This is a genomic window from Acinetobacter sp. YH12249, from assembly GCF_013417475.1.
Classification (GTDB): domain Bacteria; phylum Pseudomonadota; class Gammaproteobacteria; order Pseudomonadales; family Moraxellaceae; genus Acinetobacter.
Window position 1 is genome coordinate 115344 of the sequence record NZ_VPDX01000002.1, and the last position, 57671, is coordinate 173014.

General features: G+C 43.0%; 50 protein-coding genes and 1 pseudogene (2 of these 51 cut by a window edge). 29 read left to right on the top strand and 22 right to left on the bottom strand.

Annotated features, from left to right (window positions below; genetic code table 11):
• On the top strand, positions 1-107 hold the 3' portion of the coding sequence (locus FTV25_RS01800; protein WP_159122944.1) for a MarC family protein. The gene continues 502 nt to the left of window position 1, outside the view; only the last 107 of its 609 coding nucleotides appear in the window; the start codon falls outside the window, past its left edge; its stop codon occupies positions 105-107.
• A gap of 65 nt (positions 108-172) precedes the next feature.
• On the opposite strand, the gene FTV25_RS01805 is transcribed toward FTV25_RS01800, so the two are convergent.
• Positions 173-2338 carry a TonB-dependent receptor domain-containing protein gene (locus tag FTV25_RS01805; RefSeq protein WP_180002020.1) on the bottom strand — a complete coding sequence of 722 codons (2166 nt, stop codon included), beginning with the start codon at positions 2336-2338 and terminating at the stop codon, positions 173-175.
• Between the two features lie 484 nt (positions 2339-2822).
• Complete coding sequence (locus FTV25_RS01810) at positions 2823-2975, bottom strand: hypothetical protein (RefSeq protein WP_180002021.1); 153 nt, start codon at positions 2973-2975, stop codon at positions 2823-2825.
• Positions 2976-3369: 394 nt separating this feature from the next.
• Here FTV25_RS01810 and FTV25_RS01815 point away from each other — a divergent pair, with 394 nt between their 5' ends.
• Together FTV25_RS01815 and FTV25_RS01820 are read left to right on the top strand one after the other, a co-directional pair.
• A complete protein-coding gene (locus tag FTV25_RS01815) occupies positions 3370-3948 on the top strand; it encodes an ANTAR domain-containing response regulator (RefSeq protein ID WP_004785667.1) in 579 nt (192 codons plus the stop codon).
• Positions 3949-3958: 10 nt separating this feature from the next.
• On the top strand, positions 3959-4963 hold the full coding sequence (locus tag FTV25_RS01820; RefSeq protein ID WP_180002022.1) for an ABC transporter substrate-binding protein: 1005 nt from the start codon (positions 3959-3961) through the stop codon (positions 4961-4963).
• A gap of 71 nt (positions 4964-5034) precedes the next feature.
• Here FTV25_RS01820 and mtlD read toward each other — a convergent pair whose 3' ends face one another.
• Entirely contained in the window at positions 5035-7161 is a 2127-nt protein-coding gene (gene mtlD, locus FTV25_RS01825) for a bifunctional mannitol-1-phosphate dehydrogenase/phosphatase (RefSeq protein ID WP_180002023.1), read from the bottom strand.
• Between the two features lie 405 nt (positions 7162-7566).
• Here mtlD and FTV25_RS01830 point away from each other — a divergent pair, with 405 nt between their 5' ends.
• Positions 7567-8277, top strand: a complete 711-nt coding sequence (locus tag FTV25_RS01830; protein ID WP_180002024.1) for an HAD family phosphatase — start codon at positions 7567-7569, stop codon at positions 8275-8277.
• Between the two features lie 69 nt (positions 8278-8346).
• Here the strand turns inward: FTV25_RS01830 and FTV25_RS01835 are convergent, their stop codons facing one another.
• From FTV25_RS01835 to FTV25_RS01855, 5 genes are all read right to left on the bottom strand, one after another.
• Entirely contained in the window at positions 8347-8697 is a 351-nt protein-coding gene (locus FTV25_RS01835) for a hypothetical protein (RefSeq protein WP_159122938.1), read from the bottom strand.
• A 251-nt stretch (positions 8698-8948) separates the two neighbouring features.
• Positions 8949-10115 (bottom strand): acyl-CoA desaturase, encoded by a 1167-nt coding sequence (locus FTV25_RS01840; protein ID WP_180002025.1) that lies wholly within the window; start codon positions 10113-10115, stop codon positions 8949-8951.
• Positions 10116-10155: 40 nt separating this feature from the next.
• Positions 10156-11178, bottom strand: a complete 1023-nt coding sequence (locus tag FTV25_RS01845; RefSeq protein ID WP_180002026.1) for a flavin reductase family protein — start codon at positions 11176-11178, stop codon at positions 10156-10158.
• Between the two features lie 318 nt (positions 11179-11496).
• Entirely contained in the window at positions 11497-13134 is a 1638-nt protein-coding gene (locus FTV25_RS01850; protein ID WP_180002027.1) for a long-chain-fatty-acid--CoA ligase, read from the bottom strand.
• A 260-nt stretch (positions 13135-13394) separates the two neighbouring features.
• Complete coding sequence (locus FTV25_RS01855; protein WP_166138668.1) at positions 13395-13556, bottom strand: hypothetical protein; 162 nt, start codon at positions 13554-13556, stop codon at positions 13395-13397.
• Between the two features lie 189 nt (positions 13557-13745).
• Between FTV25_RS01855 and FTV25_RS01860 the strand changes: the two genes are divergently transcribed.
• Complete coding sequence (locus tag FTV25_RS01860) at positions 13746-15167, top strand: PLP-dependent aminotransferase family protein (protein ID WP_180002028.1); 1422 nt, start codon at positions 13746-13748, stop codon at positions 15165-15167.
• 40 nt (positions 15168-15207) lie between these two features.
• Here the strand turns inward: FTV25_RS01860 and FTV25_RS01865 are convergent, their stop codons facing one another.
• The 3 genes from FTV25_RS01865 to FTV25_RS01875 all read right to left on the bottom strand — a co-directional run bounded on the left by FTV25_RS01865 (position 15208) and on the right by FTV25_RS01875 (position 19175).
• Positions 15208-16551 (bottom strand): DcaP family trimeric outer membrane transporter, encoded by a 1344-nt coding sequence (locus FTV25_RS01865; protein WP_180002029.1) that lies wholly within the window; start codon positions 16549-16551, stop codon positions 15208-15210.
• A 112-nt stretch (positions 16552-16663) separates the two neighbouring features.
• Positions 16664-18034: an MFS transporter gene (locus FTV25_RS01870; RefSeq protein ID WP_180002030.1), complete on the bottom strand. Its 1371-nt coding sequence runs from the start codon at positions 18032-18034 to the stop codon at positions 16664-16666.
• Positions 18035-18263: 229 nt separating this feature from the next.
• A complete protein-coding gene (locus FTV25_RS01875) occupies positions 18264-19175 on the bottom strand; it encodes a LysR family transcriptional regulator (RefSeq protein WP_166138516.1) in 912 nt (303 codons plus the stop codon).
• 115 nt (positions 19176-19290) lie between these two features.
• Between FTV25_RS01875 and FTV25_RS01880 the strand changes: the two genes are divergently transcribed.
• The 12 genes from FTV25_RS01880 (at position 19291) to pcaD (ending at position 30522) form a co-directional block, all read left to right on the top strand.
• Entirely contained in the window at positions 19291-20400 is a 1110-nt protein-coding gene (locus tag FTV25_RS01880) for a muconate/chloromuconate family cycloisomerase (protein ID WP_180002031.1), read from the top strand.
• 15 nt (positions 20401-20415) lie between these two features.
• On the top strand, positions 20416-20706 hold the full coding sequence (catC, locus tag FTV25_RS01885) for a muconolactone Delta-isomerase (protein ID WP_180002032.1): 291 nt from the start codon (positions 20416-20418) through the stop codon (positions 20704-20706).
• A 154-nt stretch (positions 20707-20860) separates the two neighbouring features.
• Complete coding sequence (catA, locus tag FTV25_RS01890) at positions 20861-21781, top strand: catechol 1,2-dioxygenase (RefSeq protein ID WP_180002033.1); 921 nt, start codon at positions 20861-20863, stop codon at positions 21779-21781.
• Between the two features lie 75 nt (positions 21782-21856).
• Positions 21857-23245, top strand: a complete 1389-nt coding sequence (gene benA, locus FTV25_RS01895; protein WP_005222229.1) for a benzoate 1,2-dioxygenase large subunit — start codon at positions 21857-21859, stop codon at positions 23243-23245.
• Positions 23242-23733: a benzoate 1,2-dioxygenase small subunit gene (benB, locus tag FTV25_RS01900; protein ID WP_180002034.1), complete on the top strand. Its 492-nt coding sequence runs from the start codon at positions 23242-23244 to the stop codon at positions 23731-23733. The genes benA and benB overlap by 4 nt, the downstream gene beginning before the upstream one ends.
• Positions 23734-23826: 93 nt before the next feature.
• Positions 23827-24843, top strand: a complete 1017-nt coding sequence (gene benC, locus FTV25_RS01905; RefSeq protein WP_180002035.1) for a benzoate 1,2-dioxygenase electron transfer component BenC — start codon at positions 23827-23829, stop codon at positions 24841-24843.
• Between the two features lie 21 nt (positions 24844-24864).
• A complete protein-coding gene (benD, locus tag FTV25_RS01910; protein ID WP_180002036.1) occupies positions 24865-25650 on the top strand; it encodes a benzoate diol dehydrogenase BenD in 786 nt (261 codons plus the stop codon).
• 58 nt (positions 25651-25708) lie between these two features.
• The gene (benE, locus tag FTV25_RS01915; protein WP_064096714.1) at positions 25709-26929 is read left to right on the top strand and encodes a benzoate/H(+) symporter BenE; all 1221 of its coding nucleotides are present in this window, start codon (positions 25709-25711) and stop codon (positions 26927-26929) included.
• A gap of 37 nt (positions 26930-26966) precedes the next feature.
• Complete coding sequence (locus FTV25_RS01920; protein WP_086044785.1) at positions 26967-27638, top strand: 3-oxoacid CoA-transferase subunit A; 672 nt, start codon at positions 26967-26969, stop codon at positions 27636-27638.
• Between the two features lie 21 nt (positions 27639-27659).
• A complete protein-coding gene (locus tag FTV25_RS01925; RefSeq protein WP_180002037.1) occupies positions 27660-28313 on the top strand; it encodes a 3-oxoacid CoA-transferase subunit B in 654 nt (217 codons plus the stop codon).
• Between the two features lie 126 nt (positions 28314-28439).
• Positions 28440-29645, top strand: a complete 1206-nt coding sequence (pcaF, locus tag FTV25_RS01930) for a 3-oxoadipyl-CoA thiolase (protein WP_180002038.1) — start codon at positions 28440-28442, stop codon at positions 29643-29645.
• Between the two features lie 97 nt (positions 29646-29742).
• Positions 29743-30522: a 3-oxoadipate enol-lactonase gene (gene pcaD / locus FTV25_RS01935; RefSeq protein WP_180002039.1), complete on the top strand. Its 780-nt coding sequence runs from the start codon at positions 29743-29745 to the stop codon at positions 30520-30522.
• A gap of 58 nt (positions 30523-30580) precedes the next feature.
• Here the strand turns inward: pcaD and FTV25_RS01940 are convergent, their stop codons facing one another.
• Together FTV25_RS01940 and FTV25_RS01945 are read right to left on the bottom strand one after the other, a co-directional pair.
• Entirely contained in the window at positions 30581-31468 is an 888-nt protein-coding gene (locus FTV25_RS01940; protein ID WP_180002040.1) for a DMT family transporter, read from the bottom strand.
• Positions 31469-31701: 233 nt separating this feature from the next.
• On the bottom strand, positions 31702-32160 hold the full coding sequence (locus FTV25_RS01945; protein ID WP_180002077.1) for a GNAT family N-acetyltransferase: 459 nt from the start codon (positions 32158-32160) through the stop codon (positions 31702-31704).
• Positions 32161-32607: 447 nt separating this feature from the next.
• Here FTV25_RS01945 and FTV25_RS01950 point away from each other — a divergent pair, with 447 nt between their 5' ends.
• Positions 32608-33696 carry a putative zinc-binding metallopeptidase gene (locus FTV25_RS01950; protein WP_159122920.1) on the top strand — a complete coding sequence of 363 codons (1089 nt, stop codon included), beginning with the start codon at positions 32608-32610 and terminating at the stop codon, positions 33694-33696.
• A gap of 73 nt (positions 33697-33769) precedes the next feature.
• Here the strand turns inward: FTV25_RS01950 and FTV25_RS01955 are convergent, their stop codons facing one another.
• From FTV25_RS01955 to FTV25_RS01965, 3 genes are all read right to left on the bottom strand, one after another.
• A complete protein-coding gene (locus tag FTV25_RS01955) occupies positions 33770-35266 on the bottom strand; it encodes a succinate CoA transferase (protein WP_180002041.1) in 1497 nt (498 codons plus the stop codon).
• Between the two features lie 125 nt (positions 35267-35391).
• On the bottom strand, positions 35392-36567 hold the full coding sequence (locus tag FTV25_RS01960) for a thiolase family protein (protein WP_180002078.1): 1176 nt from the start codon (positions 36565-36567) through the stop codon (positions 35392-35394).
• Positions 36568-36645: 78 nt separating this feature from the next.
• Positions 36646-38427 (bottom strand): acyl-CoA dehydrogenase C-terminal domain-containing protein, encoded by a 1782-nt coding sequence (locus tag FTV25_RS01965; RefSeq protein WP_180002042.1) that lies wholly within the window; start codon positions 38425-38427, stop codon positions 36646-36648.
• A 563-nt stretch (positions 38428-38990) separates the two neighbouring features.
• Here FTV25_RS01965 and FTV25_RS01970 point away from each other — a divergent pair.
• Positions 38991-39599, top strand: coding sequence for a TetR/AcrR family transcriptional regulator (locus tag FTV25_RS01970; RefSeq protein ID WP_005235816.1), 609 nt, complete (start codon positions 38991-38993; stop codon positions 39597-39599).
• 53 nt (positions 39600-39652) lie between these two features.
• Here FTV25_RS01970 and FTV25_RS01975 read toward each other — a convergent pair whose 3' ends face one another.
• From FTV25_RS01975 to cysK, 4 genes are all read right to left on the bottom strand, one after another.
• Positions 39653-39850, bottom strand: a complete 198-nt coding sequence (locus FTV25_RS01975) for a heavy-metal-associated domain-containing protein (protein WP_125278609.1) — start codon at positions 39848-39850, stop codon at positions 39653-39655.
• 54 nt (positions 39851-39904) lie between these two features.
• Entirely contained in the window at positions 39905-40339 is a 435-nt protein-coding gene (gene cueR / locus FTV25_RS01980) for a Cu(I)-responsive transcriptional regulator (RefSeq protein WP_180002043.1), read from the bottom strand.
• Entirely contained in the window at positions 40339-43029 is a 2691-nt protein-coding gene (locus FTV25_RS01985; protein ID WP_180002044.1) for a heavy metal translocating P-type ATPase, read from the bottom strand. The genes cueR and FTV25_RS01985 overlap by 1 nt, the downstream gene beginning before the upstream one ends.
• A 182-nt stretch (positions 43030-43211) precedes the next feature.
• Positions 43212-44210, bottom strand: a complete 999-nt coding sequence (gene cysK, locus FTV25_RS01990; RefSeq protein WP_159122914.1) for a cysteine synthase A — start codon at positions 44208-44210, stop codon at positions 43212-43214.
• A 291-nt stretch (positions 44211-44501) separates the two neighbouring features.
• On the opposite strand from cysK, the gene FTV25_RS01995 reads away from it, so the two are divergent.
• The 5 genes from FTV25_RS01995 to FTV25_RS02015 all read left to right on the top strand — a co-directional run bounded on the left by FTV25_RS01995 (position 44502) and on the right by FTV25_RS02015 (position 49557).
• Positions 44502-44822 carry a metalloregulator ArsR/SmtB family transcription factor gene (locus FTV25_RS01995; RefSeq protein WP_180002045.1) on the top strand — a complete coding sequence of 107 codons (321 nt, stop codon included), beginning with the start codon at positions 44502-44504 and terminating at the stop codon, positions 44820-44822.
• A gap of 206 nt (positions 44823-45028) precedes the next feature.
• Positions 45029-46777, top strand: coding sequence for a SulP family inorganic anion transporter (locus FTV25_RS02000; RefSeq protein WP_175967711.1), 1749 nt, complete (start codon positions 45029-45031; stop codon positions 46775-46777).
• Between the two features lie 314 nt (positions 46778-47091).
• Entirely contained in the window at positions 47092-48288 is a 1197-nt protein-coding gene (gene sstT / locus FTV25_RS02005; protein WP_004785593.1) for a serine/threonine transporter SstT, read from the top strand.
• 42 nt (positions 48289-48330) lie between these two features.
• Positions 48331-49005, top strand: coding sequence for a YoaK family protein (locus tag FTV25_RS02010; RefSeq protein ID WP_180002046.1), 675 nt, complete (start codon positions 48331-48333; stop codon positions 49003-49005).
• Between the two features lie 15 nt (positions 49006-49020).
• Positions 49021-49557 carry a DUF2058 domain-containing protein gene (locus tag FTV25_RS02015; RefSeq protein ID WP_104426088.1) on the top strand — a complete coding sequence of 179 codons (537 nt, stop codon included), beginning with the start codon at positions 49021-49023 and terminating at the stop codon, positions 49555-49557.
• A gap of 194 nt (positions 49558-49751) precedes the next feature.
• Here the strand turns inward: FTV25_RS02015 and FTV25_RS16185 are convergent.
• Positions 49752-50079: pseudogene (locus tag FTV25_RS16185) on the bottom strand (hypothetical protein).
• A 407-nt stretch (positions 50080-50486) separates the two neighbouring features.
• Between FTV25_RS16185 and FTV25_RS02020 the strand changes: the two are divergent.
• The 5 genes from FTV25_RS02020 (at position 50487) to FTV25_RS02040 (ending at position 57140) form a co-directional block, all read left to right on the top strand.
• On the top strand, positions 50487-51746 hold the full coding sequence (locus tag FTV25_RS02020; protein WP_125278616.1) for a mechanosensitive ion channel family protein: 1260 nt from the start codon (positions 50487-50489) through the stop codon (positions 51744-51746).
• Between the two features lie 247 nt (positions 51747-51993).
• On the top strand, positions 51994-53850 hold the full coding sequence (locus FTV25_RS02025; RefSeq protein ID WP_180002047.1) for an ABC transporter ATP-binding protein: 1857 nt from the start codon (positions 51994-51996) through the stop codon (positions 53848-53850).
• Between the two features lie 376 nt (positions 53851-54226).
• Positions 54227-55255: an AraC family transcriptional regulator gene (locus FTV25_RS02030; RefSeq protein WP_180002048.1), complete on the top strand. Its 1029-nt coding sequence runs from the start codon at positions 54227-54229 to the stop codon at positions 55253-55255.
• 82 nt (positions 55256-55337) lie between these two features.
• On the top strand, positions 55338-55712 hold the full coding sequence (gcvH, locus tag FTV25_RS02035; RefSeq protein WP_104426083.1) for a glycine cleavage system protein GcvH: 375 nt from the start codon (positions 55338-55340) through the stop codon (positions 55710-55712).
• 252 nt (positions 55713-55964) lie between these two features.
• The gene (locus FTV25_RS02040; RefSeq protein WP_180002049.1) at positions 55965-57140 is read left to right on the top strand and encodes an MFS transporter; all 1176 of its coding nucleotides are present in this window, start codon (positions 55965-55967) and stop codon (positions 57138-57140) included.
• A gap of 74 nt (positions 57141-57214) precedes the next feature.
• Here FTV25_RS02040 and FTV25_RS02045 read toward each other — a convergent pair whose 3' ends face one another.
• A protein-coding gene (locus FTV25_RS02045) for a PilT/PilU family type 4a pilus ATPase (RefSeq protein WP_180002050.1) crosses the window boundary here: on the bottom strand, positions 57215-57671 show its 3' end. Its footprint extends 740 nt past the window's final position; 457 of the gene's 1197 nt are visible here — the last part of the coding sequence; the start codon falls outside the window, past its right edge; its stop codon occupies positions 57215-57217.

Here is a 57671-nt window from a genome sequence, read left to right on the forward strand (position 1 = left end):
ATATTGACCTTTATGTCGATATCGTCGGTCGTGTCGCAGCACTGTTAATCGGAACCATTGCCATTGATATGATTGTGACAGGTGTCAGTGGAATTCTGGAAGGCTAGTTTTATACAAGCTGACAGGATCAAAAAGCGGGCAAAAATGCCCGCTTTTTTATGCAGTGATTATTTTAAAATTTAAACGACACACCTGCATAAGTCGAGAAGCCTTCACCTGGTGAAGATCGTGCTTCATCTTTCCCATTATCATTAAGACCTGGAATCACCACTGCTGCATATTTTTCATCCGTGATGTTCTTGAAGTTAACCCAGGCACTCCATGACTGATCTTCTGGCGCATATCCCAGATCTATACCCCAAATCTGATAATCATCACTGAAGCGGCTGTTGGCATAATCATGTGCCATCTTCGATGCATATTCAGTATTTAGCCCCATATAAAGACCATTATTCAAGGCATAACTGAGCTGCGCCTGATAAAGGTGTTTTGGAATTCCCGGCAACTGGTTTTTACCAAATAAAGGATCGTTTTTATATTGGAAATCACTCAAGGTATAAGCCTGTCGTAGGCGAAGCTCGCCCTGCTGCGATACATACAATGGTGTATCCAGACTGAGTTCTACACCTTGATGAAGGGTTGGAGTCGCATTGGATTCAACACTAATCCGTTCTTCTGGGAGAGCCGTGCTATTGTCATACTTCTTAATCATTTCAGAAGACAATAGCTCATTTTTAACTCTGGAATAATAATAACTCAGTGCCCAATCACCCCAAGCTGATTGGCCCCTGCCACCCAGTTCTAAAGTATTTGCAGTTTGCGTGTCCAGATAAATAGGTTCACGCACTCGTCCTGCAGCGACACCACTGCCAAAATAATATGGCGAAGACCAAGCCATCGCCCATGGATGTGCCGGTTCAATACTACGACTTAAATTGGCAAACCATTGCAGCGCCTCATTTGCTTGATAAGTCAGGCCAATACGCGGTGCAAAATTCCATTCATAACGGCTAACTTCAGGACTAGCCTCCGGATAAGTCACTTCACTTTCACGATGGGTATAAGCTGCGGCCAATCCTAGATCAAGCTTAAACTGATCATTCAACTGGGTTTCCTGATCAAATTGCAGCACATTGTCTGAACCACGATAGGTATAACGGCGTGTTACGGTATCTGCCGGATAAAGCGTGCCATCAATTGTAGTATCACGTCGAATTGTTTCGGTTACACCACTATTCGGACGGTGCGTGGTACTTCGAAAAGCAACTTTTCCTTGATGTTCAAGACCGAATAACTGATAAGGTTTCTCATACTGAACCCGCGCACTAATATCCTCATAATCGACATTGGTACGATAACTACTTTCACGTAGATCCAGTGGATAATGGTGATAAGCCAGACTACCGGTCAGTTTGGCATCATCCTGCAAGTTCCAAGTGGTAGTATTTGCCAGCCAGGTACTGCCCGGTTGAATCCGCTTGGCATCTACAGCCAGATTAAAATCATTGGCTGCTTCAGGATTATTCTTGAGCTGTTCCTGGGTAATGCGCCCTGGCGTTAAATGTTTGCTTTCACGGTAACGGGCATAAAAGCGGGTCTCAATATCTGGACTGATCTGATAACCCAGATTAAAAGCCAGACCTTTACCATCACCTTCGGCATGATCCTGAATCCCATCAAACTGTGAACCCGTTACTGTCAGATAATAATCTAACTTATCGAGTTGTCGGCCAGTACTAAACTGGTATTTCTGATAGCCATGGCTACCCGTTTCATATTTTAATTCAGAGCCATTCTGCTCTGCACCAGTCTTACTTTTATAATTAACTGTTCCACCTAAGGACAATCCGCCCTGTTTTAAACCATTGGCACCACGGTACACCTCAACATGATCAATCCACCATGGTTCAAGCAGTTCATAAGCTGTACCACCCGGTCCGGTAAAGGGAATATCATCGATCATGACATAAGTTCCGGATGCATGTGCACCAGAAGTACGGTTAATGCCAGAACCACGGATAGAAATTTTGGCTCCTTCATTGCCCGGCGATTGGGCATAAATGCCGGGCTGGAGACGAAAGACGTCAGCAATGGTTCCCAGACGCTGATGTTCGAGCTGCTGATCTGAAATAAAATTGGTTCCTCCCGAAACTTTAGCGAGTTCGGCCGCAGTCTGTTGCTGGGAATTTGTATTTTGCTCAGTGGTCACCACAATAGTGTCCAGTTGCTGAACACTATCCTGTGCTAGCGTAGTTTCAGCATAAAGATGGCCTGAAAATGCCGACAATATCATCAGGCTAAGCGGATTTTTTTTGAGAGGAATTTTTATCATATTCATGGCGAATTTATACAATCCTGTATAAGTGATCCTGATCTGCTTTAGGACTTGGCCTAAAATTTAAGCTGTAGCATAAATGAAGCATGTAAAATTAAGCAGATATTTTCTGCCAAAATATCTGACTGGTGCGGCAATATTTTTAATTTTTTCTATACAAAAAATCTGTCAGTACTTTACAAGATCACAGACAGATTCATACAAGTTCTGACATCTAATTTATTAAGTATTTGTAATTTATAGATATGTATTTTTTTCTTGTAACCATCTAATTCGAGTTGGCAAAAAGTGATTTAAATTAAAAATTTTGAAGATATAAACAATATTCTGATTCATCAAGATCAGTTTAATAGACAGGTTTCTAGACCAAAATCTTAGTCATAACTAGAAAATAGAATTCTTATTTTTTGAACTATGGCTTATAGATTTCAGCCCAAAAAAGAAACCCTCCTGCTGGAGAGTTTCTTCATGTATTCTGGCTATTATTTTATTTAGAGGCATTTTCGATTACTTGTGCTTGTAATGGTACAGCTTGCTGGGTTTCAGCTGATTTTTTCTTGGTTTTCATTTCTGCCACTTTGGCCAGAGTTTTCTCGGTAAAACGTAAACCACCATCTTCTGCCATCACATTACCCGCCATCAAAAGACTGCTTATTACTAGCAGTGATGGTATAAGTTTTAATTTCATGTCTATTCCACCTTTTTATTTTATAGTGGATTAAAAATAAGCAATTATTATTCCAATATTTTTATCTATATTTGATTTTTTTATTTTTCCCGATCATCTTGATGAAATTAAAATTGATCTAAGCGATAAATTTTATATTCTTTATTGTCTTAAAATTCCTTATTTTAGTGCGATTATTTTGGTTACGCCTCATTTTAGTCAGAGTAATTTAGTCTCATCAGACTCTATGCACTATTTTTATGACACTTTTAACCTGATCTCCTGATTTTTTGCACCAAATTGCATGGTATGTTTTTTGCATAAGTCCTCATAGAATATTCCCCGATGTACTAGTTAAAAATCTTGCATGTCTAAATTACGAATTGCCCTGATTGATGATGATCCAGAACGCGCTGAATTTATTCAGGCTTCTTTACTTGCGCATGATTTTCATGTGGTGGCCTGTGTCATTCTGAATGACCTCAACATTGTTGATATCAAAAGCCTGCATGCCGATGTCATTCTGTTAAATATGGATCATCCTCATCGCGATATTATCGAAAGCTGCGTGAGTCAGTATGAATTACCTACGGTTCTATTTACCCAAAATTCCAACAAGGACACCATCAGAAATGCCATTGATGCCGGAGTCACGGCATATATTGTGGACGGGATTGATCCAACCAAACTGGAAAATATTCTGGAAATATCGATTGAACAATTCCAGAAACATAAAAAACTGTTACATGACCTGAAGGAAACTCAGGAAAAATTAAGTGATCGCAGGGATATTGATAAAGCCAAAGTCCTGCTGATCCAGCTGCATGGACTGAGCGAAGAAGAAGCATTTGCCCTGTTGCGCAAAAATGCCATGAGTCACCGGATTACCATTGGCGATATGGCAAGGCGCTTACTTGATGCACAAAAACTGTTATCCGGCCAATAAGGAGCATTCAATGACAACATTAGAAAAAACAGAACTCAATATTGGCTATATTCCACTGCTTGATTGTGTTGCCATTCTTTGGGCGGAGCGACAAGGTTATTTTACTGAACAGGGTTTAAAGGTAAACCTGATCCGTGAAGCCTCCTGGTCCAGCTTACGCGACCGTCTGGCCTATGGCTTTCTGGATGCTGCCCATTGCCTGTCTGCCATGCTTCCCGCGGCTGCTTTGGGCGCAGACCAGTTACAAGTCGCTTTGCAGACCCCATTAGTCCTCAGTATCAATCAGGCATTTATCAGCTTAAGACAGGATTTGTGTTATGAACTGAGCATTCAGCCTGAAGATAATGAACAGATCACGTCACAAAAGCTGGTCAGTGCCTTAAAGCAGCAACATAAAGTAGGTCTGGCTCATGTTTATAAATACTCCATTCATCATTACTGTTTAAGAGAATGGCTGGCTTTAACTGATGCGCAATATGCTAAAAATATATTGCTCAAGACCTCACCTCCCCCTTTGATGGTCAAAGGGATTGCAGCACAGATTTTTGATGGTTTTTGTGTGGGTGAACCTTGGAATATTCAGGCCAAGCTTGAAGGTTATAGCCTGATTGTCGCAGCAAGCCAAAATGTGATTCCTAAAGTGGCAGATAAAGTACTAGCAATAACTCAGGAATGGGGCGAGTTGCATCCACTGACTGTAGAGGCCTTAGTCGCAGCTGTAAATAAAGCCCAGATGGATTTAAAGCATGCTACGGATCTTTCTGAAGTCTGGGACATGCTGATGGATTATCAGATTATCCAGTTTGAATGTTCAGCTTCTCGACACGTTTATGACTTCCATAAGATTCAGAATATTATTCGTAACCTTGCAGGTGAAAGTGTTGAGCCTCAATTCACCGATTTTATCTGGCTATTAGAGCAGATGGAAAAATGGGAAAATATTGATCTGTCCGCAGATGATCAGCAACAGATTGCCCAATCCTGTATTTATCAGCAAGAATCCACGACTGTATAAATTATAAATTTATAAACTTCCATAAAAAAAGACCCAGAATCGTTCTGGGTCTTTTTATTTACTGCTGATATTTAGCTGAGCGCTTGCTGCAAATCCAGTTGCATGAATTTTTGTAAGGACAATTTTCCAGCGATAATCTGATTGATGAATTGTGACATTTCATCATACAAGGTCTCATATAGCTGCGGCTCTAATGCCATATGTCTTAACTGGATTTGTAAATGCATCAACAGTTCCTGCTGCTCGCATTCACCCTGTTCCAGAGCATAGATATAACCTAACACTGCGCCTTTTAAAACCACATCAAACGGTAAACTATATTTAAGCAAGGTCGATAATGAACCCATAACCCGTTCATTGTGTTTCAGCTTTCTTAAGGGTTCACGCCCTACACGTGCACATGGGTCCTGATAAGCATAGGCACAGGATTCAGTAAAACTTTGTGCCAGACGTTCCAGATCTGAAGCATGCTTAGGAATCTGGTAACAGAGACCATGCTTCACCTGCGCTAAGGCCTGCTGCATGAATTTTCTGACCGCATGATCTGACATGGCCACGCCAATGGTCTGATGACCGCGCAGGCTGGCATACCAGGCCATCATCGCATGCACACCATTCCATAAGCGGTTTTTAATCAGCTGGATATTGGCAATATCATCTACCAGAATCATTTGGCGCATTTTAGCCAATAATGGACTGTTATTTTCCACATAGATTGGCATATCCGTTTCGGCATTAAACAGAATCAGATCCATTGACTGCAGAATATGACTCGGCTGGAAATTACGGCGCAGGTCTTCAATATACAACCCGGCCTGATGTTCCTGCTCTGCATTCAGGGCTGTAGAATCATCCAGATCCACTACGGACAGATCTTCATCCAGCTGATACTGCTTGAACATGTTGTATTTGATGCGCAGCTGACGGTACAGTTTCTGGTCGGACAGTTTGGATACCATACGGTTCACCACTGTGTCACAGAAATAATGCTGATCCATAATGTGCTGCGCTGTCTGTTCATCCGTAATCTGTTTCAGACGGCTCAGAATCTGCTGCATCACCAGCTGTTTGGCCCCGATTTTATTCAGGATAATTAACAGCGTCAGCGGCTGTTCCTGTTGCCCATAAGCCAAGTATCGCGCATATAAACCCTGTGCAATTACCTCTGCTTCAGAAACCAGAGCTTCCTCAGGGACACAGACTGCCACCAGACAGGATTCAATATACATGTTCTGCATTTGCTCCAGATCATGCGCATCAATCACACTCATATTTTCAATACGCTGGTCAAAAGAGTTCTGACCGTAACGAATGCAATAGGTGCCAAACGCATTTACGGCAGATTGATAGAGTGGATTACGCGTTGAGGCAATAATTTTACGTGGACGCGTATAACCATCCCAGTGTGATAACACCTGAGCCAAATAACCACCGCCAATTGCACCGAAGCCGTGAATCCCAACTGTTAACTGATTCAGCGTTTGCGGAAATGCCGTCTCAAGTTCTGGCATTTCCAGAACCGGAACAAACTGGTTCAGATCTGTCAGAAAATCCTCCATCGTTTCATAATAATACTGGGCTTGTGCCAGCATCGATTCATTCGGCGTTTTAATATCTTTAAAAAGTACCGTCATACCACCTGCATCATAGGCAGATCGCAGACCATTTTCAGAATCTTCAAACATCAGGCATTGAGTCGGACTTAAATTGATTTTTTCGGCTGCGCTGATAAAAATTTCTGGATGAGGTTTCCCCTGTTTAATCTCATCGCCACACACTAGCACATCAAAAAATTTATAGACATTGGCATTGATCAGATATTCTTCTGCGATCGCGCGTCGACTCGAAGTCGCCACAGCCATTTTTAGGCCTGCCTTGCGTAGGCGTTCCAGTACCTGTAATAAACCTTTTTTAATTGGAACACCATAATTGCGTACATGTTCTAGTTCCAGTACATCAGCACGCTGGCGGATCTCGGCATAAGGAACATCTTGTCCATAACGCTCTTTGGCCAGCTGCTCGGCACTACGGGCACTTAAGCCCAAGCACTGCATTAAATAGTTTTCAGAAAATTCGACGCCGATCAGCTCACGCGAAGCTTGTTGCAAGGTTTGAAAGCGCAAACGTTCAGTATCAAACATGGTTCCATCCATATCGAAAATTGCGCCGTGTACGATTTGATTTTTAAATTCTAGCATTGCTCCCCTTTTATAATTCAATGAGTTAAGAAGTGGACAATACCTTAAGGAAAATAAGAGATTAAATAAACCGTTGTAAAGATATGAAATAGTTCTGACTATAAATTGATCAATAAAGACTAAATTAAATAGTTTTAGGTTTTCTTATATAACCGTTAGGTAACAAAAAGTAACTAGCGAGTTGTTTCTTATAAAGAATAAATATTCAAATTAGGATGTGTAGATAAATGCAAATGCTGTGCCAATTTAGTATTACGATTTTTATTATTAGTAATACTTAAAATGCTCAAAATAAGTTCATTTTAGTAATTCACTGATAAATACAGTCTGGATGTGCACCCAAACTGGACTTTTTATCTCTTTCTAAAAACGGGATAATGGCGGCGAAAGAAAAATGGGGGTGACATGTTTAAAGATAAAAAGCTGGTGTGTTTTGACCTAGATGGAACCTTAATTGATTCAGTGGGGATCTGGAACCAGGTCGATGCTGCCCTGATTCTGGAATTATCGGGGATCGAAGTCGGTCTGGATCAGATTCAGCAACAGCGTGACCTGCAACTGAAAGCCTTTAGACATATGCCCGATCCTTATCTGGAATATTGTGGCTATTTAAAAGAGCTATATGGTTTTGAACCCAGCAAGGAAGAGGTTAAAAACCGTCGTTATCATATTTCACGGCATTTTCTGGATCATGTGATTGAACTCAAACCGCAAGCTGAGCTACTGATTCAAGCCCTAAAACAGCAAGGGATACAATTGGCACTCACGACTACCACCAGCTTGTTCAATGTGCAGCGTTATCAGGACAATAACCAGAAGATTAATCAGAAAATCAGTTTTGATGATGATTTTGCGATTATTTTGACTCGTGAAAATGTCGAGAATATCAAACCGCATCCAGAAGTGTATTTAAATGCGCTCCAGCATTTTGAAATTGAGGCTAAAGATTGCCTGATTGTTGAAGACTCTTTAATTGGGGTGGAAGCTGCCAACAATGCGGGAATTGATGTCGTTGCAATTTACGACCAGTATTCTGCGCATGAAATAGATCTGATCAAAGCCAAGGCAGATTATTTTGTAGAAGATTTTGCTGGTCTCATAAAATTGGTGAACTAAAAAAATGCCATGAATCCTCCCTGATCATGGCATTTTTCGTGTTATCTCTGAATTGATTAGATTAGAGCATTATTTGGCTTTTTTATAGACGGAGCCTGAACCGACCAGATTGCCAGTTTTTTCGTCAATTGCGAAATCAACGACACCTGTACCTGAATTAATCTGAAGCAGACCATTATCAGCGACTGAAGCTGGCATCGGATTTTTCTTGTCAGTTTTGCCGCTTTCTTTGTCTTTAATAGTATTGGTAATGAAATAGTTTTCACCATTTTTGGAAATCACCAGGATATTTTCCAATTTTGGATTTTCCAGTGTATTTTTCCAGTTCCCCTGATAATCTGGTGCTGGAGTTTCCGGGGTATTACACGCGGTTAACAGCAATAAAAGTGAGATGCCTGAAAAATATTTAAGATATTTCAAAACTGAGACCTTGAATGATAGAACGCGGCCATTATAAAAAGAACCTCCTTGAGGTAAACGCTTAGCTTGTAGGCGAAGCGTTTCAGCGGTAGTAAATCTGTCCCGCCTTCGTCATTTTTTGAAAATCATCTTCATATTTCATTCATAAATTCGTGTGAACTGACCACTTTTTAACAGATAAAAAAATCCTCAATAGACCATCCAAATCTATTGAGGAGTACCAAACTGGATAATAGAGAAACCTTAAAAAATTAATTTACAAGTTTGGATTTAAAGTAACGAAACACCGATTTAACTGCGTGAGTTTTTTCTGCAATTTGCTGATTCCATTCATTTGGCAGTGAGCATTTCGCCAGTCTGACCCATACAGTCGAGAACTGTTTCATAAAGCTGGCTTCGTTATAGTGAATCCCGTACTCAGCACATAAGGCTTTGATTTTTGGTGCTACTTCGGCATAACGGTTTGCTGGCATATCTGGGAACAGATGATGCTCAATCTGATGGCTTAAATTACCACTCAGAATATGCAACCAGTTCGCGCCACTGAAGTTGCTCGAACCACGGATCTGACGCAGATACCATTCCGCACGGGTTTCATTGTCGGTATTGTCCATTTCAAAGGTTTCTGCATCTTCAGTGAAATGTCCATTAAAGATCACCGCAGACGCCCATAGGCTACGAATCACATTGGCAACCGCATTCCCGGTAAATACTGGAATCGCATTTGGACCGGCAATCAGTGGGAAAAATACATAATCTTTTAGGACCTGACGGCGCATTTTTTTGTGTAAAGGAGCTGCTTCTTCCCAGACCTGTTTCCAGGTTTTAGTTTTATAGGCAATGACATCTTCCAGATGCAAACGCTGTACACCCACATACCATTCAAAGAACACCATCAACTGAATGGTTAAAGGAATATTCCAGATAAAACGTAGTTCCCACGGCTGAGATTCACTGACACGGATCAGACCATAACCGACATCGTGATCCATACCGACAATATTGGTATACGTGTGGTGAATATAATTATGCGTGTATTTCCAGTCATCCCCAGTGGAAATAGTATCCCAATCATAAGTCGAACCATTCAGACTCGGATCATTCATCCAGTCGAACTGGCCGTGCATCACGTTATGGCCAAGTTCCATATTTTCCACGATTTTCGAGATACCCAATAAGCCTGTTCCCGCTAACCAGACCGGCGGCAACCAGCCTGCAAACATCAGCATGCCACGGGAAGCAATCTCGCTATAACGTACAAAATTACGGATTTTATAAATATATTCTGCATCTTTTTCGCCCAAATCTTCCATTACTTCACGGCGGATAGCATCAACCTTGGCACCGAACTCTTCAACCTGTTCCGGGCTTAGAAATTGAGATTTACTGTGTTTTTTAAAATCAATTTGCATATTCATGGGAGCACCTTCTTATTCGTTTAGTAATGGTTGAAATAGCTTATAAATTAATCACCACAGGACTGACGGCCTGTGAAATACAAAGTTTGATTGGAGTATTGCTGCCGTGGTCGATCTCACCCGTCAGCATGTTTTTCACCGAACCGCTGACTTTAGTACATGAGCAAGTATTACAAATGCCCATACGGCAACCATGCGCTGGACGAAGACCCGCCTGCTCTGCACTTTCCAGCAGATTAGATTCTGCCTGGAATTCCTGCTGCGATCTTAAAAACTGTACAGGCTGTGCTTTCACTTTTTCATCCATCGCAATCTGGAAATATTCAGAATGGAAGCTGGATTTCACCGCCAGTTTATCGGCAATTTTGAGTGCAGTTTTCATCATTCCCGCTGAACCACAGGCATAGATTTCACGCTGTTCAAAGTCTGGTACCAGCTTGTTTAGCAATTGCTGGCTCAGATGTTGCTTATGCTCGACTGTATTAAAATGATGATATTTCAGATGAGGATGCATCAACGCCAAGGTTTTGATCTCGGCATGAAATGCATCATCACGGGTGAAATAGATTAGATCAATCGGATGCTGAAACTGCACGACTGCTTTTTGCAATAAGGAATAAATTGCAGTAATGCCACTGCCTGATGCCAGAAACAGAATCGGTTTAGGAGAGTTTAATAAGGTAAATTCGCCCTGTGGCTGAGACAGCTCGACCACTGCACCTAGTTGCAATAAAGTTAGGGCACGCGACACTTTACCTTGCTGCTTGACTGCAATAATCACATCACCATTTTTTAAAATGGTCACGATAGAATAATGACGTTGATGACGTACTCCATCCAGACGCAGAGTCACCGCGATATTTTGACCGGCCTGAAATGATCCGCGGTTAAAGTTATAATTTGGACGTAACTGGATTTTGAAAAAGTCTGGGCTAACCGCCTGAATATTCACGACCGATGCTTTGACTTTTTTGAGTGCCCAGGTTGGATGGATTTTTTCACCAACAAAATCAATGAAATCTTCACGAATCCAATGCGGCTTGTAGGTTGTCATACTTGTCATTTTTATCCCCTCTATTCCGCAGACAGCATTAATGTACAACTGTCTATTTATTATGTAGTCCAGAATAAAGAATTTTGAAGCTCACACCATGTCAATGTAGGTCAAATTATGTGCTTAGAAACCATAGTTGGACTTTTTGTAAGACAATCCTAGCCAGAAAGTGCTGTTAAAACTGTATGAACTGAATAAATTGCTTTTTTGGTCTGTATATTTTTAGCAAAAACATATAAAAAAACTGACCTCTATATAAGAGATCAGTTTCTGTTTTAAATATTCGGTGAGTTAAAAAGGCAAAATTTTACCTTTTAAAGAAATAGCTTAACCTACGGCCTGTTCCAGCAAGATAGAGCCATAAAGTTCACGCAGGTCTTTTTTCAGCATCTTGCCGGTTCCACTTAACGGAATAGAATCTACAAAGATCACGCGATCCGGAATTTGCCATTTAGCGACCTTGTCCGCATAGTAATCCAGCATTTCAGCTTCACTCACATGACTCTCTGGCTTTTTAATCGCAATCAGAACGGGACGCTCATCCCATTTAGGATGCTGTGCCGCAATCACGGCAGCCATGGCAATTTCAGGATGTCCCATCGCCATATTTTCAAGATCGACTGAAGAGATCCATTCACCGCCTGACTTGATCAGATCTTTGGAACGGTCACACAGCTTCATAAATCCATCTTCATTTAAGGTAGCAATATCTCCGGTATCAAACCAGCCATCTGCTGTGAGCGCAGATTCTTCTTTACCAAAATAATGATCAATGATCCAGTGCCCTTTAATTTGCAGATTACCTATGGTTTCACCGTCGCGGGCAATTTCCTGAGTTCCTTTTTCTTCATCGGTTAAGCGTAAATCAACGCCAAACGGTGGACGACCTTGAGACAAGCGAATCTGCATTTTTTCTTCATCCGCTAGATCAAGATGTTTGGTTTTTAGCTGATTGGCACTACCAAGTGGACTGGTTTCAGTCATCCCCCAAGCATGAATGGTTTCACAGTTAAACTGCTCTTTAAAGGTTTTCAGCATAGCCGGTGGACAGGCAGAACCACCGACCACATTCCGTTTCAGGCTTTCCAGTTTTGAACCACTTTGCTGGGCAGCCGCAATCAGCCCTTGCCAGATCGTTGGAACACCTAAAGCCACAGATACTTTATACGTATCAATCAGATTGACCAGACTGGCTCCATCCAGGCCCGGCCCCGGCAACACCAAAGTACAACCGACCATGGCAGCGGCATATGGGGTTCCCCAGGCATTGACATGGAACATTGGCACCACCGGCAGCATGATGTCACGCGCTGCTACATTCAGGGAATCCGGCATGATGATGGCATAACTATGCAACACTGTTGAGCGATGGCTATATAAAACCCCTTTCGGATTTCCAGTCGTACCGGAGGTATAACACAGTGAACTCGCTGTATTTTCATCCAGTTCAGGCCAGTCAAATTCTGCAGATTGCTGGGCAAGCAAATCATCATAAAACTGAACTTCCGGAATGGCTTCACAAATCGACGAATCTTCAGCATCCAGACAAATATACTGTTCTACAGTTTTTAATAACGGTTTGACGGCTTTAATTAAAGGTGCAAAGGTTTTATCAAACAGCAGTACCCGATCGGCAGCGTCATTGATAATAAATACCAGCTGTTCCGGAAATAAACGCGGGTTGATGGTGTGGCAAACCAGTCCACTTCCCGAAATGGCATACCATGATTCTAGATGTCGATGATTATTCCAGGCAATTGTCGCAACCCGATCGCCGAGTGTCAGACCGAATTGCTGTAATACATTGGCAAAACGTTTCGAGTTTTCCCGGATTTCTCCCCAATTGGTCTTTTTAATGCTGGTATCGGTATTTTTAGAAATGATCTCGGTATCGGCATGATAACGACCGGCATGTTCAATCATGCTGCTGATCAGTAAGGGCTGGAACATCATATTTCCGAGCATGCTTCACTCCTTTATCCTTGTTGTTTGTCCATCTGCTATATCGTTGTTATTTCTGTATGATGCGCTGGCGAAAAGCCTGTATTCATTTTTATCATCAAACAGTCTGAATCTAGCAAGGAAATCTGACTTTGTGAGTGTCAAATTGTGACAAAGTCATAGAGTGGATGCAGAAAAAGTAGAAAATAAAACTGGTAATGTGTGGCATAAAAAAAGCCCCAATTTAGATTGGGGCGATGATAGTGTTCAGGGAGAAGAGAATTTTAAAAGCCGCTCATCATAATTTTGTCTGCATTTACTACAAAGATAACGCCGAGGCAGAATAAACCAGTATAAAGTGCAAACCAGAGAATCATCTTCTTGAATGCTGCATCAGAAATACTGCTATCCGCATATTTTGGTGCTTTGTTGTCTTCTGAATTCATATGATCACCCATAGGTTGGTCTGGCGTTATGAGTTTTATTATCAGCAGACCTAAATCAACTGTATAGATACAATATTCATTTAAAAAAATATAACAGTTAGCCACTTATTTTTTTGATTTGTTATATTTTAATAACTTATTCATAATATAATTCTGATTATATTAGTACAGTTTAGATTTTATTTTCTTATGTTCAAATCTGAAAAGCTAGCCCAAAATATTCGCCAGATGATTGAAAATGGCGCATGGAAGGAGCATGACAAATTACCTTCATTACGGGAACAAACTGAACTGTCCGGCTATAGCCTGATGACGGTGCTTAATGCCTATCAGGTGCTTGAATCGCAAGGATTGGTCTATGCCAAAGATAAATCTGGCTACTATATTGCGGAGCGACCTCAAACCTATAACAGCAAAGAACCCGCGGTACAGATTGGCTTAAACTCCAAAGTTAAAATTAACTCTGTGGTATTTAATTATTTAAAGTCACTGCAAACTCCAAATATTGCACCTTTTGGTTCAGCTTTTCCAAATGCTGAACTGTTATATAACAGCCGGTTTATGCAGATTTTGGCGCAGCATAGCAAAAGAAAAAGCAGTTATAGCCATCAAAATCATATGCCACCGGGTAATCAGGAATTACGCCAACTGATTGCTAACCGCTATCAGTTACAAGGCATAAACTGCACTTCGGATGACATTGTCATTACTTCTGGTGCATTGGAAGCCCTTAATCTGTCTTTACAGGCTTTGACTCAACCTGGTGATTTTATCCTGCTCCAGCAAACCATTTTTTATGGTGCCTGGCAGGCGGCTGAACGTTTAGGTTTGCAGGTGATCACAATCCCTGAACATCCACAGTTTGGTTTTGACCTGGAATCATTTGAACAAGCACTTAAACAGTACCCGATAAAAGTCTGTTGGCTGATGCTGAATGCACATAATCCGATTGGCTTTACGGTAAATTCAGAGATCAAGCAAAGAATTGCGGAACTGTTGAATGAATATCAGGTATATCTGATTGAAGATGATGTCTATCAGGAACTCAATTACGGCGCTCATAAACCGGTTTCCGTGAAATATTTTGATCAGCATCAACGGGTATTGCACTGCTCTTCATTTTCTAAAACCTTGGGCATGGGTGCGCGAGTCGGCTGGGTCTTTGCTGGCCCATTTTCCGATGCGATCCAGCATTTACAGCTCATGAGTACTTTGACTGTTAGTCCACTATTACAAAATGCACTGGTCGATTTTCTGTCCCATCATCATTATGAAAAGCATTTGCGCCATTTAAGACAGCAGCTGGAAAAGTATAAGCAAAAGTTTTATCAGGAACTCAAAATGCGTTTAGATTCAGTCTGTGAAATTTATTATTATTCTAGTGGCTATTTTCTCTGGATCAAATTGCCGGAACAGCTGGATGGCCAGGTTTTATATGAACAGCTGATTCAGCACAATATTGCTATTGCACCCGCTTTGCTGTTTAAACCGGAACATACCAGCCAGAATTATATTCGCCTGAACTGTTCATTTGACTGGACTTCTGAGATAGAAAATGCTGTCAATGTGCTGGCAGAGGTGATCCTGAATCATGCAAAAAGCGTGGATTAATTCATCCACGCTTTAAGTTTCTTATGTAAATCGCTAGAGCTTAGAAACTGTAAATTGCAACGGCATTCACTCGGTTATCTTCACCTTTTGTACTGCCATTTGGTGCAGCACCCAATGCTTCACGTTCGCCATAGACATATTCAAGGCCAAAACTCAGCGGTTTTGTAGGGTTATAGAACACATTAGCCCAAGCCTGCCAAAGGTCTTTGTTCACTGCTGTTAGATTCAGACCAGGAGCAGCAAGATAGCCATTATCTTGGTCGAAATTCATATAACCATAGCCTACAGTACCACGCAATTTATCATTAAACTGCTGCGTTAGACCGACTGTAATCGAGTCGAATTCACTCTGTAGAAGATCGCCATTAGCAGCTGTAACGACACCTGGATTGGCGTAAGAGACAAAACTGCTATCCCCTTTGACATGATAATAATCTGCCTTAAGGCTGGTGCCTGGAACAAACTCGTATTTCGCGCCTACACCTACACCCCATGCAGTTTTTTCATCTTCATTCACGCGTTTTTCATTCCCCATCGCACGCGCGCTGACAGAAAGATTATCCGCAAATTTGTGGTTTAAGCGTGCTGTTAAGGCAGGTAAACGCTGTTTGATTCCCGTAATGGTCGCATCTTTCGGATCTTCTACTGCAAGCACCAGATTGGTCGCTGGACTCAAAGAACTGGTATGACGAATCTGAGGTGTCCGTTTAATTGAACCACCGGCATAAACCAGTGCGTCTACCGTCTCAGGTATATAGTCCGGAGTTGCAAAGTTTGACCAGGTTTGACCAATTAACCAGTCAGCATAGCTGATATAGGCATGGCGGATACGCAGGTTGTCAAAACCAGCTCCACCCAGGAAATCGACCTCAACCTTACCGCTTAAGGCATTATCCCCAGCACCCACGGGCGCTTTAAAATCCATCCCTAAACGGGTGGCTGAAAGCGTGGATTTAAACTCATCACTGCGTTCACCTGTGCCTTCAAGAGGTACGGCATTAATCTGGTTATACATACGTGTCGCTGCACCGCCCTCAGCCTGATAAGAGGCATCAGCACGGATATTACCGTATAGATTAAACTCGGCCCCACTGGCAATTTTCATCACAGGTTTGCTCGCAGGGGCTACTGCTGTATTTGCAGGTACCGGCGTTGTCGCTACAGGTGCAGTCACAGCAGCTGTCTGAGTCTGCTGCTGTTCAATCAAGGCGCGTAGAGCTTGAACCTCCTGACGCAACTGCTCAATTTCCTGCTGATTGGACTGAGCTGGAGTTTGTGCCTGGGTAGACAAGCTGATACCCCCTAAACTCATTGCCATCATGCTCATCAGAACCGTGCGTTTTAATGTGATTGTTTGATTATTAAATAATTGTTTCGTGTTCATCCTAAACTCACTTTTTTATTATGCGTCTCGATTCTAGCAACAGATCACCACCGCTTACGATGGCGATCTCTATCATTAGAAGTGTTTTCTTTATTAATTGATATTTAATCCATTAACTTGCTTTTTCAGCGAGAGAATCAGTATGAATCTCAGGTGTAGCAAGGGCTTGACCTTCTACAGACATTTTTAAGTTCACCAGGAAAATTGCCAGCGCAGCAATCAAACCGGGAATCGCAATTGCAAAGAAGTTCATTTGATGCGGTAAATTCATGGTGAGTAAAGCACCTGTCAATACCGGTCCAACGATCGCACCGATACGTCCGATTCCGGAAGCCCAACCCATGCCGGTAGAACGCACCGTTGATGGATAATATTGTGCCACGAAGGTATAAAGCAGAATTTGTGAACCAATGGTTGCTGCACCGGCCACTGCAATCAAGCTGTAAAGCACGAATTGCGGACTGTTATAACCGAGCAGGATTAAAGAAGCTGCCCCGCAAAGAAACATGATGGTCAGCACTTTTTTGATATGGAAACGGTCTGCCAGATAACCCCCACCAATAGCCCCGATCATGCCACCAATATTCAGGGCAAACAGGAAGATCATGCTGGCACCCAGTGAATATCCGGCTTGAATCATGAGTTTTGGTAACCAGCTACCCAGTGCGTAGACCATTAATAGACACATGAAAAATGCCAGCCAGAACATAAAGGTACTAAATGTGCGGCCTTGCTGAAATAATGCTTTTAAAGGTGCTTCATCGCCTTTTTGTACTTCATTCAGGACGAACTGGGTGTCAGATCCAATTACCTGGGTTGGCGAGATTTTCTGGATAATGCTTTGCGCTTGAGCAGTCTGCTGCTTATTGGTCAGATACATCAGGGATTCTGGTAAATATTTCCAGAGTATCGGCAGGAACAGTAAAGGAGTACCCGCAAGCAAGAACATGATTTTCCAGCCGAACTGTGGTACCAGCCATGCGCCAAGCAAAGCAGATGTCATGCCTCCGATGGCATAGCCACTAAACATCAAGGCAACTAATGTACTGCGAATCCTTTTTGGTGCGTATTCCGTCATCAGGGCAACAACGTTTGGCATCACGCCCCCAATTCCGAGTCCGGCAAGAAAGCGTAAAATTCCGAATTCGACAGGTGATGTTGCAAAGGCACCGATAAACGTAAAACCACTAAAGATCGCGACACAGATCATGATGGTTTTTTTACGTCCCAGTTTATCGGACAAAGTGCCGAAACTCATCGCTCCAAACATCATACCGAACAAGGCGGTGCTGGCTAACATGCCTGCCTGTACTGCACTGAGTGCCCATTCCTGCATCAGTAGCGGTAAAGCCACGCCGTAAATTACCAGGTCATAACCGTCAAAAATAATGATCAGCAAACACCAGATCAGGACGCCCCAATGAAATGGCGTGAACTTTGCTTCATCAATCAGCGTATTTATATTCACTTTATTTGTAGACATCTCCACCTCCTAATTGTGAAGTTCAATTTATGAGATTCACAATGCAGAAGATGTGCATAAATGTCCAAAACTGAATAGGCATGCTTCTATACCTATAAAGTCTGCCTTAAAGAAAAGGCTTTATTTACTATGCCTTAATGATATTCATCCAAAAAATGAAACCTTCATTCAATATTAAAATATGGATTCGCTTTATTCCCTATAAGATCCAGACAGGTATTGATCTGAATTAAAATACAGCACGATCATATTTAATCGCTTCAAGATCATAGACCTGATAGACCGCATCAAACAGATAACGAATATATTCACTTTCATCCATATTACGAATAGCCATAAAAACCGGACTGACCGCAAATTCATCTAATAAAGGGATAAAGTTTAAATGTGCCAGACGAATATTTTGGGCACTTTCCGGCACAATACAGACGCCCTCTCCGGCAGCCACAAAACCAAGCGCCAGTTGCAATTCACTGACTGCACGGATATTTTTCGGTTCCAGCCCATACTCGGAAAATATACCGCGCACCTGGGTAGAAAAATTAGCCTTACCATTATTCGGGTATAAAAAGAGTGGCTGATCCACCAGTTCAGTCAGGTTCACGCCATCTCGATGGGAAAGAAAATGGCTGGAATGTGCTGCGACCATCAGCCTTTCTTCACGCAGTAACACCCGTTTCACTGCCGGATCTGAAATTCTCAAGCGTCCAAAACCGACATCAATCCGCCCTTCTTTAAGTGCCTGAATCTGCTCTGAAGTATTCATTTCAACCATCTCAATTTTGAGCTGGGGATGTTGCTGCTTAAATAGAAACACAATACGCGATAGCAAACCGAACAATAACGAGCCAACAAAACCAATGCTAATGGTGCGATCCGCGATACCAATCCGCTTGGTCATCGATTTGATTTCTTCCGCATTAGACAAAAGTTTAACCGCATGTTGATAGAAGAATTGACCTGCTTCTGTGGTCTTAAGCGGTCGGCTACCTCTTTCAAAGAGCTGAATATCCAGTTCCTGTTCCAGATTTTGTATCTGTCTGCTTAAAGGTGGTTGAGCAATAAACAGTTTTTCTGCCGCCTTGGTAAAACTTTGTTCTTCGACGACTGCGACGAAGTAACGCAAATGCCTGAGTTCCATATTATTGCATACCTTTAAAGTATAAAAAAATGCTAAATCGATCTTAGACCAATCAAAATTATTCTTTTAAGGTATATCAAGTCAAAACATTAAAGCAAGAATGTGAAGCGTAATTATGTATAAGTCAGTTGAAACCTTGCTGGTTCAAATACCGACGATCCGTCCTCACAAGATGGCTGTCGCAACCATGCAAACCCAGACACTGGTCCTGGTCAAAATCACCACCGAAGACGGCTATGTGGGTTGGGGCGAAGCCACCACTATTGGCGGTTTAGGCTACGGTGAAGAAAGCCCAGAAAGTGTCAAAGTGAATATTGAGACTTACTTTGCACCGCTTCTGAAAACATTATCAGGTTTGAATGTTGCACAGACATTACAAGCCATCAAAAAAAATATTAATGGTAACCGTTTTGCCAAGTGTGCCATTCAAACTGCGCTACTGGATATTCAGGCACAGCGTTTGAATCTGCCACTGAGTGAAATTTTAGGTGGACGTTTACGTGACAGCGTACCAGTACTGTGGGTCTTGGCATCTGGCAATACCGAGAAAGACATTGCCGAAGCCCAGAAAATGATTGCGGCCAAACGCCACAATATTTTCAAACTGAAAATTGGTTCACGTCCAGTGGAACAGGATGTTGAACACGTGCTTGCCATTAAACAGGCATTAGGCAAAGACATTTCGGTCCGTGTTGATGTGAACCGTGCCTGGACAGAGCTAGACGCGATTAAAGGCATTCAGTTACTCCAGGACGGCGGCATTGACCTGATTGAACAGCCATGTGCCATTGATAATCTGGATGCAATGCGACGTCTGACCCAGCGTTTTGATATCGCCATCATGGCGGATGAATCCTTGATGGGACCACAGTCTGCCTATCAGATTGCACGTCAGCATGGCTCATCAGTTTTTGCAGTCAAAGTCGCGCAATCCGGTGGCCTGATTGAAGGCTGTGAAGTTGCAAAAGTGGCGCAGCTGGCTGGTATCGACCTGTATGGCGGCACCATGCTGGAAGGTCCGGTGGGTACCATCGCCTCTGCCCATGCCTTCTCGACTTTTGAAAGTCTCACTTATGGCACCGAACTGTTTGGCCCCCTGCTACTGACTGAAGATATTTTAAAAACCCCACTCCAGTATCAAAACTTTGAACTTGAGATTCCGAAAGGATCAGGTCTGGGTATTGAGTTGGATGAAAACAAAGTTGACAACTTGCGTCGTCAATAATTCCAGGAGAGTCCCATGCTTTTCCAAGTACGAATGGACGTCAATATTCCAAAAGATATGCCCGTTGAACAGGCCAATGAAATTAAGGCAGTTGAAAAAGCTTATTCACAGGATCTGCAACGCCAGGGTAAGTGGCGTCATATCTGGCGTATCACCGGGCAGTATTCAAACATCAGTATTTTTGATGTTGAAAGCAATGAAGAGTTGCACAACCTGCTACAAGGCTTGCCGCTCTACCCGTATATGAACATCAAAGTTATGGCATTGAACCGCCATCCATCATCGATTCGGGATGATGACAAGTAATGAATAAATTCGGGAATGGAAATGAAAGAGTTTTCTTCCCCCCTTACACCTGAGGGTAATCCAAAAGGACTTGTGGCCAGCAAGATTTAGCCAGCCAAACGAATGCTAAAACATGCGCCACTAAAATATGAAAACATACTTTAGGAGCAATAGTATGAACCGCCAAGAAATTGATGCACTGGTTAAAAAAATGAATGTCGATACAGCGACAGGACCAGTTGATGGGCGTGTACAACAAGTTGTTGTACGTTTATTAGGTGATCTTTTCCAGGCTATTGAAGATCTTGATATTTCTCAGACTGAACTCTGGAAAGGTCTGGAATACTTTACTGATGCAGGTCAAGCCAATGAATTAGGCTTACTGGCTGCAGGTCTGGGTCTGGAACATTACTTAGACTTACGCGCGGATGAAGCAGATGCCAAAGCAGGCATTACTGGCGGTACACCACGTACCATCGAAGGCCCGCTGTATGTTGCAGGTGCTCCTGAGTCAGTTGGTTTTGCGCGTATGGATGACGGTTCTGAAGAGGGCAAAATTCCAACCCTGATTATTGAAGGCACAGTGACCGATACTGACGGCAACATCATTGAAGGTGCAAAAGTTGAAGTCTGGCATGCCAACAGCCTGGGCAACTACTCTTTCTTTGACAAGTCGCAATCTGACTTTAACCTGCGCCGTTCTATCTTTACCGATCAAGACGGTAAATATGTTGCCCTGACTACCATGCCGGTCGGTTATGGCTGTCCACCTGAAGGTACTACCCAGTTCGTACTGGACAAATTAGGTCGTCACGGTAACCGCCCATCTCATGTGCATTACTTCGTATCTGCACCGGGTTACCGAAAGTTAACCACACAGTTCAATATCGAAGGCGATCAATACCTGTGGGATGACTTTGCCTTCGCCACACGTGATGGGCTGGTCGCAACTGCGGTTGATGTAACTGATGAAGCTGAAATTGCAAAACGTGGTTTGAAAGGTCCTTTCAAACATATTCAATTTGATATTGAACTTGTGAAAGAAAAAGCAGACGCACCTTCTACTGAAGTTGATCGTCGCCGCGCAAGCGCTTAATGCAAAATGGATTCGGGGTGTAATCATTAGATTCATCCCGATGACTTCCCCTCCTTGGAAAGTCGGAGAACGGACATGCCTCGTATTCCTGTAATTAACACCAGTCATCTTGATCGTATTGATGAGCTTCTAGTTGACGATTTTGAATCTGGTGAATTTAAACTTCACCGGTCTGTATTCACAGACCAAGCTCTGTTTGACCTGGAGATGAAATACATCTTTGAAGGCAACTGGGTTTATCTTGCACATGAAAGCCAGATTCCAAACAATAACGACTTCTATACGACCTATATTGGTCGTCAGCCGATCATCATTGCACGTAACCGTCAAGGTGAACTGAATGCCATGATCAATGCCTGTTCGCATCGCGGTGCACAATTGTGCCGTAACAAGAAAGGCAATAAAGCAACTTATACTTGCCCATTCCATGGCTGGACATTTAATAACTCAGGTAAGTTATTAAAAGTCAAAGATCCGGCTGAAGCGGGTTATTCAGACTGCTTTAACAAAGACGGTTCGCATGACCTGAAAAAGGTTGCCCGTTTTGAAAACTATAAAGGTTTCCTGTTCGGCAGCTTGAATCCGGATGTTCCTTCTCTGGAAGAATACCTGGGCGAAGCGACCAAAATCATTGACATGATCGTGGGTCAGTCTGAGCAAGGCCTGGAAGTTTTACGTGGTTCTTCGACTTATACCTATGAAGGTAACTGGAAGTTGACTGCTGAAAACGGTGCCGATGGTTATCACGTGTCTGCAGTACACTGGAACTATGCTGCAACGACTCAGCAACGTAAAGAAAAAGAAGCTGGCGATAACATCCGTGCTATGAGCGCAGGCTCATGGGGCAAGCAAGGCGGTGGTTCTTACGGCTTTGAACACGGTCATATGCTGCTTTGGACGCAATGGGCTAACCCGGAAGACCGTCCTAACTTTGCCAAGAAAGATGAATACACTGCGCAATATGGCGAAGCTATGGCGAAGTGGATGATCGAACGTTCACGTAACTTGTGTATCTATCCAAACGTTTACTTCATGGATCAGTTCGGTTCACAAATCCGTGTCTTACGCCCGATTTCTGTCGATAAGACTGAAGTGACGATTTACTGTATCGCGCCTGTAGGCGAAGAGCCTGAAGCACGTACTCGTCGTATCCGTCAGTATGAAGATTTCTTTAATGCTTCAGGTATGGCGACACCAGACGATCTTGAAGAATTCCGAGCTTGTCAGGCAGGTTACGCAGGTATCGCGCTGGAATGGAATGACATGTGCCGTGGTTCTAAGCACTGGATCCAAGGCCCGGACGATGCAGCCAACGAAATTGGTTTAAAACCAAAACTGTCTGGTATTAAAACTGAAGATGAAGGTCTATACCTGGCTCAGCACCAGTACTGGCTAGAACTGATCAAAAAAGGCATCGCGACTGAAAAAGAAATTGCAGCATCTACTGAAGGAGAAAACGCATGAGCGACATCACTTTAGAAAATATTGCGCAGTTCCTGTATCAGGAAGCCCGCTTTTTAGATGATGAACAATGGGATGACTGGTTGACGTGTTATGCCCCTACTGCGTCTTTCTGGATGCCAGCCTGGGATGACGACGACAAACTGACTACAGATCCACAGTCTGAAATCTCGTTGATTTACTATCCAGACCGTCAAGGTTTAGAAGACCGTGTGTTCCGTATCAAGACTGAACGTTCATCTGCAACCATGCCGGATACCCGTACCAGCCATAACATCAGCAATATTGAACTTGTTGAACGTGATGGCGACAAGGTCATTGTACGTTTTAACTGGAATACCTTGAGTTTCCGTTACAAAAACAGCTACAGCTACTTCGGTATGTCACGTTATGAAATCGATTTTTCAGGCGATAAACCACAAATTTTAAGCAAATACGTGGTACTGAAAAATGATTACATCAATCAGGTTATCGACATCTATCACCTTTAAGACTGTTTTTATTACAGCCAGGTAAAACCTTTCAGCCAGATGGAAAATTGGCTGAAAGGTCCAGTTACAAAGATTTATATAGGATATTCAGCCATGTCAAACCACAATGTTGCACTCCAATTTGAAGATGGCGTTACACGTTTTATTAGTGTTGCCCAAGGCGAAACCTTGTCCGATGCAGCTTACCGTCAAAAGATCAATATCCCTCTAGATTGCCGTGACGGTGCATGTGGAACGTGCCGCGCTTTTTGTGAATCAGGTGCGTATGACATGCCTGAAGAAATGTACATTGAAGATGCACTGACACCAGAAGAAGCCGCAGAAGGTTTTATCCTGGCTTGCCAATGTAAACCGACTTCGGATGCCGTGTTCCAAATTCAGGCCTCCTCTGATGTCTGTAAAACCGAGATTCATGCATTTCAAGGTACGTTGGCCCGTGTAGAAAACCTGTCTGATTCCACCATTACTTTTGATATTCAACTCGATGATGGTCAACCAGATATCCATTTTCTGGCCGGACAATATGTCAATGTCGGTATTCCTGGAACCACTGAAACCCGTTCTTACTCATTCAGCTCCAAACCGGGTAACCGTTTAACTGGTTTTGTAGTTCGTAATGTCCCTAACGGCAAAATGTCGAGCTTCCTCAGCGCTGACGCAAAAGCCGGTGACAAAATGACCTTTACCGGTCCATTCGGCAGCTTCTATCTGCGTAATGTGACCCGGCCGGTATTGATGCTGGCAGGTGGTACCGGGATTGCCCCGTTCCTGTCTATGCTGCAAGTTCTGGAAGAAAAAGGTTCGGAACATCCAGTACGTCTGGTATTTGGTGTGACCAATGACTTTGACCTGGTCGCAATCGAAAAGCTGAATGAACTTCAGGACAAATTCCCATGGTTCGAATATCGCACAGTGGTCGCAAATCCAGAATCTACACATGAGCGTAAAGGTTATGTGACCGGTCATATCGAAAACGAATGGCTGAATGCTGGAGATGTCGACATCTACCTGTGTGGTCCGGTGCCAATGGTTGAAGCGGTTCGCAGCTGGCTGGATGCTGAAGGTGTCAAACCTGCCAGCTTCCTGTTTGAAAAATTCTCTGCCAACTAAGTTTAGAAGCCGGAGAACCTCATGAACTGTAACCCAAGATTTGAAAATAAAGTCGTGATCGTGACTGGTGCTGCGCAAGGCATCGGTCGCGGTGTCGCGATTCAGGTGGCGAGCGAAGGCGCTCAAGTCGTCATGGCTGACCTTTCCCCTTATGTGGAAGAAGTTCTGGCTGAAATTGAAGCGACTGGCGGTGATGCGATTACGGTCAAAGCCAATCTGGAAACGTTTGCCGGTGCTCAATCAGTCGTTGAAAAAGCGCTAGAAACCTATGGCCGTGTCGATGCGCTCATCAATAACGTGGGTGGTGCCATCTGGATGAAACCTTTTGAAGAATTCTCTGAAGAAGAAATCATCAAGGAAGTGAACCGCTCGCTTTTTCCAACCATGTGGTGCTGCCGTGCAGTGCTACCGCAAATGATCAAGCAGCAACATGGCACCATCGTGAGTGTGTCTTCGATTGCAACCTGTGGGATTCATCGTGCGCCGTATTCAGCATCCAAAGGTGGCGTGAATGCGCTGACCGCTTCCCTAGCTTTTGCCTATGCCAAAGATGGTATCCGCGTGAATGCTGTGGCAACAGGTGGTACCGAAGCACCGCCACGCAAGATTCCACGCAATGCCAAACCGCTGAGCGAACAGGAAGAACAATGGATGCAGGATGTGGTCGACCAGACCAAGGATCGCAGCCATATGAAACGCTATGGCACGATCCAGGAGCAAGTAAATGCCATTCTATTCCTGGCTTCCGATGAATCATCTTATATGACAGGTACCGTAGTACCGGTCGGTGGTGGAGATCAAGGCTAGTCCTGATCATCACGATTTTTGACAGGCTCATGGTTCGACGCAAGGAGGCACATTACCAATGAACACCCTGTTTCAGACATTAAAAAATGACTGGTCAATTTCAGCGACTGTTGCAGGATTTCTAGCAGTGCTGATTTCCTATTCAGGACCACTGATCATTTTTTTCCAGGCAGCGCAGCAAGCCCAGGTTTCCCCAGACATGATGATTTCATGGATTTGGGGAATTTCTATTGGTGCGGCGCTCGCAGGTATCTTTTTATCGATTAAATACAAAATACCTGTTGTCACCGCCTGGTCTGCGCCCGGAACGGCACTATTGGTCACGCTGTTTCCCGATATTTCGCTCAATGAAGCGGTTGCGGCCTATATCACCTCTGCTGTGGTGATTTTTCTCATTGGGATTACCGGTTATTTCGACAAATTGCTGTCCTGGATTCCCCAGGAAGTCGCTGCCGGAATGATGGCCGGAATTTTACTGCAGTTTGGTTTAGGACTGTTCACCGCGACCGATACCATGCCCTATATCGTCTTTGGCATGCTGGCGGTGTTTTTGCTGGCCAAGCGTTTCAGTCCACGTTATGCCATGGTCTGGGTGCTGGTTGCCGGTGTGATTTTAAGCATGCTGCTGGGCAAGATTAATCCGGTCACGGCAGATTTCAGTCTGGCAATTCCGCAATTTATTGCACCGGAATGGACTTGGAGTTCCACCCTGAATCTGGCCCTCCCGCTTATTCTGGTCAGTCTGTCGGGCCAGTTCTTACCAGGAATGGCCATTATCAAGATCAGTGGATATGACATGCCTGCCAAGCCAATTATCAGTGCAACCAGTATTGCCTCGCTCGCAGTAGCCTGTGTGGGGGGGATTACTATTGTATTGGCCTCTATTACGGCCGCATTGTGTTTAGGCAAAGACGCGCACGAGCTGAAAGAAAAGCGTTATATCGCGGGTGTGGCGAACGGGCTTTTTTATATTTTAGGCGGCCTGTTTGCCGGCAGCATTGTCATGCTGTTTAGCCTGATGCCGAAGGAATTAATTGCAGCTTTGGCAGGACTGGCCTTACTCGGAGCAATTGCCACTAACATCTCTATGGCGATGGGCAAAGAGTCGCAACGTGATGCCGCACTGATCACCTTTTTAGCAACTGCTTCCGGCATGCATTTCTTGGGGCTGAGTTCAGTCTTTTGGGGGATTTGTATTGGCCTGGTAGCACATTTTCTGCTGTCACAGAAAGACCGTAATGCTGTTCCGGTTGCAACATCAGATTCAAAACGAATTTAAAGACATCCATTAGTTTAGGGTATGTAAGGACCAGATTATGATAGATAAAAGTTCATTATCATTGAAAGAAGCACTCTCCCAGATCAAGGATGGTTCTACCATTATGATCGGCGGATTTGGGACAGCGGGTCAGCCTGCTGAACTGATTGATGGTCTGATCGAATTGGGAATCAAGGATCTTATTATTGTCAATAATAATGCTGGTAATGGCGACTATGGTCTGGCGAAACTGCTTAAAGCGGGCGCTGTGCGTAAAATTATCTGCTCTTTCCCGCGTCAGTCTGATTCCTGGGTATTTGACGAACTCTATCGTGCAGGCAAGATCGAACTGGAACTGGTGCCGCAAGGTAATCTGGCTTGCCGTATTCAGGCAGCAGGTATGGGCTTAGGTCCAATCTATACCCCAACCGGTTTTGGTACCTTGCTGGCTGAAGGCAAACCAACCTTGAACTATGAAGGCAAAGATTTTGTCCTGGAAAATCCGATTAAAGCTGACTTTGCTTTAATTAAGGCCCATCAGGGCGACCGTTGGGGCAATCTGGTCTACCGTAAATCTGCCCGTAACTTTGGCCCGATTATGGCGATGGCAGCTGATGTAACCATTGCACAGGTTTCTGAGGTGGTTGAACTGGGTGCACTGGATCCAGAGCACATCATTACCCCAGGAATTTTTGTTCAACACGTTGTTCAAGTTAAACCTGCACAGTAATCACGGATAAGGAGAAGATTCATGAGCTATAACAAACTGACCCGTGACCAGATCGCTGAACGTGTGGCACAAGACATTCCTGATGGTGCTTATGTGAACCTCGGTATTGGTTTACCAACCAAGATTTCAAGCTACCTGCCAAGCGACAAAGACGTATTCCTGCACTCTGAAAATGGCCTGCTGGCTTTCGGTCCTCCTCCTGCTGAAGAAGACCGCGATCCTGAGCTGATTAATGCCGGTAAAGAATTTGTGACCATGCTGACTGGCGGTGCTTTTTTCCATCATGGGGATTCTTTTGCGATGATGCGCGGCGGACACTTAGATATCGCAGTTTTGGGTGCTTTCCAGGTGGCTGAAAATGGTGATCTGGCCAACTGGCATACCGGTGCACCCGATGCAATTCCTGCAGTCGGTGGCGCGATGGATCTGGCCGTCGGCGCCAAGAAAGTCTTTATCACTACTGATCACGTCACTAAAAAAGGCGAACCTAAGATTGTGGCTGAACTGACTTATCCTGCGACTGGCCTGAAATGTGTGGACCGCATCTATACTGACCTGTGTGTAATTGATGTCACTCCTGAAGGCATGAAAGTCATTGAAAAAGTCGAAGGTCTGTCATTTGAAGAATTGCAGTCAATGACTGGTGCCAAACTGATTGATGCGACTCAAAACTAATTTATAAATCCTCCCTAAACCCCTCCTTTATTAAAGGAGGGACTTTCATCCTTTAAATTCAGGGAAAAACGCCTCCCTTTAGTAAAGGGAGGTTGGGAGGGATTCAAAGATTTGGAAAGTAAAAACATGAAAAACGCATATATTATCGATGCCATCCGTACCCCATTCGGCCGTTATGCCGGTGGTCTCGCGCCTGTTCGTACAGATGACTTAGGTGCAGTTCCAATTAAAGCTTTGATGGAACGCAATCCAAGCGTGAACTGGGAACAGGTCGATGACGTGATTTATGGCTGTGCCAATCAGGCCGGTGAAGACAACCGTAACGTCGGTCGTATGTCTTCATTGCTTGCAGGCCTGCCTTATCAGGTTCCGGCAACGACCGTAAACCGTCTGTGTGGTTCATCGATGGATGCCGTCGCGATTGCGGCACGTGCTATTAAAGCCGGTGAAGCGAATCTGATTGTGGCTGGTGGTGTGGAATCCATGTCACGCGCCCCTTTTGTCATGGGTAAAGCAGAAACCGCTTATGGCCGTAGCCAGAAAATTGAAGACACCACCATGGGCTGGCGTTTTATCAACCCGAAACTGAAAGAACTGTATGGCGTGGAAACCATGCCGGAAACTGCTGAAAACGTGGCAGAACAGTTCAATATTAATCGTGAAGATCAAGACAAGTTTGCCCTGACCAGCCAGCAACGTACAGCAGCAGCACAAGCCAAAGGTTTCTTTAAAAATGAAATCGTGCCCGTGGTCATTCCTCAGCGTAAAGGCGAACCAGTTGTGGTAGATACTGATGAACATCCTCGTGCTTCTACAACACTAGAAGGTTTAACTAAGTTAAAACCAGTCGTCAAAGCAGATGGTACGGTGACAGCAGGCAATGCTTCTGGCATTAACGATGGTGCAGCGGCACTCCTGATTGCATCCGATGAAGCTGTTGCTGAATATGGCCTGAAAGCACGTGCCAAGATTATTGGTTCAACGGTTGTCGGTGTAGAACCACGCATTATGGGCTTTGGTCCGACACCTGCCATTAAAAAATTGCTTGTTCAAACGGGTTTAACTCTTGAGCAAATGGATGTGATTGAGCTGAATGAAGCCTTTGCCGCACAGGCACTGGCGGTAACCCGTGACTTAGGTCTTCCGGATGATGCCGCACATGTAAACCCGAATGGTGGTGCGATTGCCCTTGGTCATCCACTTGGTGCTTCCGGTGCCCGTCTGGTGACCACGGCCTTGAACCAGCTTGAACGGACTGGCGGGAAATATGCCCTCTGCTCTATGTGCATTGGCGTAGGCCAAGGTATCGCGCTGATTATTGAACGTGTTTAAAAAATCCCTCCTAACCTCCCTTTCTTGCACAAGGCTTAAGCAGTGCTTATGCCTTGTTCAGGGAGGAACTTTTAGAAGGAAATAAAAGGAATAACAAATGCCAATATTTACATCAAATGATGCCCAGATTAATTACCAGACTTTTGGGGATGCTAGCAAACCTGCATTGGTATTTTCCAATTCACTGGGCACCAAATACAGCATGTGGCAGCCACAGATTGCGCATTTCCAGCAAGATTATTACGTAATCTGCTATGACACCCGTGGTCATGGTGGTTCGGAAGCACCGCAAGGCCCGTATAGCCTGGAGCAGTTGGGTCAGGATATAGTGAATCTTCTGGATCATTTGAACATTGCAAAAGCAGCATTCTGTGGTATTTCTATGGGTGGCTTAACCGGTCAATGGTTAGCGATTCATAAGCCAGAACGTTTTAGCCAGGTGATTGTCTGCAATACTGCAGCCAAAATTGGCCAGGAACAGGCATGGCAAGACCGTGCTGCGCTTGTCCGTGAGCAAGGTCTTGCTCCGATTGCTGCAACTGCGGCATCACGCTGGTTTACCGATCCCTTTATCCAGAGCAACCCGGCAGTCGTTGCAGAACTTTCAAACGACCTCGGAGCTGGCAGCCCAGAAGGCTATGCAAACTGCTGTGAAGCTCTGGCTAAGGCGGATTTACGTGAACAGATCAAAACGATTTCAGTGCCGGTACTGATTGTGGCCGGTCAGCAAGATCCAGTGACGACGGTTGCAGATGGACAAGCCATGCAGGCTGAAATTGCTCAAAGCCAGTTGTTTGAAATCAATGCTTCGCATATTTCCAATATTGAACAACCGGAAGCCTTTAATCAGGCCGTACAAACTTTTCTTGCTGCTTAAATTTATTCTTATAAAAAAGCCACGATATATCGTGGCTTTTCTTTTATTCGTGTATTCGTTAAGCCCAGATCACCAGCATCGCTGCAATCACCACCAGTCCCAAGCCCCAATGCTCGGCACGCGCCAGTTTTTCTTTAAAGAAATAAGCTGAAATCAGCAGACTGAACAGGATTTCGATTTGTCCCAAGGTTTTCACGATTGGCACGCTCATCATACTCATGGCGGTAAACCAGCCAAGGGAGGCCATAAAGCTACAAAAACTGACTTTAAAAGTAAGCCCCAAACGTTGCCACATGGCAACTAAGGTTTTTCGGCTAAACAGACTGAGGTAAATCAGCATACTGATGCACTGGAAACCAATCACTGAAATCAGTACCCATGAAGCACGATGCACGGTTGGTAACATCGGCAGTTCCAGACTGGCTTCACGGACCAAGAGTGAAGTAATAGCAAAGCTCAAACCGCTGCCGATTCCGATGGCTAAAGTCTTGGTAGATAGGCCGGTGAGCTGATTGCCCTTACTCAGCAGGAATACCGCATAACCACCGATCAGCACCCCAATCCAGGCGAGTACAGACAGATGATCTGACAGGAAAATTACTCCGATAATGGCTGCCAGAATCGCTTCACTTTTTGCCAGTCCAACGCCAATCGCATAATTTTTCTGTTTAAACAGCTGCACCATCAAGGCGGTTGCCAGAATCTGGCTGATACCCGCAATCAGGATATAGATCCAGTACTTCGGGGTAAAATGCACCACACTTTCTACCGGTTTGAAGTGGTATAAAGCTGCAATGTAAAGCCCGGCCAGCGGCAAGCCAAACAGGAAACGTGCCAGTGTCACGCCCCAAATATCGACAGTGGTACTGAGCTGCTTTTGAAAGGCATTTCGCCAGGCCTGCATAAATGCAGCCATTAAAGTAAAGAAAATCCAGCTGATTGCCATACCCTGATCATTAATACCGTAAAAGTGAATTAATTCTATGCCTTAGTACAATCTATGACTAATTAAAAATGAGATAATGGCTAATAGCTAAAAGTTTAATTTTCTAATTTAAAAATAATTAAAATTTATCAATTTGACAGGGATAAAATTGATTTCTCAGATTCCAACTATGCTAATAAATAAGAAAATAACTCCTGATCTTTGATTAACTTATAATAAACGGCTCTTCTATTTTAAGACACTGAAGATGTTTCATCAGAATAAACTTTTTCCATTGGAATAAAGCGAATGCCATGTTCATGAGTAAGTTCACCTGTTTCTACAAAACCAAATTTTTTATAAATATTGAAGCCATATAAACTGGATTTGACTGTAATTTTTTGATGCCCTTGATTACGAATTTTTTCTTCTAAAAAATTCCACATTTGTCGTCCATATCCCTGCCCCTGATAAGCTGGATCCAGAAAAAAGTGCATGAAGTGTGCAGGTTCCATATAGGCCACCACGCCCACAATTTTTTGATTAATTTCTCCAACAAAATAATGAATATCAGCTCGATCAAAAATGGTCTGAAGAATTTTAGGTTGAAAACGCTTGCGTCCCTCTTCACTAGAAATCAAGACATCAACAAATGGGGCAATGACGTTCGCAATTGCTAGTGTGTCCTGAACAGTGGCTTTTCTTATCTTCATCATATTTTAATACCCCAAAAGCAGAACTAAAAAATTAAAAATAATTTATTTTTCAGCATTATGTATGTTTTAAAATTGAGTAAAATATATACCAATTAGGTCTTTTGAAAAACGCGATTCAATCGATTTTTTTCAATAATTTTTGATCTCTAATTTTTTTATAGTTTGCATTATTCAGTTTTTTAAATTAGTGCTCTGTTTTTTTATTTAAGAAAAAAATACATAAATCAGTTCATCAGTTTTTACAGTTCACTCAGCTTTTCTTCTATAAACAGTCACTAAACTATAATTTAATGAATAATCGATCACACGCATTTTACAATTAATCAACATAGTGTTTTTTAAGAAATTTTTATGATGAATTTTTAAACAGGATAAAATTCCGTAATGCAATCTGAATATAAATTATAGAGTTTCAGTAATTCATTCATTTTGCAGGGAGTATCGATGAAGTATTTTGAATGTCCAGTTTGCGAACAGCAGATCTTTTTCGCCAAATTCGTATGTGATCATTGCCTTTCCCCTATCGGCTATATCGCATCCGAAAAAGAAATGACGACATTTAAAAAGCTGAATGCTCAGGAGTGGGTTCCCGTTGCCGAGAAGTATCAATATTCCCGTTATAAACCTTGTTATAACTATACCCATCATCAGGTATGTAACTGGATGATCCCCGTAGATGACGAGGAAGATTTTTGCGAATCCTGCCAGCTGACTCATGTAATTCCAAATCTGGAAAATGCCGAAAACATGATTTACTGGTATCGGCTTGAGGAAGCCAAACGCCGGTTTCTATATCTGACCCAACGTATGAACATTATGCCTCGTCCAAAACATTCGGATGATGATCCATTAGGTTTGCGTTTTGATTTTCTTCTTCCTGAAAAAGACAAGCCAGTACTTACCGGCCATGCCAATGGGGTGATTACCTTAAATGCCTTCGAGGCCGATGTGGTTTATCGGGAAACAACCCGGGTCAATATGGGTGAAAATTACAGGACATTATTAGGGCATTTTCGTCATGAAAGTGGGCATTTTTATTTTAATGTCATCCAGCATCTACATCCGGAATTACTCGATGAACTTCGCCATTATTTTGGAGATGAGCGGCAAAATTATAGTGAAGCACTAGAGAGGCACTATAATCAAGGTGCGCCTATCAACTGGCATGAAAAATATATTAGTCCCTATGCCACTGCACACCCGTGGGAAGATTGGGCTGAAACCTGGTCACATTATCTGCATATCATGGAAACACTGGAAACTGCATTTTATGCCGGTCTACGCGTGGAAGGTAATGGCCGAAATCTAGCCAGTATGGACTTTAAAGAATGCCCGATTGGTGGACAGGATTTTGAACATATCCTGGAAAACTGGGTCACCCTGACTTTTAATTTGAATGCCTTAAACCGCAGTATGGGTCTGGAAGATGCTTACCCCTTTAAGCTGACTGAAGCTGTGAAAGATAAACTGCGTTTCATTCATCGGCATATCTTGGATAAAGTCTTTAATAACCCACGTCTGATTCAGAACTAAAATATTTATCTAGTACAATAAATAAAGCCCGTGATTCACAGGCTTTATTTTGGGCTTATTTTAAGAAAGAGAACTAAGCAATTTTCATTGAACCGGTTTCTTCAAACTGGGCATGCCAGGACAAAGCTTCATTTAACAAATGCGGTGTTTGCCCACCATGCGCACAGGCGCGCTCAAAGTAATCATTCAGACTTTTACGATAATCGGGATGAGCACAAATATCGATAATCTTGCGGGCACGTTCACGTGGTGCCAATCCGCGCAGATCGGCCAAACCTTGCTCTGTTACCAGAATATCCACGTCATGGTCAGTATGATCTGTATGGCTCACCAGTGGAACCACAGACGAAATCGCACCACCTTTGGCATAGGATTTAGTCACAAAAATCGCAATATGTGCATGACGGGTAAAATCACCTGAGCCGCCAATACCATTCATCATCTTGGTGCCAGCGACATGGGTTGAATTCACATTCCCGTAAATATCAAACTCCAGTGCGGTATTGATTGCAATTATACCCAGACGGCGAATCAGCTCAGGGTTGTTGGAAAGTTCTTGCGGGCGTAAGACAATTTTATCTTTGTACTGATCAAAATTCTTCATCACCCGTGCCGCACATTCATCGCTCAGGGTCATGGAACAACCAGAAGCAAAGGTCATTTTTCCTGAATCGATAAGCTTGAAAGTACAGTCTTGCAGGACTTCAGAATACATTTCAAGATTATTGAAATTAGAATGTTCAAAACCTGCAAATACGGCATTTGCCACGGAACCTACTCCGGACTGCAGCGGCCCCAGATTTTCAGGTAATCGTCCTGCGGCGACTTCATTTTCAAAGAATTGAATTAAGTGGCTGGCAATCGCCAGTGTTTCTTCATCCGGCTCATCCATTGCGAAAGAAGTATCCGGAATCTCATTAATGACAATCGCAGCAATTTTTTCAGGTGCAACATGGATTCCGATTGTACCTATCTTGTCACTGACTTGCGTCAAAGGAATCGGACCACGGTTTGGACGGGTTTTAGGCAAATAAATATCATGTACGCCTTCTAGCACCGGATTAACTGTTGTATCAATTTCAACAATGACCCGATCTGCCATTTCGATGAAATTCGCCGAGTTTCCACAAGAACCGGTCGGAATAATCTGGCCATCTTCAGTAATGGCCGTTGCGGCAATTATAGCTACATTAATCGCCGGCAGGTTTTTATGACGGATATTGTCTGCCAGTTCAGAAAGATGTTGATCGATATACATCACTTCACCATTATTGATGGCCTGACGTAAAGAAGGATCAGCCTGATAAGGATAACGGCGGGTTATAACGTTAGCTTCATTCAGTTTCCCATCAATCCGGTTCCCCAGACTTGCACCTGTCGCCAAGGTAATATGGATCGGATGCTGCCGGGCATATTCAGCCAATGCCAAAGGCACAGTTTTCGCTTCACCGGCGCCGCCAAAACCGCTCAAACCAATTACATCACCATCTTGAATCAATTGTAGTGCTTTTTCTACAGGAACTACTTTATCTTGTAATGCGAGCAAACGAATACGCTCTAAACCGTTCATAAAAATTCTCAAAAATTAAAAATAAAGAGACACCTGCTCCTGGCGTACCAGAAGCATTGTGGTCTAATTCAAAAAATATTTAAGTTTGCTACTTTAAGCATATGATCATGCAATTATGAAAAGACTTAAATTAGTTCTACTGCAATCGCTGTTGCTTCCCCACCGCCAATACATAGTGCTGCAATGCCTTTCTTGCCACCAGTACGCTTTAAGGCATGAATCAAGCTCACAATAATTCGGGAACCGGAAGAACCTAGGGGATGACCAAGCGCACATGCCCCACCATTAACGTTCACTTTTGCTGGATCAAGTTTAAAAGCATCTATTGCTAACATGGTTACCATGGCAAAAGCTTCATTAATTTCCCAAAGGTCTACGTCCTGAGCATCCCAACCCGTTTTTTGCAAGACTTTTTCAATCGCGCCCACTGGTGCAATCGTGAATTCTGATGGATGCTGCGAATGGCTGGCATAGGCCACAATATTAGCCAGCGGCTTTAAGTTGCGCTGCGCGGCAATTTCACTCGAGGTAATCACCAGTGCCGAAGCACCATCAGAAATGGAGCTGGCATTTGCCGCAGTAATTGTTCCATCCTTTTTGAAAGCTGGACGTAAGGTTGGAATTTTGTCAGCCTTGGCATTTAAAGGCTGTTCATCCTGTTCTACCACGACATCGCCTTTACGGCTACTGACAGTGACCGGTACGATTTCATCTTTAAAGAAACCTTGCTGCACCGCTGTCACGGCTTTATTTAATGAGCCAATCGCATAGGCATCCTGCTGCTCACGGGTATAGCCCTTTTTATCTGCCATTTCCTGAGCAAGGATTCCCATCGACAGACCTGTTTCCGCATCTTCCAGACCTTCCTGGAACATGTGATCAGTCACTTTGCCATGCCCCATACGGAAACCGGCCCGTGCCTTGTCCATTAAATAGGGTGCGTTTGACATCGATTCCATACCACCTGCAACCACAATCTCTGCTGAACCGGCCTTGATTGCGTCTGCTGCTTGCATCACCGCCTTCATGCCTGAACCACAAATTTTATTAATCGTGGTCGCCCCGGTGGAATCCGGTAGACCCGCCTGACGCATGGCCTGACGTGCCGGACCCTGTTTTAAACCGGCAGGAAGAACGCAGCCCATAATCACTTCATCAATATCATTGGCTGCCAGACCTGCACGCGCTACCGCTTCCTTGATCGCTACAGCACCCAAATCTGGTGCCGTACAGCTTGAAAGTGAGCCTTGAAAACCGCCCATTGCGGTACGTACAGCTTCTACAATTACAATCATTCTAATCTCATCCTTTAACATCATTGTTATCAACACTGCAAAGTAATAGCTCTACAGTGTTCGTCCTTCGCAATATTTGCGGGTTTAGGCCTGTGCAGTGAAATATTCTTCTGGCAATTGCATCACCAGCTCCGCACCTGCCTGAATACGTTGAATTCTCGCACTCAAATCCGGGAGTACTTTAGCAATATAGTAATTTGCCAGTACCAGCTTGTTTTTGAAATAGCTTTCTTCTTTGGTAGCCGCCGCTTTACTGATACGCGCATACATATAGACGAAGCTCAACAAACCTACCGCATGCAGATAATCAACAGCAATGGAGTTGGCGAAATCAGGATTCTGCTGAGACTGCTCAACAATAAAATTGGTAATATCTTCCAGTTGCTGACAGGTATCTAAGGTTGCCTTTTTAATCGTTAAGGCATCATCTAGACTTTGGGCAAATTCACGGATTTCTGCAATATACTCTGCAATATATGCACCTTTACATTTCGTAGTTTTACGGCCAATCAGGTCAATTGCCTGCACCCCATTGGTCCCCTCATAGATCTGTGAAATGCGCAGGTCACGGATACATTGTTCCATGCCCCATTCACGGATATAGCCATGACCACCGAAGCACATTTGTGCTTCAAGTGCAGCATCCAGTGCTTTATCGGTGAGGTAAGCTTTGGCAATAGGCGTTAATAAAGCCACACGATCAGTTGCTTTACGTACCGCCTCAGGGTCGGTGGAGTATTTGGTAATATCCAGCTGCTGGCCGACATAGACTGCGAAAGCACGAGAAGCTTCATTATTGGCACGCACATTCAGCAACATACGGCGTACATCGCCATGGACCAGAATTGAATCGGCTGGTTTTTCTGGTGATTTAGCACCGGTTGATGCACGGCCCTGTAAACGGTCGGTCGCATATTGTGCGGCATTCTGATAAGCAAATTCTGCCGCGCCAATGCCTTGAATCCCCATCGACAAACGTTCGTAGTTCATCATCACGAACATGCCCGCCAGACCTTCATTTTCATTACCCACCATATAGCCTTTGGCACCATCAAAGTTCATGACACAGGTTGCTGAGCCTTTGATGCCCATCTTATGTTCGATCGAACCGGCAGCGACCGCATTGCGCTCACCGAGTGAACCATCGGCATTAACCAGGAATTTTGGGACAATAAACAGAGAAATACCGCGTGAACCTGCTGGCGCGTTCGGTGTTTTGGCCAGTACCAGGTGAATGATATTTTCACTCAGATCATGCTCACCGCTAGTAATGAAGATTTTGGTCCCAGTAATGTTATATGAACCATCTTCGTTTGGTTCAGCCTTGGTTTTGATAATGCCCAGATCTGTCCCTGAATGCGGCTCAGTTAAACACATCGTGCCTGACCATTCACCCGTATAGAATTTTGGCAGATAGGTTTCTTTCTGTTCCTGCGAAGCACGGTCATTGATCGCCATGCCAGCCCCCACGGTTAACAGCGGGTAAAGCATGAAAGAGGGATTGGTACTCCAGATCATTTCGTCTGCAAGTACAGTCAGCATTTTTGGCATGCCCTGACCGCCCCATTCTTCAGGCGCGCCCAGCCCCACCCAGCCACCTTCGGCAAACTGTTTGAAAGCTTCTTTAAAGCCTGCAGGTGTTTTGACTTCACCATTACTAAACTGAGCACCACCTTCTTCATCTGCAGGGCGGTTCAGATCAAGAATCACATTCTTGGAAAACTTGGCCATCTCCTCCAGAATTGCATTTGCAGTTGCCATATCTAAATGTGCAAGATTTTCATTATCTTGCCAAAATTGTTCGGCCTGAAACACATCATTTAAAATAAATTCCATGTCTTTTAGCGGCGCATTATAAATAGGCATTTTCATATTCCTTCACTGGTGATACTCAATTCTGTTACTGAGTATTTTTTCATTATGGATTCGAGAAAATATTTTGAGGATTTTTGCTCGAATCCATGCATGTCATTCAAAAATCATCATATCGAATTAATCTGGCGATGAATTCATTGACATAAATTAGCGATATAAAATTTAAAATCAAAAACTTTATACCTCTGGTATTTACTGAATCATTAAAACTTAAATCCATTGATGAATGAAAAATTTAAGCTGTTAAAATGACTCTGGCTTCACTTCGCTAAACCTTGTCTGGTCTGGGTTTAAAACGAAAATATGATTCAGCTTTATGCCCTAAAACCATAAATCAAATATATTGAAAATGGAATTTTATTTAGCAAAGTTGATCTCAAGGGTTCAATTTTCTTGACAATATTTTTAGCGCAGCTGTATATGACTTTTTTCTACAAGAAATGTTGAATAAATATACAAATTTAGATAAATATCACGACCTTAGTTTTATAGCTATACATGTGAAAATAGCATATTCTTAGTAGGTTCCTTTTCGAAAATGATGAGTCAAGAAGATGACGACTGTAAGACAGCAGAACTTCCTTCTTCGTAAAGAGAAGATCCTGAGCATGGCGGAAAGTCTACTGCTTGATAATAATCAGGACATCACCTTGAGTGAACTTGCTGAAGAACTGGACATCGCCAAAGGAACCATCTACAAGCATTTTAAAAGCAAGAACCAGTTATATTTAGAACTCATCATTCTGAATGAAAAAAGAATTCTGGCAATTTCCGATAAATATAATAACGATATTAAAAATTATGTTTCGCAATATATGCTTTATCACATGCTCAATTCAAACCGGACTATTTTGCTGCATGTTATTGAAGAGCGTTTAACCAATAATGAAAAAAACCTGAAAGAGTTATTTCAGGAACTCTATCGTATTCGTGAAGAACGGATTATCCGCATTAAAGATATGACCCATGATTATCTGGTATCTTTAGACAGTGCCATGTCAATCCGGGATTATTTATCTTATATCTGGACGGTCACTTACGGCGCTTCACTATTATTAAATTCGACCAGTTATCAAAAAGCGATTGGTTCGCGTGAACGCTTGATTAAACTGTATATTAATCAGGCATTAATGACGCCAGATAAAATATCGGCAGTTTCATAAAAAATGCCTAATCATGATTAGGCATTTTAAAATTATTTTTTAAATGGCAAATATCAAGCCATAGTTTCAGGCGGAAAGCCATCTTCAGTTAATGCCGCGATAATCTCAGATTCGCTTGCACTCGATTCAACTTCCACCATTTTGCTGACTACATCAACATTGACTTTAGCATTTTCATCCAGCTCCTGAATGGTTGCAGTCACACTACGTGCACAACCACCACAAGTCATATTTTCAATACGGAATTTCATCTTGATCTCCCTTTGATCAGTTTAAATTTGGGTTAAGCGAATTTTAATTCAAGGCTATTGATCTGCTTTGATAGCCGTATGTGCAGTTTTCCCATGTGACACACCCTGCTCAATCTGTTTCAGAATCTGACAGTCAGATTGCTCATCTCCAGCACACTGTGCAACCGATTGCTGCAAAATTTTCATCATGTTTTGCATGTCCGCAATTTTCTGTTGCAGTAACTCGATATGCTTTTGCGCCAACTGTTTGACATCACTGCTGTGTCTGGCATCGTTCAGCCACAGGCCGAGCAATTCTTTCATCTGTTCAGAAGAAAAACCCAGTTCACGCGCATGCTGAATAAAACTTAAAGTCTTGATGTCATCGTCACTATAGATACGATAACCCGAATCGCTACGTTTAGGATTGGGTAATAAACCGATATCTTCATAATAACGGATCATTTTGGCCGAGATCCCGGAGCATTTTGCGGCCTGTCCAATATTCATTACACTGCCTCCTTCAACTGGATCGGCTGATAAGTCTTTAAACGAAGCGCATTGCTGACCACAAAAACTGAGGATAATGCCATCGCGCCTGCTGCAAACATCGGTGATAACAAAATACCGAAGAATGGATATAGTAGACCTGCAGCAATCGGAATTAAGGCAATATTATAAACAAAGGCCCAGAACAGGTTCTGTTTGATATTACGCATGGTCGCCTGACTCAGGCCAATACCGGTGGCCACATGCTGTAAATTTCCAGACATCAGCACCACGTCTGCTGCTTCAATCGCCACATCCGTACCAGTTCCTATTGCCATCCCGACATCGGCCTGAGCCAAGGCAGGTGCATCATTAATACCGTCACCGACAAAAGTGACGATGCCATGTTGCTGTTGGAGTTGGCGTACCGCATCGACTTTTTCATTTGGCAGAACTTCAGCAATGACATGGTCAATCTTCAGCTGTCTAGCAATGGCCTGTGCAGTATGCTGGTTATCACCGGTAATCATAGCGATCTTTAAGCCTTGATCATGTAAGGCCTGAATCGCACTATATGTTGTGACTTTAATCGGATCAGCCACAGCAATAATGGCAGCCAACTGCTGATCTATAGCGACATATAAAGGCGTGCGTCCCTGTTCGCCCAACTGTTGTGCCTTCTCTTTAAAAATATCGACACTTAAACCCAATTGCTGCATCAGGCGTTCAGCGCCAATATGAATTTGCTGACCTAAAACTTGAGCTTTCACGCCTGCACCGGTGATTGAATCAAAATCACTGACTTCAGGTAGTTGCAACTGTTGTGCTTTCGCAGCTTCCACAATTGCATGGGCAATGGGATGTTCAGACTTGGCTTCCACTGCTGCGACCATTTGCAATACTATTTGCTGCTCAAAACCAGATGTCATTGCAAAATCGGTTAGGGCTGGTTTCCCTTCAGTTAAGGTTCCGGTTTTATCCACCGCCACAACTCTGGTTTGCTGCAAGAGTTGCAATGCTTCGCCTTTACGGAACAAGATACCCAGCTCTGCTGCCCGGCCGGTGCCGACCATAATAGATGTTGGCGTAGCCAGGCCCATTGCACATGGACAGGCAATGATCAGTACAGCAACAGCATTGACCAGTGCATAAGTCAGATTCGGTTCAGGACCCAACAGGAACCAGACGATAAAGGTCAAAGTCGCGAGAAGCATCACAGCCGGCACAAACCATAAGGTCACTTTATCGACAGCTGCCTGAATCGGAAGCTTTGCGCCTTGTGCCTGTTCCACCATATGAATGATCTGAGCCAGGACGGAATCTTGACCGACCGCAGTCGCCTTGATCTGCAAAGTGCCATTCTGATTCACCGTTCCGCCAATTACCCGATCCCCAGCGTTTTTAGCCACGGCTAAAGGTTCACCACTGATCATCGCTTCATCGATATAACTTTGACCAGAAACGACTTCACCATCAACTGCGACTTTTTCACCCGGGCGAATCTCGATTAGCATGCCCTGCTGTACATCAGCAATCGCCAGATCAACCCAGGTTCCATTTTGTTGTACTCGGGCAGTTTTTGGCTGCAAGCCAACCAGATATTGAATCGCTTCAGAGGTTTTACCTTTGGCTCTGGCTTCCAGATAACGCCCCAGTAAGATCAAAGCAACAATCACCGCTGCTGCTTCGAAATACACATGCACAGTGCTTTGCGGCAATAATTGCGGAAAGAAGGTGGAAATACAGGAAAATCCATAAGCGGCTATTGTTCCCACGGCAACCAGAGAATTCATATCGGGGGCCAGTCGGAATAATGCCGGAATTCCATGCTGATAAAACCGCCGTCCTGGTATCAGCAAAACCAGAGTCGTCAGTACAAACTGGATATACCAGCTGTTTTGGGTACCTAGCGTATGTGCAATCCAGTGATGAAAAGCCGGAATCAGGTGTGAACCCATTTCCAGAATAAACACCTGAACAGCTAAAATTAGGGCCAACCATAAGTCACGTTTTAGCTGTTCAGTTTCAGCGGTTTTCTTTTCCTGAAAAATCGTTTGAGCATCGGTAGCCTGTGTATCTAATTTTTCATGGGCGTTATATCCAGCTTTTTTGACAGCAGCAATTAAAGCTGGAAGCTGACTACGCGGCGCCTTGACCCAAGCTGCTTCAGTGGCGAGATTGACGTGTGCTTCACTTACCTGATCGACTTTTAATAAAGCCTTTTCTACACGTGCCACACAGGAGGCACAGGTCATGCCTTCTATGGCAAGTTCAATCCGGTCAGTCTGAATATCAAAACCGGCTTTTTGTACTGCCTGAGTTAGTTTAAATAATGGCACAGAATTAATCGCACTCACATGCGCCTTTTCAGTGGCCAGATTGACCTGTGCATCCAGCACACCCTCTACTTTTTTGAGTGCTTTTTCCACGCGAGCCACACAGGATGCACAGGTCATGCCTTCAATATTCAAATCAAACTGTTGCGTCGGCACATCGAAACCGGATTTTTCAATTGCTTGAACCAGCGCAGCGGCAGCAATCGGCTGCTGGCTTTTAATAAAAGCTTTTTCAGTCGACAGGTTGACAGATGCCTCGACCACGCCTTCAATTTTTTTTAAGGCTTTTTCCACCCGAGCTACACAGGAGGCACAGGTCATTCCTGAAATCTGTACCTGCTGTTCGTACAACTGTGTGGTTGCTGGTATATTCATTCTGCGCTCTCCATTCACCCATTCACTGCCTATGCTATAGCTTAAACATTACCATAATTGGAAGGTCAAGCTTCTGGTTTAAATTCTTGATCTTTCATTATATGAAGGCATAACGCCTAATAAAAAAGCCCGAAGATGACTTCAGGCTTTTTGAGATTTAAAGAAATTGCTTGGTTAATAGTTTACTCAGCCGAAATATCTTCAAAAAGAATTGAAGATAAATAGCGTTCACCACCATCTGGCAGAATCACTACGATATTTTTTCCTGCATTTTCAGGACGAGCTGCCAGTTGCGCAGCTGCAGCCATTGCAGCACCACTTGAAATACCCACCAAGATGCCTTCTTGAGTCGCAGTTTTACGTGCCCATTCCACTGCATCGCTACTGGTAATGGCAATCACTTCATCTACCAGATCCAGATCCAGGTTCTTTGGAATAAAGTTCGCGCCAATACCCTGAATTTTATGTGGTCCTGGAGTGAGTGTCTCACCACGTTTTGCCTGACCAATAATGGCAGATTCAGCAGGCTCTACAGCAACTGAATAAATCGGCTTGTTTTTCACTTTTTCAAAAAAGCGTGAAATACCGGTAATCGTACCGCCTGTACCGACACCCGCTACCAGAATATCGACATTACCTGCAGTCGCTTCCCAGATTTCAGGACCGGTCGTCTCTTCATGGATTTTTGGGTTAGCTGGATTTTCAAACTGTTGTGGCAGGTAATACAGTTCAGGATTTTCATTCACCAGACGTTGTGCTTCTTCCACCGCGCCTTTCATGCCTTTGGCTGGATCTGTCAGTACTAAATTAGCGCCTAATGCTTTCACCACTTTACGGCGTTCAATACTCATGCTGGATGGCATGGTTAAGGTAATATCATAGCCTTTAGCCGCTGCTACAAATGCCAGCGCAATACCGGTATTACCACTGGTTGGCTCAACAATGTGCATGCCCGGCTTCAATTTACCTGACTTTTCTGCATCAGCAATCAAGGCTGCGCCAATACGGCATTTCACCGAAAATGCCGGGTTACGGCTTTCAATTTTCGCAAGTACAGTCGCTCCGCCAGAAATGGCACGATTGATACGAACTAGAGGGGTATTACCAATTGCCTCTGCATTATTGCTATAAACCGCTATACCTAAATTGGCAGGTGTTGGAAAAGCTGAATCTGTAGTCATTAGAATATCCTTGATGTTATTCGCCAAGATGTATTTACATGATACAAGCATTTTCCGGCTTTGTAGATGCCTGAAACAAGATGGGATCACGATAGCAGTTTGAAATGAAACATCTTCTTCACAAAAAACCGGAACACGATAAAATTATCTTATATTTTAATTAGTAAATTATAACTATTCTTGATAACACAATTCATTAAAAACCATAGTAATTCACGCTTTTTATCCATCAATTCACGCTATTCGAGTCGTATAATTCGCGGGCTGTAATTGTATAAATGGACATAGTAAATGAAAACCGATCTTGAAATTGCCGCGATGCGGGATTCAGCTCAACAGGTTGTCGGTATTTTAAAGTTAATGGCCAATACGGACCGACTGCTCATTTTATGTCATCTCTCCCAAAATGAACTGAATGTCTCTCAAATTGAAGAGATTACCGAGATCAGACAGCCAACACTGTCTCAGCAGCTCATGATTTTGCGTAAAAGCGATGCGGTAAATACCCGTCGAGACGGCAAACAGATCTATTATTCGATCAAAGACCAGAACCTGATAGAAATGTTAAACAAGCTTTATCAAATCTACTGTGTAAATCAAGCAGTCGCTTAAAGCTGCTATTTGCCTCATTCGTCCTGTTTTATTTTAAAGCGATCTGCCTGATTTAAATTTTCTCTACTGAGAGTTTTAAGTCTTTTGCCTTGATCCTTTGTCCCCTCATTCATTTTTTAAAATGTGAATGATCACCTATTTATATCCTAAGACTTCTTAGCAGAATTTGTGCATAATATATCTATATTTGTGATTTAGACCTGTATATGCCAAATTTTAAGTCTAGACTGCTCAATAGACTCCCTGCCTGGTCATGGTTAAGTCAGTACAGTCCGGTGAAATTGAAATCGGATGTACTGGCTGCTCTGATTGTCGTTGCGATGCTGGTACCCCAAGGGATGGCCTATGCCATGCTGGCAGGTTTGCCACCGATTATGGGACTCTATGCCAGTATTCTACCAATGATCATTTATGCCTTATTGGGCGGCAGTACGACTTTATCGATTGGACCGGTAGCCATCATTTCCATGATGACCTTTGCCACACTGAATCCATTATTTGAAGTGGGTTCTCCGGTCTATATTGAAGCGGCAACTTTATTGGCATTGATGGTCGGCATTATTTCCTTGCTTTTAGGTGTATTCCGTTTCGGCTTTTTGATTCAGTTGATCAGCCATCCGGTCATTCAGAGTTTTATTATTGCTTCGGCTCTATTGATTGCTTTTGGTCAGTTCAAGTTTTTGGTGGATTTGCCTTTAAAAGCCAATAATATTCCTGAGCTGGTGAAAAGCCTGATTGAATATTTGCCACTTTTGCATCTTCCGAGTCTGATCTTTGGCCTGCTTTCTATCGGTTTACTGGTTTATCTGCCGAAACTATTAAAATCTCAAGCGGTACAAAGCCGGATCGGTTCGACTGATTTTCTGGTTCGGGCAGTTCCACTGATTCTGGTTTTTCTCGGTATTGCAGCCGTTCTGTTTTTGGATTTAAAAGTTCAGGGAATTAAAACCGTCGGAGAAATTCCTTCAGGCTTTCCGCCTTTGTCTTTCCCGCACTGGAACTGGGAACTGGTAATGACCTTATTACCGGGTGCCAGCATGATTGCCATGATCAGCTTTGTGGAATCCCTCTCTATTGCTCAGGCAACGGCGCTACAGCAGCGTAGCAATTTAAATAGCAATCAGGAACTGATTGCGCTCGGTGTAGCCAATATCAGTGCTGGAATCAGTTCTGCCTTTCCAGTAACCGGTAGTCTGTCACGTACTGTGGTTAATGCTGACGCTGGCGCCAAAACACCTTTGGCTGGCGTATTGTCTTCTTTATTGATTGTCGTGGTTAGTCTGTTCTTTACCAGCTTCTTTGAGGATCTGCCGCTGACCATTCTGGCTGCAACCATTATTGTGTCTATCTGGAAACTGGTTAACTTCCAGCCTTTTGTCGATGCATGGCGTTATTCCAAAGCTGACGGCATTGCCATGTGGATTACTTTTTTTGGTGTCGTCTTACTGGATATCACCACTGGCCTGATCGTTGGGATTATTTCGACCTTTATTCTTATGCTATGGCGCATCAGCCGTCCTCATATAGCTGTCGTTGGTCTGGTTGAAGGCACCCAGCATTTTAGAAATATCCAGCGTCACCAAGTGATGACCTCTGATCGGGTTCTGTCTCTGCGTATTGATGAAAATTTAAGTTTTTTAAATGCGCATACTCTTAAAGGTTATCTGATTAATCAGTTAAGTTTAAATGACAAGTTAGAGCATGTAATTTTGAACTGTTCCAGTATCAGTGCGATTGACTTGAGTGCCTTGGAAACACTAGAAGAACTCAATGCTGAATTATCCAAACTGAATATTCGCCTGCATTTTGCAGAAGTGAAAGGCCCGGTATTTGACCGCTTGCAGGCCTCCAAACTAATGACACATTTGAGTGGACGGATTTATCTGACCCATTTTCAGGCGATTCAGGATCTGGCACCGGAAATCTTCGAAAAGCCTCAGCATTATATGATTTAAAATTTTTCAATTGTTTGCATGGTAGACATGCTGCCATGCAAGCAGATTGAACTGAAACATAACTGGAAATGATTGATTTAAATTCTATATTCATTTAAAAAATAAAGATTAAAAACCAATCAGTAAATCTGGCTATTTCTAAGAATTTTGTATGGAAATAATACGATCAAGATAAAAAACCATCTTAATTATTTATTAATTTTCAGTCACTTAAATATTATCTAAAAATATATTTTAAGCGATCCTTAATTTAAGTATAAAATAACGCAAATTTTTTTCGCATTTAGCCCTCGTAATTTTCACAAGGCAACCTTATGTTTTCTGCCCTATCGCGTCTGAGTTTAGTCTCCCGAATCATCATCGCCATTATTCTAGGCGTTGGTGTGGCTCTGTTATTTCCTGAAGCTGCACCTTCCTTAAGCCTGTTGGGTGATCTGTTTATTAAGGCACTAAAATCCGTCGCGCCAGTTCTGGTTTTCATTCTGGTTCTTGCATCAATTGCAAATTTCCAGGTTGGCCAGACCAATTCAACGATAAGACCTATTATGCTGATGTATGCTGTCGGCATGTTCCTGGCAGCATTAAGCGCTGTGATCGCCAGTATTTTATTTCCAAGCACATTGTTCCTGGATATTGCAGCGCAAGGTGATTTACAGCCGCCAGGCAGCCTAGGTGAAATTCTCAAAAATCTGGTGCTGAGCTTTGTAGCGAACCCGGTGGTTGCCATTGCTGAAGCGAATTTTATTGGAATTCTGGCATGGTCAATTGCGTTAGGAATTGCCTTCCGTCATGCATCACACACAACTAAAACCTGTTTAAATGACGCTGCCAATGCAATCAATTATGTAATTCGTCTGGTGATCAGCTTTGCGCCAGTGGGTATTTTTGGTCTGGTTGCCGTGACTTTTGCTGAAGCGGGCCTAGATACCTTGACCAGCTATGCGCATTTATTAGCTGTTCTGCTGGGTACCATGGTATTTGTAGCCTTGGTGATTAACCCGTTAATGGTCGGTTTCATTACCCGTCGTAATCCGTATCCACTGGTCTTTACCTGCTTACGTGAAAGTGGCATTACCGCGTTCTTTACCCGCAGTTCTGCTGCCAATATTCCGGTAAACCTGGACTTGGCAAAACGCTTAGGTGTGAAAGAGACTACTTCAAGCGTAGCAATTCCTTTAGGTGCAGCAATTAACATGGCCGGCGCATCAGTGACGATTACCGTGTTGTCTTTAGCTGCAGTGAATACTTTAGGTGTTAATGTTGACTTCACCACTATGCTAATTCTTTCTATCGTAGCAACTGTGTCTGCGTGTGGTGCTTCAGGTGTGGCGGGTGGTTCACTATTGCTGATTCCCGTGGCTTGTGGCCTGTTCGGGATTTCTTCAGATATCGCGATGCAAGTGGTGGCGATTGGTATGGTGATCAGTGTATTGCAGGACTCTACGGAGACTGCACTCAACTCATCTACCGATGTTTTATTTACTACAGCAGTAGACCGCGCTACAGATTGATTTTATATTGAAGAATCAAGATGTTTTGCTAATGATATTGCCATGCCATTACAGCGTTTACCATCGTGGGTTCAATTAGGTGCATTCTTCCTTGCGGTAAATGCCGGAATGATTAATGTATTAGGACTGGTGACCGTGTTGCATCAGTCCGTTTCACATATGACCGGTAACGTCAGTATGCTGGCGATGGCGCTGCTGGACTGGCAACCACGCCAGATTTTATATCTGATTCTGGTTACACTCTGTTATGTGATTGGCTCGATGTATAGCGGGCTGATTTTAGGAAATAGTCACTTTCGCTTGGGGCGCCTGTATGGTTATCCTTTAAGCCTGGTGGCTTTTTTTATATTCATTTGCTGGCTATTATTGCCCTATTTCCCGCGTTATGCCTTGTTATGGGCCTGTGTCGCGATGGGCGTACAAAATGCCATGGTCAGCCACTATAAAGGTGCGATTATCCGGACCACGCATCTGTCAGGTGTACTGACCGATTTAGGTCTGGCTATGGGCTATCGCCTGCGTGGTCTGGTAGTAGAATCCCGTAAAGTGATCCTGCATATGCTGATTCTGGTCGGCTTTTTGGTGGGCGGCATACTTGCCAGCTGGATTTATCCTTATTTAAAATTAAATGCATTCCTGGTCCCTACAGTGTTAAGCCTGCTGCTTAGCCTGACCTATTGGGTGATCTATTTACGTTATCGACATCAACACGACTAATTTCTGGAAACTCTCATGGTTAAAAATGCATTACAGGCGCAATTGTTAAAAGCAGGCCTGGTCGATAATAAAAAAGCTAAAAAACTGTCTAAACAGGCTGTACATGAAAAGCGCACAGGCGACAGTAAAGAAGCCGAAATCAAGGCCAAGATTGAACAGGACAAACAGGAAAAGCTGGCTAAAGACCAAGCGATTGAACAGGCGAAAAAAGCCCAGTTGCAGGAAAAAGAACTTAAAGCGGCGATCATGCAGATGATTAACCAGCATAAAATCCGCGATACGGATGGTGAGATCAGTTATCAGTTTATTGATGACAGCAAGATCAAGAAAGTTTATATCAACCAGCAGATTTATAATGCGCTGGTCGCTGGCAGTCTGGTGATTGCACGTGAAAATGAGAGTTATGCCTTCCTGCCTAAAGCTCTGGCGGATCGCATCAATTCAAAAATGGAAGGCTTTATCATCGTGAATAATTCAGAGAAAAATGAAGAAACCACTGATGAAGAAGACCCATATGCAGCTTATGTGATTCCTGATGATTTAATGTGGTAAGCACATTTTCCTTAAAAGGAAAGTATAAATAAAAACCCGGCATATTTGCCGGTTTTTTAATCTTTTTCATTAAGTCTATGTCAGCTTGCCTTTTGCATATTCTTGTTTTAATAGTTAGCAAATTTCACTCAATTCAAATCCTATTTGGAAACTTCAGATTTCATATAACGAGCCTTAAATGAAAGCGCTAATAACTAAAATTTAGTCTGTAAATACTCAATAAACCCCTCTATTTTCTTAATAACGTATAAGCAGATATGCAAAGGACTCACGTTATTTTGCTGAGCTTTTTCTACTCTATACTTTGCTCTTTCTAAGAGCGCTATTACATAATGTATAGAGCTTTTAAGAATTTTTTCGTATCTTTTTTTGAATACAAGTAACAATCAATTTTTTCAAAAGATTCATCATTAACCGCTATCTCTAATATAGTGTTATTAATTTCATGGCTTATTGATTGCTCAATATGTTCCAGTTCATAGGAATGTAAGCTTGTGCTATAACTATTTGAAGATTTTTCATTTTTAATGATTAAGATTATATGATTTTAATCCTAGCACTATCCCCTAAAAAAAGTAAGTATATAAAATGTAAAATAAACATTAAGTTATGTTGAACTAACATAATAAACGCTATACCAAATTCTTTAATTCACTCTGACCTTTTTTAATTTTTTAAAGTTTAAAAAGAAGCATAGGAATACCAAGTTAGGCTGTTCTATCGATTTTTCACATTTCCTAGCCATTAACCAATCAATTTTCATTGATCTATTTAATCTGAATTAACCTGAAGGAAAAAATAAATGCCTGAATAGTGATTAAGTTCGCCTCCTCTAAGAAAGATATGTTTTAAAAGGTTATCCAAGATTAAAAAATTGCGTTTAAACCTATAAACTCTAAAAAATTTTTTGAGTTAAAGAGAAAGATCAGTTGGAACAGTTTAATTTTATTCAGAATATTCGAGATTGGGCCGATCAGTACCCATGGCTGGAAATGTTATCTTCACTGAGTATTGTGATTTTACTGGCCATCCTTGCCAATGTGTTTGCCAAACAGATTGTCGTACGAGGTATTCGTCAACTGATTTCCAAAATGCCCTTTGCCAATAATCAGATTTTTGCTGAACATAGTGTGATTCGCCGGATTTCCAATATTGTTCCGGCAATCGTGATCATGAACGGGATTACCACTGTCCCGCATTTATCCGATAAGGTGCAAACCTTTGTGCAAATGGGTGCTCAGGCGTTTATTTTCCTGACCATTGCTCTGGCACTCGGTGAGTTACTGAATATCTTTAACCTGATTTATCAGCGTAATCCCAAGTCACGCAACAAGCCGATTAAAGGTTATTTACAGCTGGTCAAGCTGATCATCTTCATTGTTTGTGGCTTGATGATTTTAGGCACTTTCCTGAAAAAAGATGTATTCACCTTGCTCGCTGGCTTTGGTGCGATGGCCGCTGTCCTGATGCTGGTCTTTCAAAATACGATTCTGTCACTGGTGGCTTCGGTTCAGATTTCATCTTATGACATGGTACGTATTGGTGACTGGATTGAAATGCCGACCCTAAATGCCGATGGTGATGTCATTGATATGTCATTACATACAGTGACTGTGCAGAACTTTGACAAGACTGTGACCACGATTCCGACCAATAAACTGGTGACTGATACCTTTAAAAACTGGCGCGGCATGCAGGAAGCGGGTGCCCGCCGGATCAAACGTTCAATTCATATTGATCAAACCAGCGTACATTTCATGACGGCTGAAGAACAGAACAAGCTGAAAAATTTTATCCTGCTGGATCAATATCTGAATACCAAATCAGAAGAACTAGAGAAGTTTAACCAGCAGCTCCAGCATCATTCACAATACAACCAGCGCCGTCTGACCAATTTAGGAACGTTCCGCGCTTATCTGGAATTTTATCTGCAACAGCATCCGGGTATTGCCAAAGATTTCTCATTGATGGTGCGTCAGTTACAACCGACCAGTGAAGGTTTGCCACTGGAAATTTATGCTTTCACCAATACGACGGTTTGGGCAGAGTATGAGAATATCCAGTCAGATATCATGGACCATATTCTGGCGATTATTCCGGAATTTGGATTGAAAGTTTATCAGGCGCCTTCTGGAAGTGATTTTAAAGAATCTTTTAACGCGAGTTCTTCATCTCCGATTATCACTTAAACTAACCTCTTAACTTAAGCCCGACATAATCTCTATTTCGGGCTTTTTTATTCTCAGTATTTAAAACGATTTCAAGCTCTTATTTTTAGTTTTCATATCAGCTGGCATAAATCTGGCATGAGTTTCTGCTCTGCAACCTAAAGTTTGATTTAGTTAAACATTTGTGGCAATTTCACTCAAATTCAGACTTCAAAAAGCAGAATCCTTTATAATCCTCGCAAAGAAAATACATGATAAGAGTACGTTAATGTTTCGATGGCTTGAACGGCTGGTAGACCCCTATCCCACCAAAAACCTGAATCAACCTTTACCCACCAGGTTTTTCCCCTTTGTCTGGCAAGCAGCTTATGAGGTACGCCGTTATTTGCTGATTCTAGTATTGTGTACCGCAGGTGCAGCCAGTTTTGAGGCCTTACTATATTCAAAAATTGGCGATCTGGTAAACTGGTTGAGCCAAAGTCAGCCAGACACTTTTTTAGATCAACATACCAGCAATCTAACCTTATTGAGTATTATCTTGCTGGCAAATATCCTGTTTGCTAGTGCTCAGTCCCTGATCAAGCATCAGATTTTATATAGTAATTTCCCGATGCGTCTGCGTTGGCGCTTCCATAATTTATTGCTCAAACAGAGTTTGGACTTCTTCCATAATGACTTCGCCGGACGTTTATCGGCCAAAGTCATGCAAACGGCGCTGGCAATCCGAGAATTCTGGGTCATTTTGGGCGATATGCTGGCCTATGTGCTGATTTATTTCGTCACGATTAATATTGTTTTGGGTGCTATTTCACCCTTACTCATCCTGCCGCTTATGGTCTGGCTATTCTTGTTTATTTGTGCTGCTTGCTATTTCATTCCAAGATTAAGCAAAATTTCATCCTTACAAGCGGATGCGCGTGCAGTCATGACCGGACGTGTGACTGATGCCTATACCAATATTCAGACCGTAAAATTGTTTGCGCATGCGGGTCGTGAAAGCCAGTATGCCAAATCCTCTATGCAGGAATTTATGGTTACGGTGTATAAGCAAATGCGTCTGGGCGCTCAATACGAAATCAGCATTCTGATGCTGAGTGTTGTGCTATATGCAGGTGTGCTGGGTACTGCAATCTGGCTCTGGATGCAAGGTCAAGCGCAGCTCGGGATTATTGCAGCCACTACAGCGATGGTATTAAAGCTGAATAGTATTGCCGAGTTCATGATGTGGCAGACCTCTGCCCTGTTTGAAAATGTCGGTACCATTCAGGACGGGATGAAAACTCTAGGTCGTCGGATCAATATTCAAGACAAAGAAGATGCGAAAGAACTGGAGCTAAAACACGGTGAGATTAAATTCGATAATGTCACTTTTGCCTATAATGAAAAACCGGTCATTGACCAGTTTAATCTGACCATTCGCCCAGGTGAAAAAATCGGGATCGTGGGGCGTTCTGGAGCTGGTAAATCGACCCTGATTCAATTGCTATTGCATTTCTATCATCTGAATCAGGGCCGTATTCTGATTGATGATCAGGATATTGCCGATGTCACTCAGGACAGTTTGCGTAAAAATATTGCGCTGGTCACTCAGGATACGTCTTTGCTGCATCGTACCGTAGCTGAAAATATCAAATACGGTCGTCCGGATGCGACTGATGAAGAGATGTTTGAAGCTGTACGCAAGGCCAAAGCAGAAGAATTCATTCCGAATCTGACTGATTTGCGTGGCCGTAGAGGCTATGACGCCTATGTGGGTGAACGTGGCGTGAAGCTTTCTGGTGGACAGCGCCAACGTATTGCCATTTCCCGGGTATTCCTGAAAGATGCACCGATTCTGATTCTGGATGAAGCCACAAGTGCTCTGGATTCCGAGGTCGAAGCAGCTATTCAGAATAGTCTGGATGACTTGATGCAAGGCAAAACGGTTATTGCGATTGCGCATCGTCTTTCTACCATTGCGCAGATGGATCGTCTGATTGTAATGGATCAAGGTAAAATTGCCGAGCAAGGTACGCATGATGAACTGGTTGCCTTAAACGGGATTTATGCGCAGTTATGGCAACGTCAAACAGGCGGTTTCTTGGTACAGCAACATACTAAAACTGACAACTTGCATGAAGCATAATTGCTCTCTACCCAGTAGTAGCTGACATCTACAACAGAAACCGAAGCATTCTATTTGAGTCATTTGAATAGTAATGCTTCGGTTTTCTTTTATGGGAATATCATCTACTCCAAGAGCAGTTTTTTATTCTAGATTTTTCGAAAAACAGCTCTATTCTGAATTAATAGAAATCTGTAGGCTTAAAATTAAATCCCTAAAATATCTCTGGTTTACATTGATTTCCAACTTTAAATTAGGCTACTCTGCTTGAAGTTGATTGAAATCTTATTGTGGAAATTGCCGCAGCTTTGTCCAACAATTTTTATCAAGAAAATGGCTTTTTCATGCCAATATGAAGTGAAAATAAAAAAATTTGAATGAGTGCAACGGATCGCGCATGAAAACAATAGCTCCACGCCAAGACCAAGGTATTCCAGGTGTATACGGTCTCTTGCTTCTCGATGTCATTTCCCGCTGGGGGTATAATAATGAGTCGCTTTTTAAGCCTTTTGGCCTGACCAGTGAACAGTTGGCAGATCCTGATTACCGTATTCCGACCCCTGTGGCCAATGAACTGGTCAAGCATGCCTTGAAGCTCACTGGTGAACCGACATTGGGTTATCACTTAGGTACCCAGATGCGGATTTCAATTCATGGCTTTATCGGTTATGCCATCATGACGGCGAATAATATTACCGAAGCCCTGGTGCTGGCGAACCGATTCATTCAGTTACGTTTACCCTTCTTGCAGTTATTTTTCTCGACCTTTGGCGCTAAGGCAACCGTACAGCTGCAAACTGATATCCAGCTTGAACCGCTTCGTACCGAAATTTCAATTGCTCTGATGATTGGCCTGATCAGTATGGCAAAAGCCATTACCGGGGTTAACGATGCAACCGGTGAAATCGACTTCGATTTCAAAAAGCCGGAAGGTTTTGAACGCTTCATGGCGAAATTTCCTACGCATCAATTCCGTTTTGAACAGCCGCATTTAATTTTAAGTTTTGATAAAAGCTACCTGATGAACAAGCTGGTACATGCTGATCCAATTGCCAGCCAGATTGCGATTAACCAATGTGAAGCCGAATTATCTGCTTTAGGTGAACGGCATCGGATTGCCATGCGGGTGCGGGATATTCTGACTCATTCCGAACTGCATTATCTGAGTATTGAAAGCGTAGCTGAACGCCTGCATATGTCAGATCGAACCTTAAAGCGTCAGTTGGCCGCTGAAGGTACTTCTTTTTCGACGCTGGTGGATGAAGTGCGCTACCGGCATGCCACTTCCTTATTATCCCGTACAGACTTTACTCTGGAGCAGATCGCTGATGAACTTGGCTATAGTGATGTGGCCAATTTTAGTCGGGCGTTTAAGCGCTGGAGTGGTCGTAGCCCGAGCAACTGGCGTAAAGATCCTTATTTATAAGCATGGATAAACCTTTTGTTTTGACCAAAAAGAATGTATAAAACATATCAAAAATGATCTTAAGATTTTTAGGGAGTTATCAATGAATCATCCTTCAGAATTAAAGTACGCAAGTACGCATGAATGGGTACGCATTGAGGGTGATCTTGTTGTGACCGGTATTTCCGACCATGCACAGGATGCATTAGGTGATCTGGTTTATGTAGAAGCACCAGATCTTGACTCACATATTACTGCGGGCGAACAGGCTGGCGTGGTTGAATCAGTGAAAACTGCTTCTGATATTCATGCACCTGTCTCTGGTACAGTGGTTGAAATCAATGCTGCGCTTGAAGATGATCCTGACTTCATTAATGATGACCCGTATGGCAAAGGCTGGATCTATAAAATCAAACCGGACAATATGGCAGATGTAGAAAAGCTATTGTCTAATACAGAATATGAAGCTGGCCTATAAGCTACTTTGATTTAGTATGGAAAAATAAGAATCAGCCTGCGGGCTGATTTTTTTACGCATTGAAAACTTCGTATTTAAAGCTCACCATCAAATACAATGTATTTATATCGGAATTTTATTGTATTTTTCACACATTTTTCTTAAAGTCTTTGCTGTACCTGCTATCACTCGCATCAGATAGCTCAGGCTGCTTTATAAAAATAATATTCATGCTCATCGCAGCATTTCCCTATAGATCAATTTAGGAAAATTATGAAATCCAATCTATTGCCTTTATGGACCAAGCCTTTTGTGCTGTGTCTGGCCAATAACCTGTTTTTATTTATTTTCTATTTTGCACAAACCACGATTTTACCGATTTATATCCTGAAAGAATTAGGTGGAAACTTAGCTCAAGCTGGTCTGGCCATGACCTTGTTCATGATTTCAGCGATTGCTGTACGACCATTTAGCGGCCTGATTATTGAGAAATTGGGTATCCGTAAAACCTTGATTGTTTCTGGAATCTTTTTCAGTCTATTTTCCCTAGCCTACTTGCTTGCCGATCAGCTGACGACCTTATTTATCATCCGTTTTTTGCATGGGATCTGGTTTAGTATTTTAACTACCGTCTGTGTTCCTGTGGTGAATCAGTTTATTCCAGAGCAGCGTAAAGGCGAAGGCATGGGCTATTACGTTATGTCAGTCAATCTGGGCATTGTTTTAGGGCCACTGATTGGCTTAAGTCTGATTGAATACTGTTCTTATTTTCAGATCACAACATTGCTGATTGCATTAGTTTTTATCGGATTTGCTTTCTGCTTAATGATTCCGGTCAAAGAGCCTGAGAACATTATTCAAACTATTCCTGAGAAAAAAGGACTGGCGTTGTCTGATGTTGTAGAAAAGAAAGCGCTGCCTGTTGCGGTACTCGCTGCTCTGATTTCCTTCTCTTATGCCAGTATCATGTCTTTTATCGCGCCTTTTGCTGCCAGTAAAAATCTGATGGCTTATGCCAGTTTATTCTTTGTCGTATTCGCTATTTCCATGATGAGTTTGCGCCCAATTACCGGAAAAATTTACGACCGCAAAGGCCCACAATATGTGATTTATCCTGCGCTATTAGTATTTAGTTTAGGACTCTTTTTACTGAGTCAGATTCAGACTTTATGGGGATTCTTGCTGGCTGCTGTATTGATTGGTGTCGGTTTTGGTAGCGCACAACCTTGCATCCAGACACTGGCCATTCAACGTGCACCGAAACACCGGATTGGGTATGCGACTTCGACTTTTTATACTTTCTATGATGTAGGAATTGCGGTCGGCTCGCTACTGATTGGGGCGCTTATTGCGACTTATAGTTATCAGTTCGCCTTTATTCTCTGTAGTTTACTCACCTTATGCAGTATTGTTTACTTTAAACTGGTCGTTCAAGTTAAGACCGCCTAATACAAGTTAATATCTAAATATAATAAAAAACAGGCAGATGAACTGCCTGTTTTAATTCTGACACGAAGATGTATTTATTCAGATGCTGAAGTATTTTCCTGTTCTTTTTCTTCAGCTTTCGGTTCTTGCATCATCGTGAATTGTGTTGCTTCTCCGGCAGCAGGATTATCTTGGCGGTTGCTTTTCAGCTTGATCTGTAAACGTAATTCATTAGTCGAATCAGCATTACGCAATGCTTCCTCGTACGAAATCGCCCCCTCGTTATACAGGTCAAATAAGGCCTGATCGAAAGTCTGCATGCCCAGTTCACGAGATTTGCCCATAATGGCTTTCAGCTCATGAAACTCGCCTTTTAAAATCAGATCAGAAATCAAAGGTGTATTTAACATGATTTCAATCGCAGCCCGCCGGCCTTTCCCATCCTGAGTACGAATCAGACGCTGGGAAATAATCGCCTTCATATTCGAAGATAAATCCATTAATAACTGATTACGGCGTTCTTCCGGGAAGAAGTTAATAATCCGGTCCAAA

What these genes read in the sequence shown, in the direction of transcription:
- FTV25_RS01805 (WP_180002020.1), bottom strand. Translation starts at nt 2,338, where the DNA reads ATGAATATGATAAAAATTCCTCTCAAAAAAAATCCGCTTAGCCTGATG.
- FTV25_RS01810 (WP_180002021.1), bottom strand. Translation starts at nt 2,975, where the DNA reads ATGGCGGGTAATGTGATGGCAGAAGATGGTGGTTTACGTTTTACCGAG.
- FTV25_RS01815 (WP_004785667.1), top strand. Translation starts at nt 3,370, where the DNA reads ATGTCTAAATTACGAATTGCCCTGATTGATGATGATCCAGAACGCGCT.
- FTV25_RS01820 (WP_180002022.1), top strand. Translation starts at nt 3,959, where the DNA reads ATGACAACATTAGAAAAAACAGAACTCAATATTGGCTATATTCCACTG.
- mtlD (WP_180002023.1), bottom strand. Translation starts at nt 7,161, where the DNA reads ATGCTAGAATTTAAAAATCAAATCGTACACGGCGCAATTTTCGATATG.
- FTV25_RS01830 (WP_180002024.1), top strand. Translation starts at nt 7,567, where the DNA reads ATGTTTAAAGATAAAAAGCTGGTGTGTTTTGACCTAGATGGAACCTTA.
- FTV25_RS01840 (WP_180002025.1), bottom strand. Translation starts at nt 10,115, where the DNA reads ATGAATATGCAAATTGATTTTAAAAAACACAGTAAATCTCAATTTCTA.
- FTV25_RS01845 (WP_180002026.1), bottom strand. Translation starts at nt 11,178, where the DNA reads ATGACAAGTATGACAACCTACAAGCCGCATTGGATTCGTGAAGATTTC.
- FTV25_RS01850 (WP_180002027.1), bottom strand. Translation starts at nt 13,134, where the DNA reads ATGCTCGGAAATATGATGTTCCAGCCCTTACTGATCAGCAGCATGATT.
- FTV25_RS01855 (WP_166138668.1), bottom strand. Translation starts at nt 13,556, where the DNA reads ATGAATTCAGAAGACAACAAAGCACCAAAATATGCGGATAGCAGTATT.
- FTV25_RS01860 (WP_180002028.1), top strand. Translation starts at nt 13,746, where the DNA reads ATGTTCAAATCTGAAAAGCTAGCCCAAAATATTCGCCAGATGATTGAA.
- FTV25_RS01865 (WP_180002029.1), bottom strand. Translation starts at nt 16,551, where the DNA reads ATGAACACGAAACAATTATTTAATAATCAAACAATCACATTAAAACGC.
- FTV25_RS01870 (WP_180002030.1), bottom strand. Translation starts at nt 18,034, where the DNA reads ATGTCTACAAATAAAGTGAATATAAATACGCTGATTGATGAAGCAAAG.
- FTV25_RS01875 (WP_166138516.1), bottom strand. Translation starts at nt 19,175, where the DNA reads ATGGAACTCAGGCATTTGCGTTACTTCGTCGCAGTCGTCGAAGAACAA.
- FTV25_RS01880 (WP_180002031.1), top strand. Translation starts at nt 19,291, where the DNA reads ATGTATAAGTCAGTTGAAACCTTGCTGGTTCAAATACCGACGATCCGT.
- catC (WP_180002032.1), top strand. Translation starts at nt 20,416, where the DNA reads ATGCTTTTCCAAGTACGAATGGACGTCAATATTCCAAAAGATATGCCC.
- catA (WP_180002033.1), top strand. Translation starts at nt 20,861, where the DNA reads ATGAACCGCCAAGAAATTGATGCACTGGTTAAAAAAATGAATGTCGAT.
- benA (WP_005222229.1), top strand. Translation starts at nt 21,857, where the DNA reads ATGCCTCGTATTCCTGTAATTAACACCAGTCATCTTGATCGTATTGAT.
- benB (WP_180002034.1), top strand. Translation starts at nt 23,242, where the DNA reads ATGAGCGACATCACTTTAGAAAATATTGCGCAGTTCCTGTATCAGGAA.
- benC (WP_180002035.1), top strand. Translation starts at nt 23,827, where the DNA reads ATGTCAAACCACAATGTTGCACTCCAATTTGAAGATGGCGTTACACGT.
- benD (WP_180002036.1), top strand. Translation starts at nt 24,865, where the DNA reads ATGAACTGTAACCCAAGATTTGAAAATAAAGTCGTGATCGTGACTGGT.
- benE (WP_064096714.1), top strand. Translation starts at nt 25,709, where the DNA reads ATGAACACCCTGTTTCAGACATTAAAAAATGACTGGTCAATTTCAGCG.
- FTV25_RS01920 (WP_086044785.1), top strand. Translation starts at nt 26,967, where the DNA reads ATGATAGATAAAAGTTCATTATCATTGAAAGAAGCACTCTCCCAGATC.
- FTV25_RS01925 (WP_180002037.1), top strand. Translation starts at nt 27,660, where the DNA reads ATGAGCTATAACAAACTGACCCGTGACCAGATCGCTGAACGTGTGGCA.
- pcaF (WP_180002038.1), top strand. Translation starts at nt 28,440, where the DNA reads ATGAAAAACGCATATATTATCGATGCCATCCGTACCCCATTCGGCCGT.
- pcaD (WP_180002039.1), top strand. Translation starts at nt 29,743, where the DNA reads ATGCCAATATTTACATCAAATGATGCCCAGATTAATTACCAGACTTTT.
- FTV25_RS01940 (WP_180002040.1), bottom strand. Translation starts at nt 31,468, where the DNA reads ATGGCAATCAGCTGGATTTTCTTTACTTTAATGGCTGCATTTATGCAG.
- FTV25_RS01945 (WP_180002077.1), bottom strand. Translation starts at nt 32,160, where the DNA reads ATGAAGATAAGAAAAGCCACTGTTCAGGACACACTAGCAATTGCGAAC.
- FTV25_RS01950 (WP_159122920.1), top strand. Translation starts at nt 32,608, where the DNA reads ATGAAGTATTTTGAATGTCCAGTTTGCGAACAGCAGATCTTTTTCGCC.
- FTV25_RS01955 (WP_180002041.1), bottom strand. Translation starts at nt 35,266, where the DNA reads ATGAACGGTTTAGAGCGTATTCGTTTGCTCGCATTACAAGATAAAGTA.
- FTV25_RS01965 (WP_180002042.1), bottom strand. Translation starts at nt 38,427, where the DNA reads ATGCCTATTTATAATGCGCCGCTAAAAGACATGGAATTTATTTTAAAT.
- FTV25_RS01970 (WP_005235816.1), top strand. Translation starts at nt 38,991, where the DNA reads ATGACGACTGTAAGACAGCAGAACTTCCTTCTTCGTAAAGAGAAGATC.
- FTV25_RS01975 (WP_125278609.1), bottom strand. Translation starts at nt 39,850, where the DNA reads ATGAAATTCCGTATTGAAAATATGACTTGTGGTGGTTGTGCACGTAGT.
- cueR (WP_180002043.1), bottom strand. Translation starts at nt 40,339, where the DNA reads ATGAATATTGGACAGGCCGCAAAATGCTCCGGGATCTCGGCCAAAATG.
- FTV25_RS01985 (WP_180002044.1), bottom strand. Translation starts at nt 43,029, where the DNA reads ATGAATATACCAGCAACCACACAGTTGTACGAACAGCAGGTACAGATT.
- cysK (WP_159122914.1), bottom strand. Translation starts at nt 44,210, where the DNA reads ATGACTACAGATTCAGCTTTTCCAACACCTGCCAATTTAGGTATAGCG.
- FTV25_RS01995 (WP_180002045.1), top strand. Translation starts at nt 44,502, where the DNA reads ATGAAAACCGATCTTGAAATTGCCGCGATGCGGGATTCAGCTCAACAG.
- FTV25_RS02000 (WP_175967711.1), top strand. Translation starts at nt 45,029, where the DNA reads ATGCCAAATTTTAAGTCTAGACTGCTCAATAGACTCCCTGCCTGGTCA.
- sstT (WP_004785593.1), top strand. Translation starts at nt 47,092, where the DNA reads ATGTTTTCTGCCCTATCGCGTCTGAGTTTAGTCTCCCGAATCATCATC.
- FTV25_RS02010 (WP_180002046.1), top strand. Translation starts at nt 48,331, where the DNA reads ATGCCATTACAGCGTTTACCATCGTGGGTTCAATTAGGTGCATTCTTC.
- FTV25_RS02015 (WP_104426088.1), top strand. Translation starts at nt 49,021, where the DNA reads ATGGTTAAAAATGCATTACAGGCGCAATTGTTAAAAGCAGGCCTGGTC.
- FTV25_RS02025 (WP_180002047.1), top strand. Translation starts at nt 51,994, where the DNA reads ATGTTTCGATGGCTTGAACGGCTGGTAGACCCCTATCCCACCAAAAAC.
- FTV25_RS02030 (WP_180002048.1), top strand. Translation starts at nt 54,227, where the DNA reads ATGAAAACAATAGCTCCACGCCAAGACCAAGGTATTCCAGGTGTATAC.
- gcvH (WP_104426083.1), top strand. Translation starts at nt 55,338, where the DNA reads ATGAATCATCCTTCAGAATTAAAGTACGCAAGTACGCATGAATGGGTA.
- FTV25_RS02040 (WP_180002049.1), top strand. Translation starts at nt 55,965, where the DNA reads ATGAAATCCAATCTATTGCCTTTATGGACCAAGCCTTTTGTGCTGTGT.